We start from the raw sequence: 57,671 nt of genomic DNA on the forward strand, positions 1-57,671 counted from the left end.
TGACTCCCATGACTCCCATGACTCCCATGACTCCCATGACTTCCATGACTTCCATGACCTTCCATGACTTCCACGGCTCCCACGACTTCCACGGCTCCCATGGCTTCCACGACTTCCACGACTTCCATGGCTTCCACGACTTCCATGACTTCCATGACTTCCATGACCTTCCTTGACTTCCATGGCTTCCACGACTTCCACGACTTCCATGGCTTCCATGGCTTCCAATTGCCACTCCCGACGAGTTTCCGCCGCTCGATCCCCCTGACGCCCGCCGAACCTACCGCTCTCCGCTGTTGTTCCTGCGCAAATATTTATCCGCGGCAATACAAATAAGGGGACAATACCCGCAAACTGCTTGCGAATGTTGTCCCCCCTGGATCGTTTGCGTTCACTTCCACGCTTCACGAACGTCGTCCAATTTCAGGGCCGATTGCCGCTATAGCCGCAGCCGCCGCTTCGTTATTGGCGTTATCGCCGCCCGAAGCTTTTGTACATAAGGGCCAGCAAATAGGGCGTCCCGATCAAGGCGACGACCAGCCCGGCGGGAATTTCCTTCGGCGCGATCGCCACTCTCCCGATGACATCCGCGAGCAGTAGCATCAAGCCGCCGAGCAGAGCGGCCAGCGCGACGGATTTCCGCTGGTTTTGACCGACCAGCATCCGGGCGGCGTGAGGCGCCAGCAAGCCTATAAATCCGACCGTGCCGATACAGGATACGGCGATAGCCGCCAGAGCCACACCGACGCCGGCCGAGATCATACGGGTGCGCTGCAGCTTGAGGCCGAGCCCGAGCGATACCGGATCGCCGAAGGCGAGCAGATCGATTTTGCGTCCGAGCTGCCAGGCGAAGGGGACAAGCACGACGACTGCTGAGGCCAGCCACCAAAATTGCTCCCATCCCCGCCCGTACGTGCTGCCGGCCAGCCAAGCCAATGCGGGTGCGGCTCCCATCCCCGACTTGATGACGAGAAAATGGATCGTGGCCGAGCCGATTGCGGTAACCGCGATACCGACGAGCGTCAGCACGGTCGGATGGAGCGCTTTGCGCCAAGAGAGCGCGTAGACGATGATGGCGGCGGCAACCGCTCCTACGAAGGCCATTACGGGAAGCAGCGAGCCCGGAGCGGACGGCCAGACGACGAGCAGCAGAAGGGCGCCGACGCCTGCCCCTGACGTAACGCCGATGACGGACGGATCGGCTAGCGGATTGCGCACAGCCCCTTGGAGCATGACGCCCGACACGGCTAGCCCGGCCCCGGCCAGCATGGCGACCGCGAGTCGCGGCATCCGCATCTCCAGGATGATGTTCCTGTACATGTCCTGTCCGCCGCCGCTCAAGACGGCCAATACTTCGCCGACCGGAATTTTCAAACCGCCGGCGGCAAGTCCGATTACGACACCTGCTGCCAACAGCAAGCCAAGCAAGGCGAGCATGAGCCAATACGGTACCTTTTTCGGGGCGAAGCCGACGCTCATCGAGCTGGAGGCCTCCACGCTCCGCTGCTCCTTCGAACCCCGGACGGCAAGCCATATGAGCCAAGGCGCTCCGATAAAGGCGGTCACCGCTCCGGCGGGAAGCTCGCCGATCGTGCTGCGGAACAGCCGAGCGATCGTATCCGCACCCACAAGAACGATGGCGCCCCATAAGGCGCTAGCCGGAAGCAGCAGCCGGTGGCGGCGAAAGCCGATCAGCCTGACGAGGTGAGGGGCGATCAGGCCGACGAAGCCGATCGGCCCGACGACGCTTACCGTGACGCCGGCGAGCAGAATAGCGGCGGCCAGAGCGGTCATTCGCGCCGCGTCGACCTTTTGCCCGAGCGATTTCGCGGTATCGTCGCCCAGCTCCAGCATATCGAGCGTGCGGATGAACAGCAGCACGACGGCGGTTCCGGCCGCAATCCACGGCCAGGCATGAAGCACGCCTTTCCAGTCGTTTTGGACGAGCGAGCCGGAGCCCCACATGAACAAGCCGTTCGTTTCGTTCTCGAACAGCAGCTGCAGCGCGCTTGTGAAGGAGGAGAGCACCATCGTCACGATCATGCCGGACAACGCCATCCGAACCGGCGTCCCACGCGTTCCGCCAGCCATCAGGTACGCCATGGCGGCACCGCCGCATCCGCCGATCAGGGCGAGCAGAAGAGGGGCGGAGGAAATGAAGGACGGCATGAATACGGTTGCGGCGACGACAACGAAATACGCCCCGGAATTGATGCCGAACGTGCCCGCCGAAGCAAGCGGATTGCGGGTAATCGTTTGCAGCAATACGCCGGATACCGCAAGCGCCGCCCCGGCCAGCATGCCCATAACCGCACGCGGCAGGCGCATGCCGAGCACCAGATTATGCTGCAGACTGTCCTCGCGCGATAGGATCGCATCGATCACCGTTTTCACGGTAATGCTCGCTTCCCCTTGTGTAAGCGAAGCAAAAAGGAGGGCAGCCAGCGCTAGCAGGCCGCCCCCGAATACGAGAATGCTTTTCCAGCCGGTTCGATTGCGGCCTTGCAAAGCAGCGGGATCAGATTGTATTTTCATTTTGCGGTCAACAGGCTTACGGTTTTATCGACGATACTTTTGATCGAGAGCGGTCCGCCGAACAGCCACAAGTCGCCGCCCAAGGAATAAGTCCGATTTTCTTTGACGAAAGCGAGACCTTTCCATACGGCATTGTCCTTCAGCTGCTTCTCGAACACGTTGTCGTCGTTTTGAACGGAATACAGGAAATTCGCTTTTTGGACGGCGGGCAGCGACTCGACCGAAGCGGTAGCGAAGCCCTGCGATTCGAATTTTTCCGGTTTGTAGGCGTTTTTCAGACCGAGCTTGCCGTAAATTTGCGATACGGCCGAGTTTTCGGTGAACAGGCGGAGCACGGCGGCGTTCTGGTTGCTGAAAGCTTGCGTCAGGACGAATTCCGCGCCTTCCTTGCCTGCGGCCTTCAGCTTCGCTCTGGCGTCCTCGTACGTTTTGTCGAGATCCTTCAACACTTTGTCGGCTTCCGCGCTTTTGCCTACGATATCGGCCATCGTCTTCATGGCGTTGATCAAATGCGCGTACTGGTCCTTGGAATCTTCCTCCGAGTACGGATCGAAGACGATGGTCGGGGCGATCGCTTTCAGCTTGTCGTAGGACGTTTTCGCGCGGAGAGCGGTCGTTACGATCAGGTCCGGCTTCAGACTCGCGATAATTTCAAGATTCGGCTCCTGACGCGTACCTACGTCGACGACGCTGGCGGCCAGCTCCGGTTTCGCGCTGACCCATTTTTTGTACCCGGCCATATCGGCCATGCCGACCGGCTGAAGGCCCACGGCGAGCAAGTTTTCCGCATAGTTCCATTCGAGGATGACGATTTTGGAAGGCGTGCCCTTAATTTCGGTGGTCCCCATCGCGTGCTTGATCGTTTTCGTTGCGGGAGCGGTCGCGTTCGTACCGGAACCGCCCGCTGCTGGAGCGCCTTGTTTGCTGTCCGAAGCGGACGGAGACGGAGTAGCGGTAGAGCCGCATCCGGCCAATATCATAATGAATGCCAACATCAAAGTGATCGGTCTGAAAAGCTTATACATGGGCTGGGTTCCCCTTTTTTCCTATAGGTTCTCGATTGGCGAAGCGACGGATCAGAGCGCTCCTACTTTTTCTTTGACGGTTTCTCGTGCCGCATGCTGATTGTCCGCAGTCTTGTGATCGTAATGCACGACGTTGGAAGAAGCGGGGTCCTCATCGCCCGCCAAGCCGTAAGGCAAGCAAAGCGGCGTCCCTGTGCGCGGATCGGGTATGACATCGGCACGGATGCCGAATACTTCGCGCAGCATGTCGGGGTGGACGACTTCGTTCGGGCTGCCTTCATAGATGACCTCGCCATTTTTGATCGCCACGATATGATCCGCGTATTGGGTCGCGTGGTTCAAGTCGTGAACGACCATGACGATCGTCCGTCCTTCCTCCCGGTTGAGACGCTCGAGCAGCTTCAACACTTCGAGCTGGTGGGCCATATCGAGAAATGTCGTCGGCTCGTCGAGAAACAAAATATCCGTTCCTTGCGCGAGCGCCATCGCGATCCATGCCCGTTGACGCTGTCCGCCCGACATTTGCTCGATCGGACGATCCGAGAAGCCGGTCATGCCGGTTACCTGAAGCGCCCAGCCGACCATTTCCTTGTCTTCCTTGCTGAGCGATCCGAACCCCTTCTGGTGGGGAAAACGGCCGAATGAAACGAGTTCGCTTACCGTGAGTCCTTCGGGAGCCACCGGATTTTGCGGGAGGATGGCAAGCTGCTTCGCCACTTCCTTCGTCTGCATTTGATGAATCGACTTCCCGTCCAGAAAAACGCCGCCTTTCTGCGGCTTCATAATCCGGGCCATCGTTTTCAAAATAGTCGATTTCCCCGATCCGTTCGCTCCTACGAGCGCGGTAACTTTGCCGCCCGGAATCGATAGGTCGAGCTGATTGACTATTACTTTTTCCCCGTACGCGATATGCAGCTTCTCGGCGAATAAACGAGCCATTCCGCACACTCCCTTGTCTGTATTCAAGTCAGGCCGTCTTCGGCCGATTGTTGATAACGATTCTCAACATTTCACTACAAATGATAATGGTTATCACTTTCAAAGTCAATACAAAAATCGCGTAAACGGAACACAATTTGCGCGTGCGCATATAGCAAAACCGCTCCCGGGAATATCCCGGCGAGCGGTTTGCGGCGATAGCTTATTTTGTCTTTTGCTTCAGCGCCTCGATCTCTTTGTTTGCCGCTTCGTTCGCTTCTCTTAGCGCGGTGTTGATATCTTTCTTATTGACGATAACTTCCGTGAACGCCGCCGCGAATTTCCCGGATGCGATCGTATCGTATGGCGTGTAATCGCCGATAGGCGCCCGTTTCTCGGGGAACATGGCGGCGATGTTTTTCCCTTTGAACTTCTCCATCGATGCGCCGTATTGCTTAATGATATCTTTGTTGTTCAGAACGGTCGCTCTGCCCGCCTTCGTATTCTCCAGCTGGTATTCTTCCGATACGAGATAGGCGATGACATCGAAGGCCAGCTCTTTGTTTTTGCTGAGTGAAGCGATGGATAAATATGCCGGGTAGCTTTGAGGTCCCACTCCGGGAGCCTGCTCGTAGCTCGGCACCTTCACGACGTCCCATTTCATGTCGTCTGGAGGCGTACCGCCGCTGTAATTCGTATACATGGCCGCAACGCGCTCTTTCTCGAACATGGCCCTCATAGCCGCCACCGTCGAATTTTGGGCGGTCCAGTCCACGCCCGTAATTTGGAAAAATTGCGCGATGCTTTGCATGAACTTGGTCCAGTCATCGTTATCGATTTGCGCCTTGCCGGTTTTGGCATCGATATATTTCAGTCCGAGCTGATTAGTATTCGCTTGGGAGCCGGCCGCCGTTACATAGCCGACGTACTGGATTCCGCCTTCGTTGCGGGTCAGTCTTTTGGCCAGATCGTATACTTCCGTCCAGGTGATATTGTCTTTCGGATAAGGGACACCGAATTTGTCGAATAGCTCCTTGTTATAGAATAGCCCGGCCGAGGCGGTCCAGACCGGCAAAGAATTAATCGCTCCGTTGCCCATTTTGCGTTGAAAGTCGATCGCCGTCTGCTCGAATTTGCCCAAATCGAGCCCGCGCGACTTGATATAAGGCGTCATATCGACTTGAATGCCAAAGTCCCGGAACGTGTTGGCGTAGGCGATCGAGTCGAAAACGACATCGACCGTAGTGCCCGCCGTTATCAAATCGGCCATCGTCGAGCCTTTGCCGTTCGGGATGTATTTCACCGTCACATCGGGAAACTTTTTGCGGATCGCGTTCCCGTACATGGAGTCGAACGTTTTCTCGTCGATCGCTCCGCCTGCCGTGTACATCGTAATTTCTCTCGGGCCCGTATTGGCGGATTTCGCCGGAGCGGGTGTGGAAGTTCCTGTGGTGTCGGGGGAATTAGCGGCTTGCTGAGCGGTTCCTCCTCCGCATGCGGCGAATATTGTCGCCATTGACGTCAGGACAATTGCAAGACTTACCCTTTTCTTGATCACGGATGTGCAGCCTCCTCTGGGTATGAAACGCTTACATTAAATACAAGTATAGTATAGGTTTCTATGTATGAATTTTGTGTGAATTCAACCGGTTATATACCTGTTACTATTATAGTTCAAGTACTTTTCCGGGAGGTGCATGCATACTTTATTTATTGAATAGGCGAACCGGATAGTGCACTTTTGATGGACACAGCCTTCGGCAAGTTGATTTTGAGACGCATGTATGATCTGCATACGACACGGAGGTCTTTTGATGAGGCGTGTATACGTTGCGGTAAATAGAGGAGCCGTATTCCGTTATTGTCCGGAATTCCGTTTCACTCCTGAATATAACGGAACAGGCTTCCGTTGTTTCAATATTATCGGGGTGAAATTGATCGTGAACAGCGGGATAGAGGAACGAATTTCCGTTAATTATGCCGTCGACACGGATTCGGGTCCATAGCATACGCCAATTCCGCTATTTTATGAATTCGCGGTCTCGAAAGAGTCTGCAAAGGCGGACAGCCTTCACCGATTATGCGATACAGGCACTTCCTGGCATACAAAAAAGAACTCGATCCCGTTACGTTATTGGGCCGGCATTCTCGCAAATCGGGTTCGCGGTGCCTGTCAACGGGATAGAGTTCTTTTGTGTTCCTGATCCTAGCGCAATATCGAAGCTTGACGGGAAACCGATTCATTGCCGATTGTCAGCGTATATCCGCACTCCACTTCGCAAGAAAGCTCGAATTTGCCCGCATCCAGGTCATAGTCCAGGAAAGCTACTTTATCCGAACTGTCGAGTACGACGGAGAACGGCTTCGTGAACAAATAACCGCCGACCGTAAGACGGCCGCTTGAAGGGAGCGTAACCGGCGAGCGATGCCGTATCCGGTTCTCCTCGCTCTCCGACCTGACGACCGACATCATCTCGTCCGTCGCATTTCCCCAATGATCGCGCGTCCCGACGCCGGGCAGCTCGAGATAGCGGACGAGACCGCTTTTGCCGAGCTCCTCCGCTTTGGCGGCGAACAGGCGCGTGTGCTCCGCCGGAACGCGGATATCCGTCTCCCCGTGAGCCAAAAAGATCGGAGAAAGCAGGTTTCCGACAAGCGTCAAGCCGCTGCGCGAACGGTAGGCCATCGGATCGTCCGCGGGACTTGTGCCGATCCATACGTCCAACTCGTCGCGAAATTCGCCGATTTCATCGTTATTGTACCACAGCGCATAATCGGATATTCCGCACAAGGCCGTTGCCGCCGCGAAATAGTCCGGGAATTTGCCGACGATCGCCATCGAATTGCCGCCGCCGCCGCTTCCCGCTTCGAAATAAACGATGTCAGAATCGATAATATGCTCCGCGTAATGCTTCCGTACATACTCGATCGCATCGATGACGTCATAGAGCTCCCAACCGTTGCAGTCGGGGGAACCGTCGGAATGGGCGCGTCCGCGCATATCGACTTCGACCCGCAAATAATCGTTGCCTTGCTGGGGCTGATCCATGTGCACGAATTTGGGTATGCTCATATGCCAGCCGTGCGTGCCCGCGATAATGTAGGACGGCTTGGGAGGCTTAATAATGCGGGCGGCCAGCATGATCCCCGGCGTCCGCGTCGATTCGTAATAAATAAAATCGCAATATGGCGAAAATTGGTTCTCCTTCGCTTTCGTCCGCTTCTCCAGCCTGATGCTGTCCTCATATTGTTCGTAAGGCATAAACATAACCCTCCCGGCGTAGTAATCTCTTAGCTTTATTCTACACGGATGCCCGGGTCCACGCATTGGCAGACAGCAATCTTCACATGAAATTCATCGGCTCGAATGAGCATCCTCCGGGGGCCTGAATAGGGCTATTGCAGGTGATTATCCGGGAAAAAGCCGGAAATTCACAATAAATTAATCTTATTCGGCCCGGAAAGCGTTCTAACTCTCGAATTATGTCGTTTTCTTCACACCAATTTCACAGCTTGCTCTTTATAATAAAGTGTATGTTGCCATGTAACCGTTTTCTGTCAGCAAATCAATCGAGGGGGTAATCGGCTCATGTCCCGGATATTGTTCAATCACGTCTATAAGCAGTACGGCAAAGACAAGCTGAACGTCGTTAAAGACTTCAATCTGGAAATCGAAGACAAGGAGTTCGTCGTATTCGTCGGTCCTTCCGGCTGCGGCAAATCGACAACGCTCCGCATGATCGCGGGTTTGGAGGACATCAGCAAAGGCGAGATTTACATCAACAACGTTCTCGTCAACGATCTGCCTCCGAAAGACCGCGATATCGCGATGGTATTCCAAAACTATGCCTTGTATCCGAATATGTCCGTATATGAAAACATCGCGTTCGGCCTGCGGCTGCGCAAAATGCCCAAGCACGAAATCGATATCGCCGTCAAGCGGGCGTCGCGCGTCCTGGAAATCGAACCGTACCTCGAACGCAAGCCGAAGCAGCTCTCCGGCGGTCAACGTCAGCGCGTAGCGCTCGGCCGCGCAATCGTGCGCAACCCTGAAGTGTTTCTCATGGACGAGCCGCTGTCGAACCTTGACGCCAAGCTGCGGGTGCAGATGCGCTCCGAGCTGATCCGGCTGCACAAGCAGCTCGAAGTAACGACGATATACGTAACCCATGATCAGACCGAAGCGATGACGATGGCGAACCGGATCGTGGTCATGAAGGACGGCATCATCCAGCAGGTGGACACTCCAGAGGAAGTATACAACAATCCGACGAATACTTTCGTAGCAAGCTTTATCGGTTCGCCGCCGATGAATTTCATCGAAGGCAGGCTCGAAGAGCACGGAGGCAAGCTGGAATTCCACACGAACCGTTTCGCTCTCGAAATTCCCCAAGGCAAAGCGAAGGCGCTCATCGCCAAACGGTTGGTCAACAAGGTTGTAACGCTCGGTATCCGCCCGGAAAACATCAGCGTCGACCAAATCGTATTCGACGCTTTCCCGAACGCCGTCATGAACGGCATTCATAAATTCAACGAATTGATGGGAGCCGACCGGTTCCTGCATCTCGATGTCGGAGCGCCCAATTTGCTGGTCGTCCGTACAAGCCCGCGCAATTTCTACAATGACGAGATGAAAATTTCGGTGGCCGTCGACATGCACAAAGCGCTGTTCTTCGACCGGGATAGCGGAGAACGTCTTATCGACCTTTAAAGAAGAAAGGAGGATCCCCATTGCAACGTCGCCGAAACAACAATAAACGCGCCGCCGTAGCCGTCGTGCTGGCCGCTTCGGTCTTGCTCGGCTCGGGCATCGTCGCTCCGGATGCGGGGAAAGCGGTTCACGCGGCCAATGCGACAACGACGCAAGCCCCGGCCGCATCTTCGACTTCATCCTCGTCGTCGGGCGCGCCGCTCATGTCCGCCGGTTTGTCCACGAATTTCGAGCCGTTTTTCACCCAGACGCTCGCGGAATGGACGAAGAAAAACTATGCCAACGCCACCAGCACTTACCGGATAACCGGTGCCGATTTTTCCTCGCAATCCCACCAGCTGGCCCAAGCCGGATCCTACCAAGGAAAAGACCGCGTCCTGCTCTGGAAGAGCGACCGCGAAAACTGGGTCGAGTACAAGGTCCGCGTGGACAAGGAAGGTTTGTATCAATTCAATTTGCAATATTACCCTTATAGCGCTACGCAGGAGTCTCAATTGAACCGCAGGCCGGTCATGCTGGCGGTCACGATCGACGGCAACTATCCGTTCCGCGAGGCGAGAGCGGTTCCTTTCCGCAGGCTGTTCAAGGATGATTTGCCGGTCAAGCGGGACGAGAAGGGCGACGATATCCGCCCGAGGTCGCTCGGCGTAGAGCGCTGGATCGACGAGCCTTTCCGCGATTCCGCGAACGCCTACAACGATCCTCTGAAATGGTACTTGTCCGCAGGCGAGCATACGATCCGGCTGTCCGGCAGCGAAGCGATCGCGATCAGTCAGATCACTCTTTCCCCGCCCGAGACGTATGTCGATTACAAAACGTACGCCTCGAAGCTTCCGTCCGGTCAAGCGGCATCCGCCAAAACGATCTCGATCCAGGCCGAGGAGATGACGACCAAAAACGACGCCGCCATCCAGATGGCTGTCGACAAGGACGCTTTATCGATGCCGGAGGCGGGCAAGCACGAGACGTTCAATACGGTGGGCGGTACGCGCTGGCAGACCGGAGGACAAACGATCACGTGGTCGTTCAACGTCCCGGAGAGCGGCCGTTACCAAATATCGATGAGGTCGAAGCAAAATACGATTTCGAACATGTCCAGCTTCCGGACGATTGCGATCGACGGCAAAGTTCCGTTCCAGGAGCTGACCGCATACCAATTTCATTACGATCCGAATTGGAAAGGCGTCACATTATCGGATGCGGAAGCGAAGCCGTACGAGTTTTATTTCGAGAAGGGCGATCACACGTTGACGATGACGGCTACGACAGGTCCTTTCCAGCCGATCATCATCGAATCGGAAGTGGCGACCAGCCAATTGCGCGAGCTGACAGCCGAATTGAAGGCGCTCACCGGCAACGTGGTCGACAAAAACCGGACATGGAAAATTACCGAGGATTTCCCGGAGCTGCCGAAACGGCTCGAGACGATCCGCGATCAAATGAAAGTAATGGCCGACGATATGCTGAAGGCGAACGGAATTCGCGAGAATGTCGCGCAGATTCTTCTGAACGCGGTAAAGGATATCGAGAGCTACCTCCGATATCCGAACGAAATTCCATATTATATGGACGATATCTCGAGCTTGCAGACGAAAATCGGTGCGATTCGCGAAACGCTGATCAAAGCTCCGCTGCTGCTTGATCAGATTCATATCGTTCCGGTCGGTACGAACCCTCCGAAGATGGAGGCGAATTTTCTCCAAAAAACAAAAACCGGTATTTTAAACTTTTTCCGATCCTTTAGCAAAAAGGAAGACTTGACCGATTTGGAGGAAGGTTCCCTCAACGTTTGGGTCAATCGCGGTCGCGACTGGGTCAACCTGCTGCAGGAGCTATCGAACGAGATGTTTACGCCGCAGACAGGCATCAAGGTTAAAGTCAGCCTGCTGCCGGACGAAAACTTGCTCATCTATGCTAACGCAGCCGGCATATCCCCGGATATCGCGCTGGGGCAGCCTCAAGACAAATCGATCGACTTCGCTATGCGGAACGCGCTTTACGATTTAAGCAAATTCCCGGATTTCAAGCAAGTCTCCGACCAGTTCGCTCCGGGTGCTCTGTTGCCTTTCTACTACAATAAGGGCTATTACGCGCTTCCGGAACAGCAGTCGTTCAAAGTGCTATTTTACCGCAAAGACATTTTGGAGCGGCTTAACCTGAAAATTCCGGATACATGGGATGACGTATACAATATGCTGCCTACCTTGCAGCAGAACGGTTACAATTTCTATGTGCCGCCGACCGATTTTATTACGTTCGTATACCAGAATCGGGCTGAATTTTTCACCAAGGACGGAATGAGCACGGCTCTGAATTCGCCTGAATCGTTCCAAGGGTTCAAGCAATGGACCGATTTGTTCAACATTTACGATTTGGACAAAGGAAATCCGAACTTTTACGAGCATTTCCGCAGAGGCAACATGCCGATCGGGGTAGCCGATTACAACACGTACGTCACGATGTCTGCAGCGGCACCGGAGTTGACCGGCTGGTGGGGAATCGCGCCGCTGCCGGGCATTAAAAATTCGAGCGGCGTCGTCGAGCGCTGGTCGTCGGGCGGACAAACGACAGGATTTATTTACGAAAGCTCGGAGAAGAAAGATGCGGCATGGCAGTTCCTGAAATGGCTCGTATCCGCAGACGTGCAGGCGCGCTACGGCAACGATCTCGAATCGTTCAACGGCATCACGTTCCGCTGGAATACGGCCAATATCGAAGCGTTCACCAAACTGCCGTGGCCGAGGGACGATATGAAGGTTATTTTGGAACAGTGGAAATGGTACAAAGAAATGCCAAACCCGCCGGGCGCCTACTTCGTTGGACGTGAATTGAACAATGCATGGAATCGTACGGTCGTTGACGGTATGAATTACCGAGAATCGCTCGAGGAAGCGATCGTCAACATCGACCGGGAGATGGTGCGCAAGGAGCAGGAGTTCGGCTTCGTAGCACCGGACGGAACCGTGCTGCATACGCTTGATTTGCCTCAAGTGACGAAGCCGTGGGAAGGAGTTGACCGATTTGTCCCGAAGTAATGCCGGAATCGCTGTAACAGCCAATGAAAACCGTAAACCAGGAATCGGCGCTCGCATGAACACCTTTTGGAAACTGGTCTGGTCGTACCGACTGTCTTATCTGTTCATCGCACCTTTCGTCATCTGCTTTACGCTGTTCATTTTCATTCCCGTTCTGCTGGCCGCTCTGCTCAGCTTTACGTACTTCAATGCATTGGAGCCGTACCGCTTCGTAGGCTGGCAAAACTATTTATATCTGATGTCGCAAGATTTGATCTTCCTGAAAAACGCCTTGCCGAACACGATCAAATTCGCTCTGGCCGTCGGACCGGGTGGATATATCGCTTCGTTTATATTGGCTTGGCTCATTGCACAGCTGCCGAATTACTCACGGACGCTGTACGCGCTAGTTTTTTACAGCCCTTCGCTTGCGGCGGGCGCAGCCATGACAGTTATATGGCTGCCCCTTCTCTCGGGGGACCGGATCGGTCACTTGAACAACTTCCTGCTCAATCTCGGCGTGATCGAGAAGCCGGTACTGTGGGTTACCGATCCCAAGCTGCTTATGGGTTCGATGATCACGCTCACATTATGGTCGAGTATGGGCGTCGGCTTCTTGGCCCAGCTTGCCGGCGTACTCGGCGTCAATAGGGAATTGTACGAAGCGGGACGGATCGACGGCATCAAGAGCCGCCTGCAGGAAATTTGGTACATCACGATTCCGTCGATGAAACCGCAAATGTTGTTCAGCGCCGTCATGGCGATCGTGGGAGCGTTCAAGGCGGGGGAAATCGGGCAGTCCTTGTCCGGCCAATTCCCGACTCCCCAGTATTCGGGGCACGTCTTGATGAGCCATATTCAAGACTACGGGGATGTCCGGTTCGAGATGGGTTACGCTTCGGCCATATCGGTATTCCTGCTTGTCATGATGTTCATGGCCAACAAATTCAGTCATAAGCTTTTCGGATCGCGGGGTGACGAATAATGGCAAGTACCGCCGCCACGAGTCGGTTTTCGCGCATGTTATCGTCTGTCGGGCTGCGCAGAAACAGGCTGAACAAAATAGACGGCTTTCAGAAAGTGCTTTATGTGCTGCTTACGCTAATCGGCTTGTTCATGGTAGTACCGATCGTATTTCTATTCACGAATGCGCTCAAGCCGGTGCAGGAATTGTTTATTTTTCCTCCGCGCATTTACGTAGAGGATCCGACGTTGCAAAACTTCAAGGATTTGTTTTTGCTGACGGCCAACTCGGTCGTACCGGCAACCCGATATTTGTTCAACAGTATCGTCGTCACGACGCTTACGGTTGTCGGGGTCGTCATGGTAAGCGCCTTGTGCGCCTACCCGCTCGCCAAGCACAAGTTTCCCGGACGCGACCTGCTGTTCGCGACACTTTTGCTGTCGCTTATGTTCGCTGCCGAGACGGTCAATATTCCTCGCTATTTGGTCGTATCGAATCTTGGCATCATGAATACGTATTTGGGCCATATATTGCCGCATTTGGCGGCTCCGGTCAGCGTGTTCCTGATGAGGCAGTTCGTGGACCAGGGCGTTCCGAACGAGCTGCTGGAAGCGGCCAAGGTGGATGGCGCCCGCGAGCTTACCGTCTTCTTCCGGATCGTAATTCCGCTCATTATGCCGGCCGTTGCGACAGTCGCCATCTTGACGTTCCAGAGCGCATGGACCGATCTTACGACTTCCAGATTGTTTATGCAGGATGAGTCGATGAAGACGTTCCCGTTCTTCATGAATACATTCGTTACCGGCGGAGCTACGGGTATCGCGAGACAAGGCGTAATGGCTGCTTCAGGGCTAGTGCTGTTCCTGCCGAACTTGCTGTTCTTCCTGTTCTTCCAACGCAAAGTTATCGCCACGATGGCGCATTCGGGTATCAAATAAGGACTAGACAGATTGGGAGGTCTGACCATGAAATCGAGAAAAACCGGGCGGATCCTGCTGCTGCTCGTCCTGATGATGGCCGCAGTGGCATCCATGCCGCTGTCCGCATTCGCGGAAGTGCCTTACTGGACGAACTCGAAAGAGAAGCAGGGACGCCTCATATGGACGCAGCCGGCTTATACGCCCGAAGGGATATTCGGCAAAGAGCTGACGATTCCGAACAAAGACAAGCCGGGAGAAACAAGCCCGTCGCCGCTGCAAAATCCGAAAGATTTGTTTATCGACAAAAACGACCATATTTACGTAGCCGATACCGGCAACAACCGGATCGTCCAGTTCGACCAGAACGGAACGTTCGTCCGCTACATCACGACGGAAGGCGGAGGAAAGCCGTTCAATAAGCCGGAGGGCGTATTCGTCACCGACGATCTGGATATCTACGTAGCCGACACGGGCAACAAGCGGGTCGTTCGTCTGGACAAAGACGGCAAATATATCCGGCAGTTTGAAAAACCGAATTCGAGGTACATTCCGGAGGCGTTCAAATACGATCCGACGAGACTCGTCGTCGACAAGCGGGGCTTTCTGTACATCGCCGTACTCGGCGGCTATCAAGGGCTTCTCCAGCTTGATCCGGACGGCAACTTCCAGAGCTTCTACGGCGCGAACAAAACGATTTTCTCGCCGCTCGACGCGATGAAGCGGATGTTGTATACGAAGGAAATGTACGCCAATGAAATCAGCAAGCTTCCCGGGGCGATCAGCAGCGTCGCCGTCGACAACGACGGTTTCATGTACACGACGACGGCCGGTCAAGGGATCAAAAGCGAGCAGATCAAGAAGCTCAGCATCAAAGGCTTGAACATGCTGGAAAGCATGACATTCGGCGAAATACGGCGGTTCGATGTCCGGTTCGCCACAGGCGGACAAGTAACGCCGCAATTGATCGATTTGACGATCGACTCGAATGGCAACGTTACCGCTATCGACTCTTCTTACAAATATATTAACCAGTACGACGCCAACGGCAATCTGCTGTTCTTCTGGGCAGGCCCGTCATCGGCCAACACGACGCAGCTCGGCCTGATGAAAAATCCGGTCGCCGTCGATGCGAACTCCCGCAACGACTTGTACTTGCTGGACGGTCAAGAGGGCGTTATCCAGCTGTTCCGATTGTCCGAATTCGGAGCCAAGGTAAACGAGGCGAACAAGCTGACGCTGCAAGGACGTTACGAGGAAAGCGAGAAGCATTGGCGCGAAGTGCTGCGCTTGAACGAAAACTTCTCGCCGGCGATTCTCGGTTTGGCGAAAGCGGCCTACAAGCAAGGCAATTATCAAGAGGCGCTGGAGCTGTTCAAGCGTGGCGACGATCATAAAGGGTATTCGGATGCTTTCTGGCAAATTCGTCTGCAATGGTTCCAAAGCCATTTCTCGCTGCTTGCTTCCATCGTCGTCATCGCCGCTATTCTGTACGCAGTCGTCGAGAAAACGACTCGCAAGACGAAGTGGCGGAAAGCTTGGCGCAACCGAGTACGGTCCAAGAAAGAATTCATCACGCAATTCAAGCACATGTTCTATTTGCTGAAGCATCCGATCGACGGCTTCTCGGCGCTCCGCTACGAGCAAAAGGGCGGTTACCTGAGCGCCATCATCCTGCTGATCGGAGCCTACGCGGCGATCGTCATCATGAGATTGTTTACGAGCTTCTCGTTCAACATGGTAGAAATTCGCAGAGTCAATATTATCGCGATTTTGCTGCAATTCCTGCTGATCTGGCTCGGCTGGGTCATCTCCAACTACTTGGTCAGCTCGATCTATCGCGGGGAAGGCCGCTTCAAGGACGTATTCGTCGGCAGCGCCTATGCGCTGATCCCGGTTATTCTAATCGGAATTCCGCTGGCGATTATTTCCAACGTGATGACCACATCCGAATTGGCGATATACGATTTCCTCGAGAATGTATTGTATATTTGGACCGCGGCGATGATATTCTGGAAAATCCAGTCGCTCCAAAACTACTCGGTCGGCGAAACGATCGTCAATATTATTCTCACGCTCGTAGCCTTCATGACGCTTGCCATTCTGGCGCTCGTCGTACTGGGCTTGAGCAGTGATTTGAAAGACTTCATTTACGAGGTGTATCAGGAGGTGAGATTGCGATGAAGCTGCTCAAGCGAGTACCGATCAAATATTGGATATGGGCTGCTTTAATCATTGCTCTGCTCCTGTATGTCACGCTTCGACTCGATATAAGCACGCTCGACCGGGGGGCAGCCACCGCGGTCGCCCAGGCGAACGTGGGAGCCGTGAAGGTCGAGAAAGGGCTGGCCGAACTGCCGAACGAAGCCGACTTCAAGACGGTCGCCCAATCGGGAGAGCTCGAGCTGAAGCTGGATGCCAAGACGGGCCACTTCAATGTGCTGGATAAACGCAACGGCAACATTTGGCGGTCGTATCCCGATCCGGAAAGATGGTCGAAGGAAACCCAGGAAGGGATCTGGAGAACGCATCTTCGCTCCCCCGTCATGCTGCGCTATATCGACCTGACGGGGAAAGTAACGCAGCCGAAGGAAACGAATTTGCTCGAGGAGCAAGGCAAAATCATCGACGTCGCTTCGATCGACGGAGGCTTCAAGCTTACGTTCGATATGCCGTCGAAGCAGTTTACGATTCCGATCGAGGTCAAAGTCGAGAAAGATTCGATCGTAACGAGAATTATCGATTCCGGTATTAAGGAAGGCTCCTTGAGCCTGATCTGGATTCGTTTGTACCCGTTCCTCGGTGCGGACCATTCATACGGTCAAGAAGGCTACTTGTTCATTCCGGACGGTTCCGGCGCGTTGATTCCATACAGGGAACACAACACGAACGTCAACCGGATTTATCAGGAGCCGGTCTACGGAACGGACGTATCGTTCAAAGCAAACGACGATCCGCAGTCGCGCAATCCGATCATGATGCCGGTATTCGGCGCCAAATCTGGCGACAAAGGCTTCCTGACGATTATCGAGGACGGAGCCGAGATGACCGATGTCGTCGCTTCGCCGTCGGGCGTATTCAGCGGCTACAACTGGATAACGGCCCAGCAAAATTACCGTTCGACTTACAAGCAAGTAACGAATGAGCAGAAAAACCGCTTCTTCATCACTTACAACAAAAAAGAACGGTTCACGGGTGACCGCTCCGTTCGTTACGTTATGCTCGACAAGCCGAAAGCGAACTATGTGGGCATGGGCGAGCGTTACCGTCAATATTTGATGGATGCGCATAAGATGCAGCCGTTGAAGCCGAAGAACAGCACCAAGTTGCCGATGTCGGTCAGCCTCGTAGGAGCGGAGCGCGAGAACGGGTTGATTACGGACCGCTACTTGAAGGCGACGACGACCGCGGACGCAATGAAAATCGTACAGCGTCTATACGGTCTCGGCGTCGACAATATGACCGTCAACTATATGGGCTGGGCAAAAGGCGGCTATAGCGACTACGGGGCCCCATTGCCGGTAGACAGCCGACTCGGCGGCGACAAAGGGATGAAGCAATTCATCGACTTCGCCCATACGCTCGACATTCCGGTCTATCTGGACACGAACTACATGTTCAACAACACCAATGCCGGAAGCTACAACAAACGGCAAAACGGCCTGCGCGACTTGGGCGGTACGGTGCTCAAAAGTATTGTCAGTCTCGGTCATATCGAAAAAGTGCTGACCAAAGACATTTCTTATTACAACGAGTTGGGCGCTGACGGAATTACGCTCGGCACGGTCGGCTTCAGCCCGGTCGAAGGCCTGGGACGCTCCGTCAACAGCGACTACAACACGAATTATCCGCTTAGCCGCGAGGAAAGCCGGAAAAAGCAGCAAGAGCTGCTGCAAAAAGTGAAGGACGCCGATCTCGACATCCGGGGCAATCGTTCAAGCATTTTCGCCGTTCCGTATATGAGCACGGTAGAGTCGCTGATCGACGATTATTCGTATGACTCGTTCTCGGAAACCTCGATTCCGTTTATCCAGATCGCTCTTCACGGACTCGTGAATTACACGTCCTCGTTCATTAACGAGCGCGACGAATACCAGAAGCAATTTTTGCGCGACTTGGAATACGGCTCGGCCCCTTCGTTCGTCTTCATCTACGAGAATGCCGAAGATTTCAAGAATGCCAACGAGCTTCACCTGTACAGCCCGGACTTCCGCAGCTGGGAGACGCAGGCGGTACAAGAGTACCAGCGCTTGAACGAAGCGCTCGGCGACGTCCAGAACAAATTTATCGTAAACCACCGTCAGCTGGCGCCTGAAGTGAAGGAAACGACTTACCAAGGCGGCAAACGCATTATCGTCAACTATGGCCCAACAACGTATTCGAGCGGCGGCATAACCGTGAAGCCGTTGGATTACTTGATCGTGAAAGGAGGAACGGCACCATGACGACTAAAAAAAGCAAGCTTTCGGGTCAAACGATCCGAAAGCTGGAAGGCTCGCTGTTCATAGCCCCGTGGGCCATCGGATTTTTCGCGTTCATGGCGTTCCCGCTCGGTTATTCGCTCTACATGAGCTTCCATCAAGTGCGGATATTGGGTACCGGTATCGAGATTACGGCGGTCGGCTTGAAGCATTACAAGTACATTTTGCTCGAAAACGGCGCGATTTTGTACAACTCGCTGTTTCCTTTCCTGCGACAGTCGGTCATCATGATTCCGATTATATTAATATTCTCGCTGCTGGTCGCGATTATGCTCAATCAGAAGTTTCCCGGACGCGCATTGTTCCGCTCGATCTTCTTCCTGCCCGTTATTTTCACTACCGGGCAGGTTGTGCGGGAATTTATGACACAGGGCGAAGGCGATCTCGGCTTTATCGCGCGGTATAACATCACATCGCTAATATCCCAAAACCTGACCTCATCGTGGGCAGGCCCGATCGTTACCGTTATGGGCTCGTTCGTTCTGATTTTATGGTATTCCGGGGTGCAGATTTTGATTTTCTTGGCGGGACGCCAAACGATCGGCAGTTCGGTTTACGAGGCTGCGAGAATCGACGGCGCGACTCCGTGGGAAGTGTTTTGGAAAATTACGCTCCCGGGTATGACGCCATTTATTTTGCTTAACCTGATATACACGACGGTCGATTTGTTCACGTTCCCGACGAACCCGATATTGTCCCAGGTAAACAGCAGCAACTACGGACAGTCAAGCGCGCTTGCGTGGATCTATTTTGTCATCATCCTTGTATTCCTCGGGATCACGTTGTGGGTTTTCCAGAGAGTGCAGAAGGCATCTGGCTTGGGTGCCCGCTAAATTCATCGGTCGCTTCCCAGAGTCTAGTTGCGGAAGGCATAATGTTAAGGAGGATAACTTGTGACCCGACTAATAACGGCACTGAAGTCGAAACGGTCGGACGGTTTCGATTGGAGGGCGGGGCTGACCAAGACGCGACACGTGATCTTGGGCAAAGAGGCCGACAAAGGACTCATCTTCCGCGCCTTCATCTATCTCGTTCTGATCGACGTTGCTTATATTTATTTGAACCCGATTTTGTTCATGATCACGACGATGGTGAAAAACTCGCAAGACTTGCTCGACCCGGCCGTCAGCTGGGTGCCGAGAGCGATCTACACGGGCGTTCTGCAGGACGCATGGACCAAGCTGAAATATCCGAGCGCGTTTACGATCAGCGCCGTGCTGTCGTTAACGATAGCGGTCCTGCAGACGGTATCTTGCGCTGTTGCCGGATATGCGTTCGCACGGCTCGAGTTTCCGTTCAAGCGCACGTTGTTTTTCTGCTTGATCTTGACTTTCATCGTGCCGATCCAGGTCGTCATTCTGCCTAACCTGATCGCGGCGAGCCAACTCGGGCTAATGAAAACGTATATCCCGATCGTGCTGCCCGCCTTGTTCGGGCATGGACTGAAGGGTGCGCTGTTCGTCATCATTTACCGCCAGTTTTTCTCCACCCAGCCGAAAGAGCTGGAGGAAGCGGCCAAGATCGACGGCGCCAACGTATTCAAAATTTTCTACAAGGTAATGCTGCCGCTCGCAAAACCGGCCATTCTCGTCGTATTCCTGTTCTCGTTCGTATGGACCTGGAACGATTACTACTTGCCGAGCATGTACCTGAACGGCGTGAAGGAAGTACCGCTGTCGATGGGTATTTCGCAAATATCGGCGGTGCTCACGCAGCAGGCGGCCGAGTTCGGGCCATCGATTTTCGATGAGCCGCTGAAGATGGCTACCTCGTTCTTGATCATCCTTCCTCCGCTCGTGCTGTATATGTTTACGCAGCGCTGGTTCGTCGAAGGCGTAGAGCGTACGGGTCTCGTAGAATAGGTAAAAAAACCAAAAGCACGGCGGGAGGATTTTTGCCTCCCGCCGTTGAATTTTATAGGAAACAGCACTCACCAGGAGGATGACCGGTGCATATCCTGATTGTCGAAGACGAACCGAAAATCCGCGACGTACTCATTGCCTATTTCGAGAAGGAAGGCTGGAAAACCGATTACACGTCGAACGGGATGGAAGCCGTTCAAAAATTCGATTTCCATCAGCACGATCTTATTATTCTCGATCTGATGCTCGAAGGCTTGCCCGGAGAAGAAGTGTGCAAACGAATTCGCGAAAAATCGAATGTCCCCATCATTATGGTTACCTCCAAATCCCGTGAAATCGACACGATCAACGGGTTGAATCTCGGGGCCGACGACTATATCGTCAAGCCGTTCCGTGCCAAGGAATTGATCGCCCGCATTTATGCGCTGTTCCGCCGGATTGCCCCCGTCAAAAGAGAAAACGACGACGAGAAAGTAATCCGTTTCTTTGGCGGCAAACTCGTCATTAATATGGAGACCCGCGAGGTGCTGGCCGACGGGAGGCCCGCTCCGCTAACCGCTACCGAATTCAAGCTGCTGTCCGTCCTCATTCGCAAACCGGGCAAAGTATACAGCCGGGCCGATCTTTCGTATACGGTGCAAGGATACCGCTTTCAAGGCGACGGACGAGCTATCGATGCCCATGTCAAAAACTTGCGCAAAAAAATCGAACCGGATCCCGGCGCTCCTCTTTATATCGTTACGGTCGTCGGTACCGGATACAAATTCTCGATGCAGCCGGATGAACCCGAATGATGAAACATATATGGATTTATGTCCGCACAATGAGCTTTATTTTGTTCATGAGCTTCCTTCTCTATTCCGTCGTGTTCGTCTTGCTCATCTCGCTTATCAATAATACGAATTGGCAATCGCTGTTCTCGCGTTTTCATTCCGTGCAGATGGAGAAAAACGGCTATTTGGTCATGGATGATATGCGCAGAGAAGGAATTACGCATGGCCCGCTTACGGAAGATCAGCGGCAATGGCTGCAGCGCAGAGCCGCCCTGTACGGCATTTTGCTCCGTTTCGAAAGCAAGGACCGCAAAGAGGTATGGTTCGATACGTTCTCGAAGGCAAAGGTGGCGTCATCCCAAGATTCGGCGGAAGTTCCTTACACGACGAACGGGCAAATGCAGGGCTACTTGAAAATGGAATATATTTTGAGCAACAGCGAGCTGGAGCCCGCTTATGCGGAATTTATGAAGTCGATCGATTTCCGCTCCAAGCTGCTGTTGATCGGAGTCGTAATCGCTTCGATCCTGTTCAGCGTGTTCATTGCTCGCGTCCTTACGAAACGATTGAAGGAAGTGTACCGGATGGCGACGGAAATCGGCAAAGGGAAGCGGGATGTCGCCGTTCCGTTGAAAGGTCCGGAGGAAGTAAGAAGGCTGGCCGCCACTTTGCACGAAATGACCAAGGAGCTGAAAAAACAGGAGGACTGGCGCCACCACCTGATGGAGGATTTGACGCATGAGCTGCGAACGCCGCTGACGACGCTGCTCACGCAAATCGAAGCGATCATCGATGGCGTCTACGAGCCAGAGCCCGAACGTCTGCAGGACATTTACGAGGAGCTGATCCGGCTCTCGCGGCTCGTGAACGACCTCGAGCGGTTGTCCGAAGCCGAGAGCGCCCGCTTCTCCTTGAACGTACGCAGAACGAATATGGTCGAGCTGGCGAGAATGGTATACTCCAACTTTTTGCCGCTCTCGCGAAACAAAGGAATCAAGCTTACGTTCGAACCGGCTTTCGTGCCTTGTTATGCCGAGGTGGACAGGGACAAAATCGTTCAGGTATTGTCCAATATCGTCTCGAATGCGATCAAATATACGCCTGAGGGCGGGAACGTAAACATCCGCGTCTCCTACAATGTCGAGTGGACGGTTATCCGTTGCGAGGACAACGGGATCGGCGTCAGCGAGAAAGATTTGCCGTACATCTTCAACCGGCTATACCGTGCCGATAAATCGCGCTCGCGGTTCAGCGGTGGGGTCGGTCTCGGCTTGAGCATCGCCAAGGCGCTGGCGGAAGCCCATAACGGTACGATCGAAGCCGAATCGGAGCTGGGGGTCGGCTCGGTCTTTACGATTACGCTGCCGATTCATTTTACTCCTTATATGGGAGAGGAATCTTAGTCCGGGTTCGGTAAACGAGCACATGCTGGAAGGTCATGATCATCGCGATAGAGCTGCGATGGAATGGCCTTTTTTGTCGTTATAGACTTTATAAGTCTCGGGGTCCCCGCAAAGTACCTGGATAGGCGTCGGAGCAAGGGCCGCGCTTTGTGGGGTGATTTTGTCGTATTGGCGCATCTTATCGCGATATTTGTAATATAATATAACATGAATATGCCATTTCACTATAAAACTAATAATTTTATTGTTTAGATTATTCAGATATGTTACAATACATAACATAAAATCAGTTGATGGTATTTTTACACCAAGGGAGGCGGCGCGGATGAGTTGGAAGATGATTGCACTGGATTTGGACGGAACGCTTCTGGACCGGAACGGGAATATTTCCGATGAAAATGCGGAGTGGGTTCGGAAGGCGCAAACTTCCGGCATGAATGTCGTGCTCGTGAGCGGACGCCATCGGATTCGGATGGCACCGGTCATCGAGAAGCTGGATTTGAGACTTCCGGTCATTACGACGAACGGCTGCGAGATATGGTCCGCCGAAGGTCATTTGCTCGACCGCAACGTACTCCCGTGGAAAGATGTGGAGATCGTCAATTTGTTCGCATTCCAGCATAATGTCAACTACCGTGCTTATTGCGCGGAAGGCGTGTTCGACTCCGACCGGAGTCAGCATTTGGCGCAGATGGACTACAGCTGGCTGAAGGTGCTGTTGAAATCGGATAACCGCCGCAGCTTGTCCGAAGCTTACGAGCGGTTGCATGCAACGAATCGACTGGAATTGACGACGTACGGCTCCCCCGGGGAACCGCAGCAAATCGACGTTCAGCCGAAAGGTACGGGCAAAGCGGCGGCTCTCGGCAAGCTGTGCGGCATGCTCGGCATTCGCAAAGAGGAGGTCGTAGCGTTCGGCGACGATCGCAACGACATCGAGATGCTCCGCTGGGCCGGACTAGGCATCGCGATGGGCAACGCGCCTGATGACGTGAAGGCGGCTGCCGATACGGTCGCTCCTAGTTATCTCGAATCCGGAGTTGGGCGGACGATCGCACGTATCATGAGGCATGCCACGGCTTAAGGACCACGTTTGAGTTATACCGTATATTCGGCGCGCATGTGCCGCATATACGGTTTTTTGGCATTTTATCGCTGCACTGGACATCCGCAGCCGATTTCGCTGTGTACGAGAAATGAGCGGCGTGATATTATACGGGTACATACATGATGGACAACGGAACGGAACGGCATAGCGGTACAGCCGTTGACGGCGATAAGGGGGATCCCGCGTGGGGGAAACGATATGGATCAACGCGAAGCTTTATTCGGGACATCGCGTTATTGAAAATGGCCGGATGATCGTAACGGAGGGCGGCACGATTCGCGCTTTGGGGGACGAGCTTCTGCCGGTTCCCGCTCATGCGCGCGTGATGGATTGCAAAGGGGCTTTGCTGCTTCCCGGGTTTATCGACGTTCACATTCATGGCGGGAACGGATACGGCATGATGGAAGCGACATATGAAGCGCTGGACGGCATTAGCCGATTTCATGCGCGTCACGGGACGACGGCTTTTCTGGCGACGACCTCGACCTCCGCGAAGGAGACGATCGTTCGGGCGCTGCGCAATGCGGCCGAGCATATTGGCAGAACGTCCGGCTCCGAGCTTGCGGGCATTCATCTTGAGGGGCCGTACTTGGACGAGCTGCGCAGAGGGGCTCAAAGCAAAGAGCATTTAAGATTGCCGGTGCCGGCGGAAATCGACGAGTTTTACGAGGCGGCGGGCGGGCATATCCGTCTCGTTACGCTGGCGCCTGAAATCGAGGGCGGAATGGAGACGATCCGTCATTTTGTCGGCAAAGGCATCACGGTATCGGCGGGTCATTCCGATGCTACATTTGCACAAATACAAAAGGCGGCATCTCTCGGACTGAACCATACGACCCATCATTTCAACGGGATGAGTCCGCTTCATCACCGGGAACCGGGCCTGGCCGGAGCGGGTCTCATTTTGGAGGAGCTGACGACGGAGCTGATCTGCGACGGAATCCATGTCCATCCCGCCGTCGTCAAGCTGTTGTTCGAGATGAAAAAGCCGGAGAAAGTATGCATGATCACCGATGCCGTAACGCCGGCCGGCTTGCCGGATGGAGAATATGGCGACGTTGTCGTCCGATCCGGCGAAATTACGTTGAAGAACGGCTCATCGCTCGCAGGAAGCTCGCTGACGATGCTGCAGGCGCTCAAAAACGCGATCCGCTTTACCGGATACCCGATCGAGAAGCTGCTGCCCTCGATGACGATCGTCCCGGCTCGTCAAGCCCGGCTCGACCGCGTGAAGGGAACGCTGACGCCGGGAAAGCACGCCGATTTCGTGCTGCTTACGCCGGAGCTCGAGCTCGTCTCCACGCATGTCAGAGGCGTCGAAGTGTACCGGTCGGAGGCTTAGAAGGCTGCGGTCACACCACAGCCGCTCCTGTGCCCGGGCATATTGGGAACGAGTACAACATGAGGAAGCGTTACGGACGAAAATAAGGTTGAAACGAGCACTAAATCCGTCTCAAAGCGGGGAAATGGCGCGGATAGTGCCGAAATCAACCTTATTGTTAGGCGCTGAAGCGCAGTACCGCGCGCCGGGAGACGCGCGGTGCTGCGCTGCGGTTGTTTTGATAAATTTTGGAATTAGCCCCGCGTCAACTCCTCCATCTGGCCGATCAGCTGCTCGAACACGCTCATCGCTTGACGGATCGGCTCGGGCGACGACATGTCGACGCCGGCACGCTTCAAAATTTCGATCGAATAGTCGCTGCCGCCGCTCTTCAGGAAGCCGAGGTACCTCTCGACAGCCGGTTCTCCCTCGTCGAGAATTTGCTTGGCGAAGCTGGTTGCCGCAGAGAAGCCCGTTGCATATTTGAATACGTAGAAGCTTCTGTAGAAGTGGGGGATACGGGCCCATTCCATCTCGATATCTTTGTCTACGGTCATCGAGTCCCCGTGATAACGAACGTTCAGGTCGTAATAAATGCCGCTGAAGTCCTGATGCGTGAGCGACTCGCCTTGCTCGGCCTTCGTGTAGATGATTTTCTCGAACTCGGCGAACATCGTTTGCCGGAATACGGTCGTGCGGAATTTATCGGCATAATGGCACAGCAAATACAATTTTTGCTTCGGATCGGACGCATGGTTCAGCAGATGGTCCATAAGCAGCGCTTCGTTCAGCGTCGATGCGACCTCGGCCAAAAATATCGTATACTGCGCGTCGCGGTAGTCCTGGTGCGAATCGGACAAATACGAGTGTAGCGCATGGCCCATTTCATGCGTCAACGTGAACATGCTGCTCAGGTTGTCCTTATGGTTGAGCAGGACGAACGGATGAGTGCCGTACGCGCCCGAGCAGTAGGCGCCGCTTCGTTTGCCTTCATTCTCGTAGACGTCGATCCAGCCGCCGTTCAAGCCTTCCTCCAATATGGTTCCATAGTTGTCGCCGAGCGGCCTTACGCTTTCCAGGACAATCTTTTTCGCTTCCTCGTAGGCAATGTCCATCTTGTACTCGTCGACCAGCGGAGCGAACAGATCGTACATATGCAGTTCGTCCACCTTCAGCAGCTTTTTCCGCAGCTCCATGTACCGGTGCAGCAGCGGCAAGCTTTCATGGATCGCTGAGATCAGGTTATCGTATACGTCCACCGGGATTTTATCGCCATATAGCGACGCTTCGAGGGCGGAAGGGTATTTTCTCGCTTTGGCATAAAATTGGTTTTTCGTCAGGTTGGCGCTTAGCGTCGCGGCCAACGTGTTGCGCAGCTTGCCGTAAGTTCCGTACATCGCCTCGAAGGCGTTTTTGCGGACTTCGCGGTCGCGGCTTTCGAGAAACTGGATATAGCGGCCATGGGTCAGCTCGATTTCTTCGCCGTTCTCGTCCCGGATCTTCGGAAATTTCATGTCTGCGTTGTTGAGCATGCCGAAAATCGTTCCGGGAGCTTGGGAGACGTTGCCTACTTGAGCGAGCAGCGCTTCCTCCGCCTTGGATAAAATATGCGGCTTCTGACGAAGCATGTCCTCGAGCGTTTTCTTGTATTTCGCAAGCGCCGGATCGGCTACGAGCGACTGCAGCTTCTCGTCCGGCAAGTCCAATATTTCCGGAGTAATAAAGGACATGGCCTCGTTCACGCGGACCGCGAGCTTCTTCACTTTGTCCGACAAAGCCTGATGGACCGGCTCGGCCATATCCTCATGGTGACGGTTGCTTGCATAGGAATATAACCGTTCGGTCAGCAGGGAAAGCTTATCCTCGAGCTCGAAGCATTGACGAATCGTATCCGCATCGTTCAGTTTGCCTTCGAAATTGCCGATATCGCCGGCCAGCTTCTGAACGGCCTCATATTCATCGTCCCACGCTTGCCGGTCGGCAAATAAATCCTCCAGCCGCCAACGGTGCTCGGCCGGTACTTCGGTACGCTTCCATACGGTTTTCATAAAGAACCCTCCCGTCGATATTCGCTGAATCGTTTGCCAAAAAAACAGCCCCCGACAGCCTGATGCCGGGGACTCGGTTGTAATTACTTCGTCAGTTGCTCCATCTGCTCGATCAAGCTCCCGAAGACGCTCATCGCTTGACGCACCGGCTCCGGAGACGACATGTCGACGCCTGCCCGCTTCAATATTTCGATCGAATAGTCGCTGCTGCCGCTTTGCAGGAAGCCGAGGTAACGATCGACCGCCGGTTCCCCTTCTTCGAGAATTTGCTTCGCGAAGCTGGTCGCCGCAGAGAAGCCGGTCGCATACTTGAATACGTAGAAGCTGGTATAGAAATGGGGAATGCGCGCCCACTCCATCTCGATTTCTTTATCGACGACCATCCCCGTTCCGTGGTATTGAAGGTTCAGGTCGTAATAAATTTTACTCAAATCCTGATGCGTCAAAGACTCGCCCTTCTCCGCTTTCTCGTAAATGATTTTCTCGAACTCGGCGAACATCGTTTGGCGGAATACGGTCGTGCGGAATTGATCGGCATAATAAGTGAGCAAATACATTTTCTGCTTCGGATCGGTCGAATGCTTCAGCAAATATTCCATCAGCAGCGCTTCGTTCAGCGTCGAGGCGACCTCGGCCAGAAAAATGGTATATTGCGCCGTGCGATATTCCTGATGCGTATCCGACATGTAGGAATGAAGCGCATGGCCCATTTCATGCGTCAAGGTGAACATGCTGTTCAGGTTGTCTTTATGGTTGAGCAGCACGAATGGATGTGTGCCGAAAGCGCCCCATTGGTAAGCGCCGCTCCGTTTGCCCTCGTTCTCGTATACGTCGATCCAGCTGTTATCGAAGCCTTGCTGCAGGATGTTGACATACGTTTCCCCTAGCGGCTTGACGCTCTCCAGAACGGTTTTCTTCGCTTCCTCGTATGTAATGTCCATCTTGAATTCGTCGACAAGCGGGGCGAACAAGTCGTACATGTGCAGCTCATCCACTTTTAGCAGCTTTTTCCGCAGTTCCATATAGCGATGCAGCAAGGGCAAGCTTTCATGGATGGCGGATATGAGGTTGTTATATACATCGACCGGAATTTTGTCGCCATACAGCGACGACTCCAGCGCCGAAGGGTATTTTCTCGCTTTCGAGTAAAAAATGTTTTTCGTCAGATTGGCGCTGAGCGTAGCGGCTAACGTATTGCGCAGCTTGCCGTACGTTCCGTACATCGCTTCGAAGGCGTTTTTGCGCACGTCCCGGTCGCGGCTCTCGAGGAATTGGATGTAGCGGCCTTGCGTCAGCTCGATTTCCTCGCCGTTTTCGTTTTTCACCTTGGGGAACTTCAGGTCGGCATTATTGAGCATGCCGAAAATCGTCTCGGGCGCCTGGGACAAATTGCCGACCTGAGCGAGCAGCGCTTCCTCCTGCTTGGACAAAATGTGAGGCTTTTGCCGAAGCATGTCGACGAGCGTTTTTTTGTATTTCGCCAGCTCCGCGTTCGCTACTAGCGCTTGCAGTTTTTCGTCGGAAAGACTCAATATTTCCGGGGTAATAAATGACAAAGCTTCGCCAACCTCGACGTTCAGCTTTTTCGCTTTATCGGACAAAGACTGGTAGGTCGGTTCGGCCATATCCTCATGATGGCGCATATTGGCATACACGTAGAGCCGCTCGAGATGAAGGGAAATTTCGTCCTCGAGCGCGAAGCATTCTTTGATCGGCTTGGCTTCGTTCAGCTTGCCTTCGAATTTGCCGATATCCTTGACCAGCTTTTTCACCTGGTCGTATTCGCTGTCCCACGCCTTTTGATCGGCAAAAATGTCTTCCAGCTTCCAGCGGTTTTCTGCCGGTACTTCGGAACGCTTCAACACTTGATTCATAGGTATCCTCCTATCGGTTTTCGAAGGTTTTGCAGCTTGGATGGCGGAAACGGGTGCGGCGGTCATGGCGGCCAAACTAAGGCAAGCGATAAGCGGAATGAGTTTCATGCTGGACCTCCTGAGAGTGCATTAACTCCCTTATTATGGCCGTTCCGCTATGTGATTATAAGAAAAGTTTGGCAGCGCGTTCGCCCCGCGTCCGTTTAAGCCCTGAAGCAAGAGGAAAACGATATATGTTTAACGGCCGCCGGGAAGCGGTCGATCCTCTATGGCTTGATAGTCATAACCCCGTGCCGAGCAGACTGAATACGATCATGAAAAAGCTGCAGCTTACGAGCACGATGGTGATCAAAGCGAGCACTCGCCGCAATTGGGGCGGAATCGTATCTTTTTTCATGATCATAATAAGCGCCAGCGAAAATGTGAGGATCGTAAACAGGACGATCGATCCGGTATCGTTCATATGCGGTTTCACCTCGGGTGCGTTTGCTGTTTCTAGTATTCTCCAAGCATCCGGCGAAATCCTTTTTACTCGGTCATTTTGATCGGCAGGATAGATCGATTATAAGGATTTATTCCGGATCGAAACGTTTCCCTCGGCGAAAAAGGAGAATAGGCTCGCCCGATTTTGCGGAAACAATGTCAAACGCATGTACGACGCAGCCGAAGACCGTATATGATTTAAATACGACGAAGGTCGGTTATAAACGTTTTATCTAAAGCTCGGATGTACTTCATCGAAAAGGCTTCGATCGGACGCTTTTATTATATTGGACGAACCGACCGGGCAGAACCGCAAGAAGCGGACCCGAGTCTGCGGAACATTGAGCATAACATCCAAGCCGCCGGGAATAAAATGTACAAAATAGATTCAAATGTATCGAACGAAAGTCAATCGCTATGCCAAGGAGGTGTACCTGTCTTCCTTAAGAGGGGGACAGGGGAACATTTTGGAAGGTGGCCCGCTGCCGTTAGGGTTAAGTATTGCGCTGGTGCTGGTACTCGTAGGGTTGAACGGATTTTTTGTCGCTGCCGAATTTGCCGTCGTCAAAATCCGCGGAAGCCGGATTGAAAGCTTGGTGCGGGACGGGGTGCGACGGGCGAAATTTGCCCGGACGATCCTTGCGGACTTGAATGCGTATTTGTCCGCTTGCCAGCTCGGAATTACGCTGACGTCGCTCGGCTTGGGGTGGATCGGGGAGCCGGCGGTGTCGCGTCTTCTGGAGCCCGCCATGAGCAAGCTGGGCGTACCGGACCCGGTCATTCATACAATCGCTTTCATTATCGCCTTCGCATTCATTACGACCCTGCATATTACAATCGGGGAGCAATATCCGAAAACATATGCCATAAGCAAGCCCGAGCGCATCACGTTGTGGATAGCCGCTCCGCTACTGCTCTTTTACAAGCTGATGCGGCCGTTTATATGGATTTTGAACGGGGTATCCAATTGGATGCTGAAGAAATCCGGAGTCGAGCCCGACGATGGCCATGAATCGGTTCACACGGAGGAAGAAATCCGGATATTGGTGAAGGAAAGCCATAGAAACGGGCTGATCGACAAAACGGAGCTTACGCTGGTCGACAATATTTTCGAGTTTTCCGAAACGAATTCCCGGGAAATCATGATTCCGCGCACGGAAATGGTGTGCCTGTACGCCAATATGAGCTATGAAGACAACAAGCGGATCGCCATCGAGGAGATGCATACCCGTTACCCCATATGCGACCCGGACAAGGACAATGTGGTCGGATTCGTGCATATTAAGGAAATGCTCAAGCACCATGATGCGATAGACAGCATTTTGACGATAACCCGTCCGTTGATGAAAGTACCGGACTCGATGCCGATCAGCACGCTCCTCCGGCTGATGCAGAGAAAGCGAACGGAAATGGCGCTGCTGATCGACGAATACGGCGGTACCTCCGGTCTCGTCACGATCGAGGACATAATGGAGGAGATCGTCGGCGAAATTCACGACGAATTCGATGAAGGTCGGCCCAGAATCGAGAAGAAAAGTCCGTTTCTGTATTCGATCGACGGCTTGCTGCTCATCCACGAGGTGAATCATTATTTCGGCACCGAGGTCGAGACGGACAATTACGATACGATCGGAGGCTGGTTGTACTCCCAAGTGGAAATCCCTCCGCGGCACAACCAATGCATCCATCACAACGGCTTCGAATATACGATCGAAGAAGTCGATCATATGCGAATTTCGAGACTGACGGTCCGCCTGCCGGATCAATATGAAATGCCTGTCGGACAGGAAGTATCCTGAGCCGGACATGAACGAAACAATCCCCGGAGCGCCTGGATGAAGCATTCCGGGGATTTTCATTGGCGGGGCTTTACACTTGCTTGAACGCTTCAATAATTTGTTCTCTCTCTTCCTCCGACCCTTCGAATCGTTCCTTCGAGAACGTTCCCTCCGCCCAATGCATCAAAGCCGGCCGGCTCAAAAATTCGAAGTTGTCCTCGCCCCATTGATCGGAAATGACCCGTACGATGAACCGGGTCCCATGCACCTCCACATTGAGCATGTTCCATTTATCTTTTTTGTAAATCTGATGCTTTTTAAACGTTTTCTGTGACAATGCGGTTCCCTCGCTTTTTTGGGATGATATAAGTAATGTTCGAATGCCCCGAACGCTCTGCTATTACCTTAGCATGAATGCCTATATATATCAAAAGGTGGCGTCCTCGACGCATTTCGCCTTGAACAGATAGTAGAGAAACAGCGTAAACGATTGGATAGCCAAATAAAACACGAAGGAATAGCCCAACGTCCACCCTTTATAATGAAACACCCGCATGTAAGCCGCCAGCCTTTCAAACGCCGTCCCTGCCGCCGACCAGCCCAGCACGTATAAACTGATCCGGATCCCCCCGATTTTCCACAGATCGAATAAATATATGAAGATGGCACTTTCATCCATTGAGCGAAATATTGGATGCCCGTCAACTATGAAAGGTGCGGGAATCCAACCTTTACAAATTTTAGAGTATGCATAAAGAGGAAATTCAATACGATCAATCCAAAACGAACAATCGCGAAGCCGATAGGAGCTTATCCGGCAGGAACGGTAGCGTATCATTGGAACGGACGTGAAACGCGCAGAAGCGTTTGGGAACGATCCGCAAGCGAAACGCGAGCTGATGGTGCAAATCTGGTATCCAGCGGTCGAAAGAATCGGGAAGAAACCCGACCGTTATTTGGGACTTGCACCGGAAGTGACGGGGGGCGTTGGCGTAACAAATGCGGGATGATGTGGGGGGACGGGTTTTCGGTGCGGAACAGCTCCCGCACAAACAAAGTGAACAGCTTGCAGGGGCGGTTGCACATCGCGGAACGGCCTTATAGACGCCTGCATCGACAACCCCTTGGAAGAGAAACGCTTTTGCACCCGAACATCGACCAAGGCATACCGTTGCGCCAAGCCATCCGTATCTACTCCCCGCTCCAAGAGGGTATTTCCCGCATAAAGCCCATCACGTCAACGTGTCTTTGCAAGTGAAACGAATAGTGTTGGACTGGAAATGAGCAATATGTTTCAGGATCTCTACCTGCTCACAAATAATATACCAACATACAATGACAAGTAGATAGTCAGTATTTACAAGAAGGCAGGTAAGGTAGATGAGAGATAAAAAGAAAGCTCATAAAAAGAACGTCTTTGATTACATCGTCATTGGAGCCGGAACATCGGGCGGGGTAATTGCCAAAAAATTGACGGATGACCGGAAAACGTCCGTTCTAGTGCTTGAACCGGGAATAAATAGTACGGCTCAGTTAAGCAGTCCAAACGTTTTAAATGCCATTTCGTTGTCAACCGATAATCAATACGCCTTTAACCTTCTGTCAAAATCAGAGCCTTCCATTCAGCGGCAGCTCGTAACGATCAATGGGCGGGTCATCGGGGGGAGCTCTGAGGTAAATTATATGTTTGCGGTCCGCGGGAGCCGCGAGCTTTATGAGGAGTGGGCGGCTCTTGTAGGGAGCAAACAATGGAGCTACAATCAAGTCCGCACACTGTTTATTGATAATGAAACCTATACCGGACAAACGCAAAGCCCCGACGAAAGAGGAAGCAAGGGACCGATATTCATTAGACAGCAGCATATACCGCAGAACGGGCTTGTCCAAACGCTGACAAATGCAACCGCAAAAGCACTGAACATTGCCATCGTGGAGGACTACAACACGGGCGTGCGCGACTGTACCTTTTATAAAAATCAGTTTTTACAGAAAGAAACAGGCGGTACATTAACCCGATCGTCGACTGCAACGGGGTATCTGAATGAAAGTGTTGTAACACCCGGGGATAACTTCCATTCGGATGAATTGGGCGTCGGAAAGAGAAAGCTTGTCATTTTCGCGAGAACGACGGTGAACAAGATCGTATTTAAGAAAAAGGAAGGACGGTTCATTGCCACGGGAGTCGATTATGTCAAAGACGGCGTTTCTCATCGATCCTTTGCCCGAAAAGGCGTTATCGTTTCGGCAGGCTTTTTCTCCTCCGTCATTTTACAACGATCGGGGATTGGGAAGCCGAGCGATTTGATTCGTGCGGGAATTGCACCATTGATTGAAAATCCGAACGTAGGTTACAATTTGCAAACTCAAGCGTATGTCGGTCTTGGAGTCGAAGTGGATACATCTCAAATATTACCGTTATTAGGAGCGGATCCTAATCAGCCTATAGCTTTAGGAGCTTTTAAATCGGAGCACGGGAATCGTTTGGAGGGCCGACGCTTGCAAATACAAGGAGTTCCTGCACCCATCTTCCTTCCCGCTCAGGATGTCTCGAGCAATGGGTGGGAACTGGATGTCACAAAGACAACCAATATCATGAGTTTTGGCCTGGTCGATCTGAATCCCGGAAGCAAGGGCACGATCATGACTGCCCATAGCGATCCCGAAGCCCTTCCATCGTTTACCTATAATCCGTTACAGCCGAATACAAACGATCTGAATTTCATGGTGGATCAGTATATCAACATGTACAATATTATTAAAGAAGCCAGAGTCCATAACAGTGGCATTCACAAGGTGGTATATCCTCCCGAGAATATTTTTACTCTTCCTAATGAGGAAAGAAAGAGAAGAATGCTCAAGAAATATGCAAGAGCCTCTTATTCGAACTTTTACCATTATGGAGGGCAATGCAAGATGGCCAAACGCGTACAAGACGGTGTTGTCAACGAATTCCTTGACGTTTTCGGGACAATAAACCTTAAAGTGGCAGATCTTTCGATTTCCCCTATTTTGCCAGATGGCAACACATCGCTACCCGCTCAAATGATTGGATTAAACGCAGTACGTATGATTAAAAACAACCTCAAACCTTACACTGTACATGAAGATGATTTTGACGACGGATCAGATTAGCTCTGCCGAACCTTTTTTTTTAGTAAAGCAGTTATGACTCACCTTGCAGGCGGAAGCGATGGGCACAAACTTGCATTCGTTATTTGTGCTGTCGTAGAAAAAAGAAAACCCTCGCGGAATCGAGGGTTTTCCAAAGCGGTCAAGCATTCGCGCTCTGCTTCGTCTTGCGCGCGATCTCGCTGCGGTCGTATTTGCGCAGCAAATCGTCCAGCGCTTCCCGCAGCAGGGCGGATTCCTTCTTGTTCAGCTGCTCGGCGAGCGATTTCAGCCGGCGTACGTTCGTGGACGGATAGTAGCACGATTTCATCACCATTTCCTCGTTCGGGGGCAGCGCCACCTGGTTGCGGCCGATTTCCTTGGCGGAGACGAGGGCGGCGCTCGCCGCTCGCCGCAAAGCGGATTCGGTTTTCCCGTCGCGGGGGAATTGGGCGACCCCTACCGTTATCGTAAGCCGGTGATCGTTCGGCAAGGCAAAGGCCTCCCGGGCCGCCTCCACCTTCATACGCAGCCGTTCCATGCCGAGAAAGGCTTGCTCCAGCGTAACGCTGTCCATCGCCAAGGCGAATTCGTCGCCGGATACGCGGAATGCGGTTGTCCCGTTCTCCTCTTGCAGCAGGGAAGCCAACTGCTTCAACGCTTCGTCTCCCGCCTCGCTTCCCAATCGTTCGTTCAATTCGAGAAAATGGTCGACGTCGATCATCGCCAGCGCAATGGGCTCGTCGCGGTCGATCCGCTCCTGCAGATGCTTTTCCAACGCTTTGTTGTTCGGGAGGCCGGTCAGTGAATCGATATGCTTGGACATTGTATCACTACATTTTATTGTATTCATGCATGTCGTGTATGTAATACAAATTATTATATATTTTTTTATGATGCGCAATCCTTTTTTGCTTGTTCTTCCAAAAAAATACCTTGATTTTCCATGGGCCTTTTTCATATAATCGTATACAATACCCGGCGAGGCCTGGTAGGCAAGCGAGTGTAGCCGAGAATGAATGAGCGGAGAAGAGGAGAGTCGGAAATGATGAAGCAAACGGAGCATTACGATCAAATCGGAGTGGCGATGACGTGCCGGGGCTATGCCGAATACGAGCGCATGTTCGATCTGGACGAGGAGGCGCTGAGGCGCGGAATCGTGCTGGACGTGGCGGCAGGAGCGTCGTCTTTTGCGGCGGAAGCCGGGCGCAGAGGTATCGACGTCGTGTGCGTGGATCCAAGATACGCCCAATCGCCCGAGCAAATCGGGGCGGAAGGGTTGGCCGAGATCGGGACATCGTCGGAGAAGCTGGCGCGGCTCGCGCATCGTTTCGACTGGAGCTATTACGGGGATATAGAACGGCACAAAGCCGGTCGCATACAATCGCTAGGTTTGTTTTTGCAGGATTATGCCGAGCCTTCGTCACGAAGCCGTTACAGGGCCGAGCATTTGCCGGAGCTTTCGTTCCCGGACGATACGTTTTCCATGGTGCTGTGCAGCCATTTTCTGTTTCTGTACCGGGAGCAGTTCGACGACGCTTTTCACCGGGCGGCGCTGGGGGAGCTTCTTCGGGTGTGCCGGCCGGGAGGCGAAGTGAGGGTATACCCGCTTCAATCGCTTCGCTGGGAGCCATATCCCGAGCTTCCGGAGCTTCTGGCGTACTTGGAGTCGCTCGGCAGCACGTGCACGCGCAAGCTGTCCGGGCTGCCGTTCATACCGGGTTCGACGGAAATGCTGAGCATCCGCAAAAAATAGTCGGGGCGTCGCCGAATATTTGCCCAGCTTTTGGCATATAATAGGCGACGTGCCGCTTCAGCGGACGTTAAACAAATATTGGAGGTAGTTGGATTGAAAGGTACAGTAAAATGGTTTAATGCGGAAAAAGGGTACGGCTTCATTCGTTCGGATGAAGGAGAGGATTTGTTCGTCCACTTCTCGGCCATTCAAGGAGAAGGCTTCAAATCTTTGGACGAAGGCCAAGAGGTCGAGTTCGATAAAGTAAACGGAGAGCGCGGTCCGCAAGCCGCCAACGTGTATAAAGTATAAACCGATACACAGCCGAATAGCGACGGAGCCGGATCGAAGGCTGCGTACGTCAGCCGGGGTCCCGGGAACGCTTGGAGCTAGAGCGTATCCGGACCCCGGTTTTATTTTGCGTGCTGCGGATTTGCCAGCCGCAAAGGGGGAACGGGGGCGGTACCCTTCCCGTTAAGCGGAAATTTTGACCGCTCCGAGGAGAAAGTGGTAAACTATTAGGTGCCATCTTACGAACGAGGAGCGTTAAACGATATGCCAAAGTTCAAAAATTTCGCAGCGAAAAAGGGCAAGCTCGACCAAGCCAAAAATAATATGTTCGTCAAGCTTGCGCGGGAAATTTATATGGAAGCCAAGAAGGGCGGCCCGAATCCGGAAGGCAATTTCAAGCTGAAGACGGCGATTACGAACGCACGCCAGATCAATATGCCGAACGATAATATCGAACGGGCGATCAAGAAGGCGACCGGCGGCGGAGAAAACATCGACTACGAAGAAATCATCTATGAAGGGTACGGGCCGGGCGGCGTGGCGATCATGGTCAAATGCTTGACCGAGAACCGCAACCGGACGGCGGCGGACATCCGCTCCATCTTCAACAAACGTGGCGGCAATATGGGAGAGTCGGGCTGCGTTTCGTACATGTTCGACCAGAAGGGCGTACTGACGATCGACCGCGAGGACTCGGAGCTGGAGGAAGACGCGGTCATGATGGAGGCGCTCGAGGCGGGAGCCGAGGATCTGATCGTAAATGCGGACAGCTTCGAAATATTGACCCATCCCCATGAGTTCGAGAACGTGAAGACGGCGCTTGAAGGGAACGGCTATACGTTCGACAGCGCTTCGATCCGCTGGGTGCCGCAAAATTACGTGAAGGTCGAAGGCGACAATGCGGACAAGCTGACGAAAATGATGGAGCTGTTCGACGACAACGACGACGTACAGGACGTTTACGCCAATTTCGAAACGGACGAAGAATAATCGAGAGTGGACGAGCTGTCGGCCCGCGCCGGCGATTGTAAAGAGGCGTTCATGGTTGAAAGTCCCGAGAACGGGACTTTTGCTTTTTATGGGGCCGCACGATCATTAACGATAGAAAAGGGGTTGCGGTTATGAAATATCTCGTTCTGGCCGAGAAGCCGAGCGTGGCCAAAGAACTCGCCCGCGTGCTCGGGGCCAACACGAAACAAAAAAGCTGGTTTGAAGGCCCGAAGTATGTCGTGACCTGGGCGCTCGGTCATTTGGTCGAGCTCGCGGAGCCGGAGGATTACGACCCGAAATACAAGACGTGGAATCTGGAGGATTTGCCGATCGTTCCGGCAAAAATGAACCTAAAGGTCATCCGCGAGACGTCGCATCAATATAAAGCGATCGCGCAATTATGCAAACGGCCGGACATCGGCGAGCTCATTATCGCGACGGACGCCGGAAGGGAAGGGGAGCTCGTCGCCCGCTGGATTATGGAGCTGGTCCGTTGGAACAAGCCGTTCAAGCGGCTGTGGATATCCTCGCAGACGGACAAGGCGATTCGCGAAGGGTTCGACAAGCTGAAGCCGGGGCGCGAATACGACCGGCTGTACGCGTCCGCGGTGTGCCGGGCCGAAGCGGACTGGCTGATCGGGCTGAACGTGACTCGGGCTCTGACGAGCAAATACAACGCTCAGCTGGCCGCGGGCCGGGTGCAGACCCCGACGCTGGCCATGCTGATGGACCGCGAGCGGGAAATCGCCGGCTTCCGTCCCGTCCCTTATTGGACGGTAACGGCCGATTTCGGCGGCTTTCAGGCATTGTGGCGCAAGGACGACCGGCATGACGGCCGTTTGTACGACAAGGCCGAGGCGGAGTCGTTGGCCGCGCGAGTCAAAGGCAAGCCTGCCGCTGTCGACCAAGTGCGCACGGTCGAACGGTCGGAGCCGCAGCCTTTGGCCTATGATTTGACCGAGCTTCAGCGGGACGCGAACAAGCGGCTCGGTTTCTCCGCCAAGCAGACATCCAATGTGCTCCAAAGGCTGTACGAGCAGCATAAGCTCGTAACTTATCCGAGGACGGATTCGCGGTATTTGACCTCCGACATGGCTCCGACGTTCAAGAGCAGGCTGGAAAGCATTGCCACGGGGCCTTACGTGACATTGGCGCGCTCCTTGCTGCGCAAGCCTCTGGCCGTGACGAAGCGGATCGTCGACGATTCCAAAGTAAGCGATCATCACGCCATCATTCCGACCGAGCAGTTCGTTCAGCTCGGCGCCTTGAGCCCGGAGGAGCGGCGGCTATACGATTTGATCGTGAGGCGGTTCATTGCGCTTTTCTACGCGCCTAGCCGTTATGACGAGACTAGTCTGGTGATCCGTGCGGGAGAAGACCGCTTCTACGCCAAAGGGTATGTCCAGAAGGAAGCGGGCTGGAAAGAGGTATACGGGGGAGCGCAGGCAATCGCGGGAGAGGCCGGGGACGACGAGGACGATTGGGATGAAGGAAAGGAATCCGCAGATGACGGTGCCGCAGGCGGACGCGGCTCCTCCCACATGAAAGCCCAGCCGCTGCCGGAGCTCAAGGCCGGACAACCGCTCAACATAAAAGGATGCCGGACTGGAGACCATCAGACGAAGCCGCCCGCGAGACTTACGGAAGCGTCGCTGCTCGCCGGGATGGAGAAGCATAACCTCGGAACGCCCGCGACCCGGGCCGACATTATCGAGAAGCTGTTGCATACGGACACCATCGAGCGGCAGCAAAACCGTCTCTTCCCGACAGGCAAAGGGAAGCAGTTGATCGAGCTTGTAGCGGACGATTTGCGCTCCCCCGGCCTGACGGCCGAATGGGAGCTGGAGTTGGAGCGAATCGCCAAGGGAAAGGGCGACCCGAAGGCGTTCATCGCCGAAATCCGCAGCCGGACGGCGAGCCTGGTGGCCGAGGTGAAGTCGAACGAGAAAGAGTACAAGCCGCATAATTTGACCCATACGAAATGTCCCGATTGCGGACAGAAGATGATGGAGACGAAAGGAAAACGCGGAAAGATGCTCGTATGCCCGAACCGGGAGTGCGGCTTCCGCCGCGCCGCGGAGCCGGCCTTGTCGGGCAAGCGTTGCCCGCAATGCCATAAGCGGATGGAAATTCACGACGGCAAGGCCGGCAAATACGCGCAGTGCCGCTCGTGCAACGTCATCGAGAAGCTGGAGGGCCAAGGTCCGGGCGGAGGCAAGGCGAACCGCCGACAGCAGGCGCAGCTTGCCAAGCAGTTCAGCGACAACGTGTCGCTCGGATCCAGCTTGGGCGATGCGCTGAAAGCCGCGCTCGAGCGCGGCGACAACGACTGATGGGTGCAATAGGATGCGGCATATCGGATTGCGGAGGCTGCGTCTTTAGAGGATGAGAGCTTAAATGATTACAGCCCCCGCTCGTTGAGCGGGGGCTGTTTCGGCTTATCGGAGCATTCGGTTCTCCTGGGGGGCGACGCGTCCGGCAAAGTGACCGACATTTCGTCCGTCCGCGGATGCAGCTTGTACAGCCCGCTGCCGGCAATAGGGAACCAAAGTTTGTTAATAGCGCACGGAAGTTCAGTATCGCTTCATTACTGATTAGGTTCAGTTCATTAATAGTTATAGTTGGTTCACTCGACACGAATCGTTCCATTGGCCTACCAGGCCCCACCGCCACCGGGCGGAGCCTAATAAATCAGCTTCCACAGCAACAGGCAGAGCAGGCAGCACATCCACGAGACGAGACCGAAGACGAGGACGATGCGGTTTTCCGACCAGCCGTATTTCAAGCTGTAATGGTAGTGAATCGGAGCCATCCGGAATATGCGCAGCTTCGTCCTTTTGTAATACCACACTTGTAAAATAACGGACAGCTGCTCGGCGAAATAGACGAGAAACAGGAGCGGAATCAATATCTCGACCTTCTCGATCATAGCCAAGAAGGCTAGCGAGCCCCCGATGGCGAGCGAACCGGTATCGCCCATGAACGCCTTGGCCGGGTAAATGTTGTAGATCAGCAGGCCGAGCAGGCAGGCGATCAACGTAAGGCAGAACAGCTTCACCTCCGGATAATCGGAGATGACGAAGAAGAAAAAGTAAGTCGGAATCGCCACCACGATCAGCAGTCCGTCCAAGCCGTCGGTAAAGTTGATGGCGTTGGCCGAGCCGACGATGAACAGCGACATGACCGCCAGGTAGACGACGGGCAGCAAGTCCAGCTTCATATCCCCGAAGATGACGATATCCGTATCGACGGGCATAATCCGGAACAAGACGGCAATGAGCGCGAACGTGAACAAAAACTGCAGGGCGAGCTTCATTTTGCCCGAGGCGCCGCGCGGGTCCTGGAACGCCGCCTTTTTGTAATCGTCGAGAAAGCCGACGAGGCCGAACAAAAGAAACGTCGCGCACAAGTACAGGCCAAGCGGACTCGGCGAGAACAAGCCGACCATCAGCACGCCGATGAGGAATATTAGGCCGGCCATAAGCGGCGTCCCTTTTTTGGCCTGGTGGTCCGCAGGCATTTCGGCCCGGATCGGCTGCGTCAGCCTTAACGTCCGCAGTCCCCGTATGAGGAGAGGGGTAAGCAAGGCGACCGAAGCGAACGAAAGGGCGGATATGCCCAGCAAGTTCATTTCCATTTCCGGTTTGCTCCTTTGCGATTTGTACTTCGTTTGTACCAGTATAGTTTCAGCGGTGGGACAAATATGACTGCTTCGCGATAATAGGCAAAATCCCCCGCTAAGCGGTGCTTCGGGTTCGAAGCTTATTCAGGTGCTTTGCGGGGACTGCGAAAACATATAACTTGTAAATAGGCAAAAAAGGCTGTCCTGCAAGTAGAATACAACCCTTGCGGACAGCCTCCCCGATGTTTACTGCACGATCGTCAAAATGTCGTCCACTTCTTTGCGGGCAAGCCTTCCGGGCTGCTCCGACGGGTGTCCGAGCGCGATCACCATATTGATCTGGCGGCTCTCGTCGAGGCCGAGGTAATCGCGGAGACGATGCTGCGCGAGCAGCACCGGCCCGGTCATCGGACATGTCGCGAGCCCGCGCGCGTGCGCGGCCAGCATCAGGTTTTGCGCGGCCAGACAGCTGCTCTTGATGCCCTCCTCGGCCCATACCGCATCGTCGACGAGCGCGATCGGGTCGAAGATTCTCTCGCGGAATTTGGAGTTGTACGGCGTAGCGAGCAGCACGATCAGCACCGGGGCGTCGGAGAAGGCGGTGGCGTACGGGCCGAACGATTTGGTCAGCAGCCGCGCCTCCCGGCCTAGTCCCCTCTCTTCGGCATCGGCCGCCCGTTTATGCAGCTCCTCCCAGGTCATTTGCTCGATTTCCTTGATTTTATCCCGGTTCATGACCGCGACAAATTCCCATGTTTGCGAGTTCGTATCGCTTGGCGCATACCGGGCGCAGTCGATCAGCTCTTTGACGTCCTCGACGGAGACGTCCTGATCCGTAAATTTGCGGACGCTGCGCCGGTCGAGCACGATTTGTTTGAAAGATTCATAGTTCATAAGCCATTCCGCCTTTATATCGTAGTCGGTCGCACGGAAGTTCATTAGTCCGGATATTAAGACCAGGTACTAATTCCTTTTCCATTATAGCCGATCGATCTGCCACTGTCACCCCGCAACGTCCCTTTTCCGAAAAATTGTCCAGGCGAGCGCGATGAATACCGCGTAATAAAGCAGCAGCATCGTGACGGAAAAGCCCAAGGTCATGCCCTCGAACGGAGGCTCGCGGCCGCCGAAATACATGCCCAGATCGGTATTGGCGAACAGGATGTATTTCGCCCACTCCTTCTTCAGCGCAATCAACGCGGTCATGACCGAGCTCGAAGCGAACATGATGACGAACGCGAGCGAGATCGCCAAGGCGCTGGAGCGGAACACGGTGGAGATCATAAAGGCGAACGTGACGTTGATCGTCAATTCGACGATCCGGAAGCCGTATTCCTTCAACACCCCGCTCATCGTCATCGGAATGTCTCCCGGCGCGGCGCTGTCGAACAAGAGCAGCCCGATCGCGAGCGAGGATACGAACAGCAAGGCGAGTAGCGCGAGCATGAACAGCAGCACGGCGATATATTTGGACAGCAGCACCTTCGAGCGCCCGACCGGCCGGATCAGCAGCAGCTTGATCGTCCCCCAGGTAAATTCCCCCGCCACGATGTCCGCCGCGATCACGACGGAGAAGATGAAGACGAGGAACGTCAGCGAAGCCGCATTGCTCATATAAACGAGCGTAGAGACGAAGACGTCCGTTCCGAACGATTTCATCAGGAAGGCGAACGTTATCGTGGCCGCCAACAGCAGCGCGGCCATAATCCACGTGCGCGGGCGGCGGTAAATTTTCATGTTTTCGTTTTGAATCAGGCTCATCAGGTTAGACAATTTGACCACCTCTTGTCATTTCCAGGAATTGATCCTCCAGCGTCTTGGAAGCCGCTTTGACCCCGTACACGCGAACATCCGCCAATGCAAGCGCACGAACCAGACCGGGGATGTCTTCATAGGCGACGGATACGGTAAAGCCGCCCGGCTGAGCGGCAAGCAACGCGTCGGGCATCGCTTCGGCAACGACCTTCGCGGCGAGCTCCGCCGGCTCGGCGACGAACGTCACTTCCACGGCGCCTTCGGAGGGGGCGACCATATCGCGGACTTGGCGCACGTCCACGAGCTTGCCGTTCTGGATGACGGCGACGCGATCGCACATCAGCTCCATCTCCGACAGCAGGTGGCTCGAGACGATGACGGCGGTCCCTTCCTCCTTGGACAACCGGCGCAAATAATCGCGCAGCTCGCGGATTCCCTCCGGATCGAGACCGTTCGTGGGCTCGTCCAAAATGAGCACGTCCGGCTTGTGCAAAATCGCCTGGGCGACGCCGAGACGCTGGCGCATGCCGAGCGAATACGTCTTGACCTTATCGTCGATCCGATTTTCCAGCTTGACGAGCGAGACGACCTCGTCGATCCGCTCGCGGGTAACGCCGGGGATCATCCGGGCGAAGTGGACCAGATTCTGATATCCGCTCAAAAATTTATACAGCTCGGGGTTTTCCACGATCGCCCCGACGTGCTTCATCGCCTGCTCGAACTGCTTGTTTACGCTTATGCCGTTTACGAGCACCTCGCCTTCGCTCATCGACATGAGGCCGACCATCATCCGGATCGTCGTCGTTTTGCCTGCGCCGTTCGGACCGAGGAAGCCGAACACTTCTCCCTTCGGAACGTCGAACGTAAGCCGGTCGACGAGCGTTTTGCCGCCAATTCGTTTCGTTACGTTGCGCAGCTGCACAACTGGTTGCTGTAGCATGATTCATCCTCCCGATAGTGTGGGTAGGCAAATTATACCATACGTCCGACTCCGCACCAAAACAGGTCGACAATGTCGGAGGGAGCGATGGGCGAGAATGGCGGGAGAGGGGAGGCGACGCTTGCGTCTCCGGACACCGCGTTACGGCCTCCGAGCATCATGATCGCGGAGAAGGCGTACGCGTACAGAAGCGGGTCGCCCGAGCGGAGCGTGCCGATGTCCATTTCCTGCCGAAATGCCGCGGCCAAAACGTCATGCACGGAACGTTCGGCTTCGCGAATGGCCGCAATCTGCTCGGCGGTCAAAGATTGGGACGCTTCGCGCATCAAGCTTTCGAAATCGACGTGCGGATTTCTCATATGCGCCTCCGCTACGGCCGTCAGCCGTTCCCTCATAGAGCCGGGGCCGCCGAGCAGTCCGCTCGTCAGCCGGGCGATATTCGCCATCATTTGAATGACGGCAGCGGTGAAAAGCTCCGCTTTATTTGGGAAATAATAGTAAAGGGACGCTTTAGTCACGCCTGAGGAAACGGATATTTGTTCCATCGAGACGCTGTCGAAGCCGTATTGCATGAACAGCGCGGAGGCGGTCCGCAGCAAGGTGGCCTTGACCGTGGAAGGCTCCCCCGCCTTGGGGCGTCCGGGCTTTTTCTTCGGGGTCGGGCGGGACGGTTTCATCGGGCATCCGCTCCTTCGTATAAAAGTTTTGTGAACATATTGTATAACTATTGTAAAATAGACCGTTCGGTATATATAATGAGCTTATACAATGAATGTAGCCGAACAACGGCCAAATGTCGAGTCCGCATAACCGAGGAGGTCCAGGATGAGCAACATGTTGGAGAAATACGGGAGGAGCGTGACCGGCCCGCGAGGCAAGTGGGTGACGCTGGTGCTGTGGATCGTCATTACGGGGGCGCTTAGCGCGCTGCTGCCTTCCGTCAATTCGCAGGAAAACAATAATGCCGCGAATTTGCCGGAGTCGTTTCCGTCGGTTCAGGCGGAGGAGGTGGCGAAGCGGGAATTTCCGAACGCCGAAGGAATACCGGCTCTTATCGTCTGGCACCGCGAGGGAGGCTTGACGGACGACGACTTGAAAATCGTGCAGAATATGGCGCAGACGTTCACCGCCAAACCGCTGCCGGAGCAAGCCGCGCTGCCGCCGTATCATCAAATGCCGCTTCCGGCTTTGAAAAGCCAGCTTTCCGGAAATAAGCAAACGCTTGTCACGCCGATCGTATTCTCGAAGGAAGCCGAGAGCGACGTACTGAAGCGCGGCTTTGCGTCGATTCAAGAGCAGGCGGCGGGGCAAGCGGGCTACGATCCGTTCGCCGAGACGATTTCGTCGCAGAAGCTGATCGCCAGAGTGTCCGGTCCGGCAGGCATATCCGTCGACGCTACGGCACTTTTCAAAAACGCGGACGTATCGCTTCTGATCGCCACCGTCCTGATCGTACTGGTGCTGCTGCTGGCCATTTACCGATCGCCCATTCTTGCCTTGATTCCGTTAATCGCGGTAGGCTTCGCATATGGCGTTACCGGTCCGATTCTCGGTTTTATGGCCAAGGAGGGTTGGATCGAGGTCGACTCGCAGGCGATCTCGATCATGACCGTCCTGTTGTTCGGCGCCGGAACCGATTATTGCTTGTTTCTGATCGCACGGTTCCGTCAGATGCTTACCGTGGAAACGAATAAATGGGCCGCCTTGAAGCAGGCGATTTCCGGCTCGTCGGGAGCGATCGCGATGAGTGGGTTTACGGTCGTGCTGTCGCTTGCGGCGCTCCTGCTCGCCGATTATGGCGCGGTGAAGCGTTTTGCCGTTCCGTTCAGCTTCGCCATTCTGATTATGGCGATCGCGAGTCTGACGCTCGTTCCGGCGCTGCTGGCTATACTGGGGCGAGGCTCCTTTTACCCGTTCGTCCCCCGGACGCCCGACATGATCCGGGAGCGGGCGGAGAAGAAGGGACGTCCGGCACCGCAGCCGCATAGCCGGAAAACGATAGGCGCCCGTTTCGCCGACCTTGTCGTCCGCAAGCCTTGGACGGTTATTATCGTGACGGTAATCTTGCTGGGAGGCGCGGCCTCGTTCGCTCCGAGCGTCAAGTACACGTACGATTTATTGTCTTCCTTTCCGAAGGATATGCCGTCCCGCGAAGGGTTCGACCTGATCGGCGAAGCGTTCTCTCCGGGCAGCTTGGCACCCGTCCAGGTGATAGCCGACACGGAAGCGAAATCGGTCGATCTGCAGGCGGCGCTGCAGAAGCTGCCGTTCGTCGACGAGGTGTCCGCTCCGCAGAAAGGAAAAGCGAATCCGGACATCGTATCCGTGGACGTTCAATTGAACGTCAACCCTTACGATAATGAGGCGATGGGGCATATTCCCGAGCTGAGAACCGCGACGGAGGCCGTTCTGAAGGTGGCTGGCGTATCAGGCGTGGAGGAACGCGTATGGATCGGCGGACAAACGGCTGCCCAATACGATACGAAGCGGGCCGGAGACCGCGACGAGCTGGTTATCATCCCGGTCGTAATCGGCTTGATCGCTCTGCTGCTGCTGGCTTACCTGCGCTCCGTAGTCGCGATGCTTTATTTGATCGCCACGGTCGTGCTCTCTTACGGCTCGGCCCTCGGACTCGGCTGGATCATCCTGCATTATTTCATGGGAGCCGATGCCGTGGCGGGAGCGATCCCGTTGTATGCGTTCGTATTCCTGGTCGCCCTCGGGGAGGACTACAACATTTTCATGATTTCGAGCATTTGGAAGAAGCGCAAGGATATGCCGCTGAAAGAAGCGATCCGTCAAGGCGTCAGCGAGACGGGGGGCGTCATTACGTCGGCCGGGCTCATCCTTGCGGGGACGTTCGCGGTGCTCGCGACGCTGCCGATTCAGGTGCTGCTCCAATTCGGCATTATAACGGCGATCGGCGTCCTGTTGGACACCTTTATCGTCCGGCCGTTTCTCGTACCGGCATTGACGACCGTGCTGGGACGCGCCGCGTTCTGGCCGGGAGCGGGATCGGCGAATGCCGGGCGCGTTGAGCGCGAAACGGCTTAAGAAAACGTTTGTCGGCGTTTTCAAAGGAGGTTCGAACGCATTCTCGCACAAAAAGTAACAGTGAACCTTCGAAGCCTGCTCCTCGTACTTTCCGGGGACTTCGAATGCCGGAAGTTATTCTTGTGTCGGAAACGCTACACGCTGCGCCAACGCTTCAGCAAGGTTAAACATTAACAATAATAAAGCCTCGAATGCCGATGTAGACGGCATCCGGGGCTTTATCCATCTAGAAAATGGTTTCAACAACAATTCTCCGCATTTAAAGGAATGTCCTTCCGCTATTGTCCCGATTTCCGCGACATTTCAGAAAATAGCGGAATATCGTTCCGTTATATCTCGTTGTCGAAAGGTAAAGCGTATAAAACCGGCGGAATAGCGGAACGCTGTTCCGTTATCGTGCCGTCGACAGCGGCATCCGGAGAAATAGCGTACGTACGTTCCGCAATTTCGCTTGTGGTGGACCGACCGCCGTCATGAAGCGAAACACCGCGCGCGGTGCGCCATAAGAGTACAGCCTCATCGAACGATTCGTTCCAACTAAATTCAATCCCTAAGCATAACCCAGCTGTCATATTCGTGGATGGCATATCCCGCATAGGAAGGATGGCCGGATAGCGCTTGGACTACCGTATTCAGCTCGCCCGTCAACTGGGATCTTCCCAAGGCGTAGAAGCTCGTGTTCGCCTCGTCGTTGTCCATCGTTTCCATGCCGATGATGACCGGCTTGCCGGCCGCCTCGTTCAGCTCCTTCGTAACGGCTTTGACGATGTCCGGGGCGTTGTCGATGTAAGCCATCAGGGTGATTTGATCGAGCCTGCCGAAAAACCAATCCGTAAGCGTCGTCGTATCTCCTTTGCCGTCGGGGACGAGGAACCGGTCAAGCCACACCGGAAAGTCCGCGCCGGTCGTCAAGTACGAATCCGACTTGACTTCCTCGACGAAGCCGCTGACCGTGTCCATCCAATGCCCGATCACCGTATCCTGGTCGTAACGCCACTGCGGGAGCACGTAAGGCTCCACGTCCAGATGGATGCCGTTGAACCGTTCAGCCGAACGGGAGCTGTTGTTGTACGCCTTCACCCAATATATGAATTCGTACATCTCCCCTTGTCTTTCCGGAAGCGCCCAATAAGGCTTGCCGCCCAAGGCGTGGATTTCGATGCCGCGCGCTCCGGCTTCTCTGATGAAGGTACGATACACGTCGACCGGTATTTCCTTGTCGACTTGCAAATAGACGAGATTGATGCCGTTCTGCGTCAAATATTGCAGCGTCTGGTCTTTATCTCTCCAGATCGCGTAAGTATTCCACATCCAGGTCGCTGCGACGGATCGCTGCTCGGCCGAGGCCTTGCGGGAAACATCGGCTTGCGGCGGGAGATACATGACGGCTTGAAGCAGTGCCAAGCAGAGGATGAACGTTTTGGCGGCAAAGCGGTAATCTTTCGTTTTCACGGAAGCTCTCCTTTAACGCGATAGTTGTGTTCGCCGGCAAGAACGGTCATGCCAGCTTTGGCTACTGGGTGCACACTAGGGTGCCGGAATCTTTCAGCTCCAGCTTGGAGCCGCATTTCGGCTCTTCGAGCAATTCCTTGACCTCGATGCCGTATTCCTGCATCCTGTTCTTGTTGGAGAACGCATACGAGAAGTAGGCGCTCACCGGCTGAGGCGAATCCTTAAGTGTCTGCAGCTGGGTTTTCAAAGTCCGATTCGCTTCGGATTGCAGCTGGAAATAGGAGTAGGACACCATGCTCACATTGATAAATAATACCGCGACCATCAGCCAACTGATGCCCCGGATCACTTTGCGTTCATCGAAGCTGAAGCCGAGCAGCGCGATAATGAACGGCAGCAGCCACAGATGCGGGACGTAGCGCGCCCACCAGGCCGCATAGTTGATGAACACCGATGCGAACAGGATGACGAGCAAACCGAGCACGACCATCGTTCGCGGGATGTTGAATAGAAACGCCATGAGCAGAATAATTAGCGAAAGCACTAGAACGCCGCTGAACAGCGGACCGAATCCCCCGATCGCCGTATCGGGGATGCCGTAATATTGCAGCTCCTCCATGCTGAACGTAAAGGGCGGCTTCAGCGTCGTGGCGTCCCGCTTCGTGCTGTTGCCTTCCGAAGCCGAGAAGTAGGAGACGGCCGCTTCCTCGAATCGGTTCATCGTCATGAAGCTGGTCGGCGTGAAAGCCGCGACGACGTCTTTCGCATCCTCGCCCGCGAGCGGATAAAACGGATTTTGGTATTTGATCGTATTGGTGACATACGGATTGAAGCCGAGAATGACGACGCCGATAATCGTGCTTGCCGTCATCGCGACAAGCATTTTTTTCAGCAGGCCGTATTTTTGCGTAATGTACAAAGCCGCTACGAGTCCGATGCACATAATGCCGACATAAGCGATCGCGGTAAATTTGTTGTTGATCGTAAGCATCATGCACAACGAGAACGCGATGATCAAGTACAGGTTGTGCCGTAAATAAATAAGTACGCTGAGCGCCACGAGACTGATGAGCAGGGAGCCCAGCTGCCCGTCGACGTAGAAGCTGAGGCTTTGATAGATGCTCACCGGATTGCAGGCGAGCAGCAGCGCGAAAATGGCGGCCAACCCCCGCTTTTTGGGCAGGCAAGCGGCCAGGGCGGCGAAGCTGAGAAAAAACGAGGCGAGAATGAGCAGGAAGTTGAACACCTTGCTCAGCTCGATTTGGCCGGTTACCGCGTACAGGGCGGCCGCGATCGTCTCGCCCGCCTTGGCGTAATGATCGATCCAGATCGAGTAAGGAGCCCCCGTTCCTCCCAATGTCTCGTAGAACGGATTCCAGCCGTCCACCATGCGGAGTATCCCTTCCTGATGGTACGTCTGGCCGTCGTAGCTCAGATCGTAGAAATGTCCGCTAACCCCGAGAAATATAAAAAACAGCGCGGCAGCTATCGCCAGACTGATGCCGAAATAGAGGACGCGGTTGTCCGGAAACCAAGCTTTCGCGGCAAACCAGACGAACGCTACCGTCAAGGCCAGCGCGATAAACAGATTGGCGGCGGTGATCTGGACATTCACCAGAAATAATAGCGTGGACACTGCAAACGTCGCGGCGGTAAAGACCAATAGGGATAAACCCGCGAGCAGGCTTGTGTTCTGAATTCGGTCATTCATCTCTATCTCTCCTTACTCCTCGAATAAATAATTTCACGGTTCCGGCTCCATCAAACAAGTAAGGAAGCGATCCAGGCCGTCAGTGTTCCGACGCACAGTCCACCGACGATTTCGGCTTTCGTATGCCCCTGCTTCTCCCTCAGCTGCGCTTCTCCGTCGCCGGGATTTCTTCTCGTCAGCAGGTTGATCCAACGGGAGTTTTCGCCTACTGCCCTGCGCACGCCCGTTGCATCGATCATGACGATCATCGTGACGGCGACGCCCAAGCCGAACAGGGGGCTGTCCCATCCCTCGGTAAACCCGATCAGCATGGCGATGGAAGTAATGACGGAGGTGTGCGTGCTCGGAAACCCGCCGTTTCCGATATGGCTCCGGGCTCCCTTGCCGTGCTTGATAGAGTTGATCGCGAACTTCAAGCATCCGGAGGCCACCCAGGCGATCATCGGAATGATTGCGAATACATAGCTGTGAACTTCGTTCATTGCGTGTAGTCCCCCATATGCGTATCATGGTTCAAGCTCTCGAGATGAAGGCGACTCCGACCAATACGAAGCCGATACCCATCCACTTCGTTACCGAGATCGATTCGCTGAACAGGTAGTAGCCGGCCAGGGCGACGACCACGTAACCGAGGCTGACCATCGGATAGGCTACGCTGACGTTCATTTGCTTCAGCGTGAGCAGCCAAAACAACGAGCTGAGCGCGTAAGAGAACAGCCCCGCCAGCACGGGCCAGGAGCTGAACATGCTCACGAAGGACGGTCCTTGGCTCCAGAGCGGCTTCGGGTTGACAAGCCCCCATTTCATCAACAGCTGTCCGACGACGCCGAGCAGAACGGACGACAGCAGCCATACAAACTTCATCGGGAATCCTCCGTTCTCCATAAGATCAAGCTATTCCAGGTAAATGAGAATGAGCGCGACCGAGAAGGCGTACAGCATGACCGTAACCAGAATATGGCGGTCTTCGAACAGCACCTTCTCCGGCTTGCCGCCTTTGTTTTCCATATGAATCAGGTACAGGTAGCGGAATACGCCGTACAGCACGAACACGAGCGTCCACATCAGGTGAATCGTATGGCCGGAAGTGAAGGTGAACAAGGCGTAGCTCATGATCGTCGCCGTCGTCACGATGCTGTTCAATTGGTTCAGCAGCTCGATCGAATAGAAATCGAGCACTTTCCGGTGTGCGCCTTTTCCGGTCTTCAGGGCATTCACCTCATGACGCCGCTTGCTGATCGCAAGGAAGATGGACAGCAGCATCGTACATATTAAAAACCAAGGCGTAAGCGCGACGCCGATGACGAGACCGCCTCCGATGGCACGCAGCACGAACCCGGAAGCCACGATCAGAACGTCGACGATGACGACGTGCTTCAGCTTCAGCGAGTAGCCGATGTTGAGCAAAAAATAAACGAGCAGCAGCAGGCTGAACAGCGGGCTGAACGTAAGCGCCATCGTCAAGGAGAAGACGAGCAGCACACCTCCGAGCAGCAGCGCGCCATATGGATTGATCGCGCCGGATGCCATCGGCCGATGGCGTTTCTCCGGATGCTGCCGGTCCGCTTCGCGATCCACGAAGTCGTTCAAAATGTAGACGCAGCTCGAGACGAAGCAGAACAGGAAGAAGCCCGCGATGGAATGGAACAGCATGTCCATATTCGACTTCTTAATGGAAAAGATCAGTGCGGCGAACACGAGCAAATTTTTGGTCCACTGTCTGGGACGAAGCTGGATGAAGTACATGTACAGGGAATAGGGAAACGGGCTCGCTTTTTTCCCTTTGGCTCCCACGTTCGAATTGGGCATGTTCATCAATCAACCATCCTTTTTCTCTCAGATAAAAGCAAGGGGGAAACTCCTCTCCGAAACATTCTCTACTTCTTACGATTCGGTCTTTATAAAGAACACCATGTTTGATTATATAGAACGATTCGTTCTTTATAAAGCACTAAATAGGGGAGGAAAACCGTACTTTCGGCAGAAAAACGGGGTAAAACGTTCTTTTTATAGAATTTTGTCGAGATTTTACTATTTTTATTTTTAGTAGATTTGGGTTATACTCGTAATTGGTTCTTTAATGAGAACGTTATTCCGTCAAGCAGCCAGACGACGTGCACCCTTCGAAGGGAAAATCTCTTAAAGGAAGTAATGAGGTCATGATAGGGAAGCGAGTGAAACAGCTGCGCCTCGAGCGAGGCATCTCATTATCGGAATTAGCTGAGTGTGCCGGAGTGGCGAAGTCTTACTTGAGCAAAATCGAAAGAGACATTCAAACGAACCCGTCGATTCATTTTCTGGAGAAAATAGCCAGGGTGCTGCGGGTGAATGTCGAATATTTTCTGTTTTCCGAAAGGAGGGATAACCCGCTTCGCTTGTCGGAGGAGAAGGAGCCGCTGCCTTCCGATTGGATTCAGCTGATTCGCGGCGCCATCCGTTCGGGGGTAAGCAAATCTTCGGTGGAGGCATTCATCGAATTTCAGAAGCAGGAAATGAGGAAGCAAAAAACATAGACGCCGGCCAGGGCGGAACTCGGCTTTACGGAAACGTCGGAAAGAAACAGATATAGAGGAATTCGGATAGGGAGGGAAAACCGTATGACCGAACATGCTTCGGACATTATCGTTCTGGCCTATATTTTGATTGTATTGATCGTAATCGTATTTCTCGCATTATTCGGACTTAGAACGAAGGCGATTTGGCTGGAGCGCCAAACCGACCGTTATTTGCGAAAGCATCAGGATTATTTCGACTACGTGAAATCGCATTTGCACGAGGACGCGCCGCTGCAGAAGCCGGCCGGGACGCTTACGAAAACCGAGCTCAAAGTAATTCAGCAAAAGCTGTTCGAATGGATGGAGAAAATCGTCGGCGCTGAACGCGACAAGCTGACCGATCTGTGCGTCGCCCTCGGCCTGGTGGAGCTGAATATGCGCAGGCTGCGCAGCGAGATCCATTGGACCCGGCTGGACGCGGCCTATAACCTTGGCGTGATGCAGGCGAAGGAGGCCGTGCCGTCGCTCGCGTATTTGCTCGGCGAGGAGAAATACGGCTCGCCCGCCTTCGTAATCGCCAGAGCGATCTCCAAGTGCGCACAGAACGAAGAGGAGATCGACCGGATGGTCCGCAATTTGGCCAAATTCCGCAAGCAGTCGCACCGGCTCGTGGCCGAGGTGTTGGCTTTATCCAGAATCGACTGCACAGCCTTGCTCACCGGATATTTGCGGGAAACGGACGAGGAGCTGGTGAAAATCGCCCTGACCGGCCTGCAAAACCGTTCCATTCCCGGCGCTTACGGGGATATGCCGCGGTTCTTGCATGCGGACGATCCGGAGCTGAGATTGTTGGCCGTACAGGCGATCATAAGCCATGGGACGCACATGACGGCCGAGCTGATGAGAGAGCTGATGCACCATGAGGATGCGGACGTTCGCGCCGCGGTCGCCGAGGCGTTCGGCCGGCTGGGGATGGCGCAAACGGTCGACCTGCTGAAGGCGGGGATGAAGGATGCCGACCGGCAGGTGCGCCTCACGAGCGCGAGGAGCCTGCTCCAGCTGGAGGACACGGGGTTCAAAGCGTTGTGCGAGCTGGCGCAGCGCCGAGATGAACCGATTCAGTCGCGCTTGGCGGACGAGGTCATTCAAGAGGAATTGGCAAAAGGCGCGTTGTATTACGACGATTTCGAGCAGGCGGTTTGGCATAACCGCAAGCTTCGCATTTACCGGCAGTTTTTCGGCGGCCCTCCTCCCGCGGAAGGCGCAAGGCTCGGCTTTTCGAAAGGAGATACGGCATGAAATCATTGCTTCTAGGGTACGCGCTTTTTTCCTTATATTCCGTTATTGCCGTATACGTATTTTATTTGATCATTATGCTGCTCTCGCATAAACGGATCATCGGCATTATCAAAGGGGTGAAATACGCCAGATACCGCGAGCTGTCCGGATCGGAGCAGGTGCCGCCGGTTTCGATTCTGGTGCCTTCCTACAACGAGGAGCTGACGATCATAGAGAGCGTCCGCTCGCTGTTGAATTTGGGCTATCCGTCGTACGAGGTAATCGTCGTCAACGACGGCTCGAAGGATCGAACGCTGCAGGTGCTGATCGAAGAATTCAATCTGATCCGCAAGACGAACTATTCCGCCCAGCAGGCACTCGAAGCGATGCCGATCAAGGGCGTTTACTATAATCCCCGCTACCCCAAGCTGTACGTCGTGGACAAAGAAAACGGCGGCAAGGCGGATGCCTTGAACGTAGGCGTCAACGTGTCGCATTACCCGCTGGTCGCGACGATCGATGCGGACTCGCTGCTGGAGAAGGACGCCTTGATCCGTCTAGCTTCCGTCTATATGGAAAACCCCGAGGAAACGATCGCGATCGGCGGCAACGTACGCGTGGCGAACGGGTGCAAGATCGAGAACGGTTCGGTTACCGAGGTGAACCTGCCGGGCAAGCTGCTTCCGATGTTCCAGAACATCGAATATTTGAAATCGTTCCTTGCCGGCCGAATCGGCTGGAGCGCCATCAACGGACTCATCATCGTCTCCGGCGCCTTCGGCTTGTTCCGCAAAGATTACCTGGTCCAAGTCGACGGGTACCGGGACGGCTTTCCGGGCGAGGACATGAATATTATCATCAAGCTGCACAAACATATGCTCGACAACAATCTCCCGTACCGGATCGCCTATTGTCCGGATGCGGTCTGCTGGACGCAGGCGCCGGAGTCGATGCGCATTTTGAAGAGCCAGCGCAAGCGGTGGTCGCGGGGCAATATCAAAAACATTTTCAAATACAGCAGCATGATGTTCGTTCCGAAATATAGGGCGGTCGGGCTTCTGTCGATGCCGTACACGTTGATTTTCGAGACGCTCGGTCCCTATTTGAGAATTACCGGGTATATGGCGCTGTTCGCGTACATCTCGCTGAATATGGCCGACTACAAGATGATGCTGCTCATTATAGGGGTAAGCTTGCTCGTCGAGGTTTTGTTCAGCTGCGGCGCATTGCTTATCGAGGAGATCGCCTTCCGGCGGTATCCGAAGTTCAAGGATCTTGTCAAAATGATGTTTTATTCCGTGCTGATGACGCTAGGTTATAACCAGATCAACGTATATTGGAAAATACTCGGACACATCGACTATATCCGCAATGACGATTCATGGGGAGTTATGGTCCGGACCAGTTGGAAAAACGAATTGGCCGCACCGAAGCAGGAGCTGCCGCAAACGAATCCGTAAACAACGAATCCGTGAAACAACGAATCCGTGAAACAACGAATCCGCTTATGAGGTGATAGATATGTCCATGCAAATGCTGCAAGAAAAGACGGAAGCCCATCCGATATTCATTCGCTTAAACCGGGTGCTGGTAGAATCGAGCGAGACCGTATGCGGCCTCATTCTCGCGAAGTGCACGCTCGGAAACGGCGGGCTCGAAAGATTGAAGGAAAAGCTTTCGAGTCCCGAGCTCGATCCGGGGGCGCAATTCTGGTACGAGTCGAATTACGGGACGTTGGCCATCCTGCTGCCCGATAAGAAGCTGAGCTATACGCACTACGTTTCGCTTGCGGTCAAGCAGTTCATGCAGGACGAGAACATCCCGGGGAGCTTGCTCATCACGAGCTTTCCGGAATGCGGGATACCGAAGGAAACGGACGTGGAAGCGATGCATGTCATGATCGCGGACGAAGCGGACGACGAAAGCGCCATTCTGATCTACAATCAGCCGGATGCCGATACGAAGTCTTCGACCATTCTCATTATCGACGAGGACGCCACGGTCGGCGAATTGCTCAATTCGCGGCTGCGAATGAAAGGCTACGACGTATACATAGCCGATAACGGTCTCGACGGGCTGCGCCTGTTCAACAGCTTGTCGCCGGACCTGGTCATAACGGAGCTGTCCTTGCCCGTATACGACGGCTATGAGCTGATCCGCAGCATTCGCCAGAAAAAAGAAGGATCGGTCGATTGCAGCATCATGGTGCTTTCGGACAACAGGATGGAACGCGATATAAGCACATGCTTCGATCTGGGCGTCTCCGATTACATCACGAAGCCGTACTCCCCGGTGGAGCTGGAAGCGAGAATTCGCCGGCTTCTGCAGTAGCAGCTGCGGGCGGTGTTTCCGTACAAGCGCCGTATTTGCGACAACGATGCCGGCTTTGCCGCGCAAGACCTTGTGGAGGAGGAATGAGATTTTGAAAGCAACGGAAACAACCGGAGATTTGACCGGCCTTAGCCTAGAGCTGCTGCATTTTATTTCGGAAGCCCAGAGCGATCATCACCATCCGTCCAGGCCGCTTGCCGTCTATGTTGGACAGTTGCGGAACATTTTACTGAAGCATATTGATGCCGGAGCGTACGAGCCGTGAAAAAATTCGATGATTATCCGAAGGCGTTCAAGAAAATGGTCCGTTATATCCGGCAGGAAGCTACGATCGAACAAATCCGCGGCATGGAAATCATTTTCAGCGATACGGTTGCAAGCCGCAAGCATACGCTGGCGCCGGACGGCGCTGCCCGGGTCCGGAAATGGAGCGGGAAGTCGCATTAAGTAAGGAGAAAAGTGGCCATTATGAAAAGGAACATCAAGCTGCGCCTAAGCTTAGCCATCATCGCCGTTCTGATCGCCGGGTATTTCGGCTGGCAGCTTTTTCAACCGCTTCATGCGGAGAGCGAGTTCGTGGAGAACGCGAAGCTGGACAACGGGATGAACGTGAAATTCCGCACGCAAGGCGATCAGCTCGAAATCTACAGCGATCAGCAGTGGCAGCCTTTCTTCGCGAAAGGAGTCAATGTGGGAGCGACGTTGCCCGGTCACGATCCCGGCGAGCTGCCGATCGATAAAAAAACGTTTTTGCGCTGGTTTGCCGAGATCAAGGAGCTGGGCGCCAACGTCATCCGGGTATATACGATCCATGATCCGGTTTTTTACGAAGCTCTCGTGGAATTCAACGAGGAGAACCGGGATTCGCCGCTTTATTTTATCCAGGGCGTATGGTCGCCCGAAGCGCAAATGTTTAAAACCCATGACGCCCTGAGCCCCTTGGCGACGAAAGAATTCAAGAAAGAAATCATTTACGCGGTCGGGGCCGTGTACGGGGACGTCAAAATTACGAAGGAGCGGGGAAAGGCCGACGGCAAATACAAGGCCAATGCCGGCCCTTACCTGCTCGGCTGGAGCGTCGGGACGGAATGGGATCCGCCCTTGGTGGAGGCGACGGATAAGGCGTACGAGGGGATGGAGCCGTACCAAGGCGACTTCTTCAAGGCGAAAAGCGGGGCGACGCCGTTCGAGAATATGCTGGCGGAAATGCTCGATACGCTTGCGGCGTTCGAGAGCAAGCAGGGATGGCAGCATCCGTACGCGTTTACGAACTGGGTGTCGACAGACCCGCTCGAGCATCCCGGGGAAATCGACCGGGCCGAGGATCTGGTCAGCGTCGATCCGATGCATATCGAGCCCGTGAATTGGCAAGCCGGCTATTACGCCTCTTATCACGCTTATCCGTATTATCCGGAATTTTTCCGAAGCGACGAGACGATCAAAAACGTCAAAAACGACAAAGGCGAAATCGATACGTACAAAGCTTATCTCCGTTTGTTGAAGGAGCACCATAAAGGAATCCCGATCGTCATTACGGAATTCGGCGTTCCCGCTTCACTCGGCATCGGGCATATAACCGGCCTGGGCCGCAATCAGGGCGGCCATACGGAGGAAGAGCAGGGAAAAATCAACGTGGACCTGCTTCATGAAATCGTCCAGGAAAACTACGCCGGAGCCATCGTATTCATGTGGCA

Annotated in this window: 48 protein-coding genes (1 of these 48 running past the window's edge); 26 read left to right on the forward strand and 22 right to left on the reverse strand. The window is 54.2% G+C overall.

Annotation, left to right across the window (positions count from 1 at the left end):
* The 6 genes from FE784_RS42835 to FE784_RS13460 all read right to left on the reverse strand — a co-directional run.
* Positions 1-219: hypothetical protein (locus tag FE784_RS42835; protein ID WP_425465546.1), on the reverse strand; the 219-nt coding region annotated here is incomplete at its 3' end.
* Positions 220-471: 252 nt separating this feature from the next.
* Positions 472-2,535, reverse strand: coding sequence for a Fe(3+)-hydroxamate ABC transporter permease FhuB (fhuB, locus tag FE784_RS13440; RefSeq protein ID WP_139602719.1), 2,064 nt, complete (start codon positions 2,533-2,535; stop codon positions 472-474).
* Positions 2,532-3,560: an ABC transporter substrate-binding protein gene (locus FE784_RS13445; protein ID WP_176706192.1), complete on the reverse strand. Its 1,029-nt coding sequence runs from the start codon at positions 3,558-3,560 to the stop codon at positions 2,532-2,534. Before FE784_RS13445 ends, fhuB begins: the two co-directional genes overlap by 4 nt.
* Before the next feature lie 51 nt (positions 3,561-3,611).
* A complete protein-coding gene (locus FE784_RS13450) occupies positions 3,612-4,499 on the reverse strand; it encodes an ABC transporter ATP-binding protein (protein WP_139602720.1) in 888 nt (295 codons plus the stop codon).
* Positions 4,500-4,701: 202 nt separating this feature from the next.
* A complete protein-coding gene (locus FE784_RS13455; RefSeq protein ID WP_139602721.1) occupies positions 4,702-6,036 on the reverse strand; it encodes an ABC transporter substrate-binding protein in 1,335 nt (444 codons plus the stop codon).
* 648 nt (positions 6,037-6,684) lie between these two features.
* Positions 6,685-7,740 carry an alpha/beta hydrolase family protein gene (locus FE784_RS13460; protein WP_176706193.1) on the reverse strand — a complete coding sequence of 352 codons (1,056 nt, stop codon included), beginning with the start codon at positions 7,738-7,740 and terminating at the stop codon, positions 6,685-6,687.
* A gap of 327 nt (positions 7,741-8,067) precedes the next feature.
* On the opposite strand from FE784_RS13460, the gene FE784_RS13465 reads away from it, so the two are divergent.
* The 12 genes from FE784_RS13465 to nagA all read left to right on the forward strand — a co-directional run bounded on the left by FE784_RS13465 (position 8,068) and on the right by nagA (position 25,053).
* The gene (locus FE784_RS13465; RefSeq protein WP_139602723.1) at positions 8,068-9,189 is read left to right on the forward strand and encodes an ABC transporter ATP-binding protein; all 1,122 of its coding nucleotides are present in this window, start codon (positions 8,068-8,070) and stop codon (positions 9,187-9,189) included.
* A gap of 20 nt (positions 9,190-9,209) precedes the next feature.
* Positions 9,210-12,224 (forward strand): extracellular solute-binding protein, encoded by a 3,015-nt coding sequence (locus FE784_RS13470; RefSeq protein WP_139602724.1) that lies wholly within the window; start codon positions 9,210-9,212, stop codon positions 12,222-12,224.
* Between the two features lie 55 nt (positions 12,225-12,279).
* Positions 12,280-13,188: a carbohydrate ABC transporter permease gene (locus tag FE784_RS13475; RefSeq protein WP_246132015.1), complete on the forward strand. Its 909-nt coding sequence runs from the start codon at positions 12,280-12,282 to the stop codon at positions 13,186-13,188.
* A complete protein-coding gene (locus tag FE784_RS13480) occupies positions 13,188-14,105 on the forward strand; it encodes a carbohydrate ABC transporter permease (protein ID WP_139602726.1) in 918 nt (305 codons plus the stop codon). The genes FE784_RS13475 and FE784_RS13480 overlap by 1 nt, the downstream gene beginning before the upstream one ends.
* A 27-nt stretch (positions 14,106-14,132) precedes the next feature.
* Positions 14,133-16,268 carry a YIP1 family protein gene (locus FE784_RS13485; RefSeq protein WP_139602727.1) on the forward strand — a complete coding sequence of 712 codons (2,136 nt, stop codon included), beginning with the start codon at positions 14,133-14,135 and terminating at the stop codon, positions 16,266-16,268.
* A complete protein-coding gene (locus FE784_RS13490; RefSeq protein WP_139602728.1) occupies positions 16,265-18,529 on the forward strand; it encodes a DUF5696 domain-containing protein in 2,265 nt (754 codons plus the stop codon). The genes FE784_RS13485 and FE784_RS13490 overlap by 4 nt, the downstream gene beginning before the upstream one ends.
* Complete coding sequence (locus tag FE784_RS13495; protein WP_139602729.1) at positions 18,526-19,398, forward strand: carbohydrate ABC transporter permease; 873 nt, start codon at positions 18,526-18,528, stop codon at positions 19,396-19,398. The genes FE784_RS13490 and FE784_RS13495 overlap by 4 nt, the downstream gene beginning before the upstream one ends.
* 60 nt (positions 19,399-19,458) lie before the next feature.
* A complete protein-coding gene (locus FE784_RS13500) occupies positions 19,459-20,427 on the forward strand; it encodes a carbohydrate ABC transporter permease (RefSeq protein ID WP_425465543.1) in 969 nt (322 codons plus the stop codon).
* An 86-nt stretch (positions 20,428-20,513) separates the two neighbouring features.
* Positions 20,514-21,221, forward strand: coding sequence for a response regulator transcription factor (locus FE784_RS13505; RefSeq protein WP_139602730.1), 708 nt, complete (start codon positions 20,514-20,516; stop codon positions 21,219-21,221).
* Entirely contained in the window at positions 21,218-22,603 is a 1,386-nt protein-coding gene (locus FE784_RS13510; protein WP_139602731.1) for a sensor histidine kinase, read from the forward strand. Before FE784_RS13505 ends, FE784_RS13510 begins: the two co-directional genes overlap by 4 nt.
* A 325-nt stretch (positions 22,604-22,928) precedes the next feature.
* Positions 22,929-23,687 (forward strand): Cof-type HAD-IIB family hydrolase, encoded by a 759-nt coding sequence (locus tag FE784_RS13515; RefSeq protein WP_139602732.1) that lies wholly within the window; start codon positions 22,929-22,931, stop codon positions 23,685-23,687.
* Between the two features lie 208 nt (positions 23,688-23,895).
* Positions 23,896-25,053, forward strand: a complete 1,158-nt coding sequence (nagA, locus tag FE784_RS13520; protein WP_139602733.1) for an N-acetylglucosamine-6-phosphate deacetylase — start codon at positions 23,896-23,898, stop codon at positions 25,051-25,053.
* A 233-nt stretch (positions 25,054-25,286) separates the two neighbouring features.
* Here nagA and pepF (FE784_RS13525) read toward each other — a convergent pair whose 3' ends face one another.
* The 3 genes from pepF (FE784_RS13525) to FE784_RS13535 form a co-directional block, all read right to left on the reverse strand.
* Positions 25,287-27,080 carry an oligoendopeptidase F gene (gene pepF / locus FE784_RS13525; protein ID WP_139602734.1) on the reverse strand — a complete coding sequence of 598 codons (1,794 nt, stop codon included), beginning with the start codon at positions 27,078-27,080 and terminating at the stop codon, positions 25,287-25,289.
* Between the two features lie 83 nt (positions 27,081-27,163).
* Positions 27,164-28,954, reverse strand: coding sequence for an oligoendopeptidase F (pepF, locus tag FE784_RS13530; protein WP_176706194.1), 1,791 nt, complete (start codon positions 28,952-28,954; stop codon positions 27,164-27,166).
* 280 nt (positions 28,955-29,234) lie between these two features.
* A complete protein-coding gene (locus FE784_RS13535) occupies positions 29,235-29,417 on the reverse strand; it encodes a hypothetical protein (protein ID WP_139602736.1) in 183 nt (60 codons plus the stop codon).
* A gap of 487 nt (positions 29,418-29,904) precedes the next feature.
* Here FE784_RS13535 and FE784_RS13540 point away from each other — a divergent pair, with 487 nt between their 5' ends.
* Positions 29,905-31,236 (forward strand): hemolysin family protein, encoded by a 1,332-nt coding sequence (locus tag FE784_RS13540; protein ID WP_246132021.1) that lies wholly within the window; start codon positions 29,905-29,907, stop codon positions 31,234-31,236.
* 70 nt (positions 31,237-31,306) lie between these two features.
* On the opposite strand, the gene FE784_RS13545 is transcribed toward FE784_RS13540, so the two are convergent.
* Both FE784_RS13545 and FE784_RS13550 read right to left on the reverse strand, forming a co-directional pair.
* Complete coding sequence (locus FE784_RS13545) at positions 31,307-31,498, reverse strand: hypothetical protein (RefSeq protein WP_139602835.1); 192 nt, start codon at positions 31,496-31,498, stop codon at positions 31,307-31,309.
* Between the two features lie 144 nt (positions 31,499-31,642).
* Positions 31,643-31,894 (reverse strand): hypothetical protein, encoded by a 252-nt coding sequence (locus FE784_RS13550; protein WP_139602738.1) that lies wholly within the window; start codon positions 31,892-31,894, stop codon positions 31,643-31,645.
* A 701-nt stretch (positions 31,895-32,595) separates the two neighbouring features.
* Between FE784_RS13550 and FE784_RS13555 the strand changes: the two genes are divergently transcribed.
* A complete protein-coding gene (locus tag FE784_RS13555) occupies positions 32,596-34,347 on the forward strand; it encodes a GMC family oxidoreductase (RefSeq protein ID WP_139602739.1) in 1,752 nt (583 codons plus the stop codon).
* Between the two features lie 139 nt (positions 34,348-34,486).
* Here FE784_RS13555 and FE784_RS13560 read toward each other — a convergent pair whose 3' ends face one another.
* Complete coding sequence (locus tag FE784_RS13560) at positions 34,487-35,149, reverse strand: GGDEF domain-containing protein (RefSeq protein ID WP_176706195.1); 663 nt, start codon at positions 35,147-35,149, stop codon at positions 34,487-34,489.
* Positions 35,150-35,368: 219 nt separating this feature from the next.
* Between FE784_RS13560 and FE784_RS13565 the strand changes: the two genes are divergently transcribed.
* The 4 genes from FE784_RS13565 to FE784_RS13580 all read left to right on the forward strand — a co-directional run bounded on the left by FE784_RS13565 (position 35,369) and on the right by FE784_RS13580 (position 39,672).
* The gene (locus FE784_RS13565) at positions 35,369-36,079 is read left to right on the forward strand and encodes a class I SAM-dependent methyltransferase (protein ID WP_246132016.1); all 711 of its coding nucleotides are present in this window, start codon (positions 35,369-35,371) and stop codon (positions 36,077-36,079) included.
* A gap of 93 nt (positions 36,080-36,172) precedes the next feature.
* On the forward strand, positions 36,173-36,370 hold the full coding sequence (locus FE784_RS13570; protein ID WP_139602741.1) for a cold shock domain-containing protein: 198 nt from the start codon (positions 36,173-36,175) through the stop codon (positions 36,368-36,370).
* A gap of 243 nt (positions 36,371-36,613) precedes the next feature.
* Positions 36,614-37,339: a YebC/PmpR family DNA-binding transcriptional regulator gene (locus FE784_RS13575; RefSeq protein ID WP_139602742.1), complete on the forward strand. Its 726-nt coding sequence runs from the start codon at positions 36,614-36,616 to the stop codon at positions 37,337-37,339.
* A 131-nt stretch (positions 37,340-37,470) separates the two neighbouring features.
* Entirely contained in the window at positions 37,471-39,672 is a 2,202-nt protein-coding gene (locus FE784_RS13580) for a DNA topoisomerase III (RefSeq protein WP_139602743.1), read from the forward strand.
* A 350-nt stretch (positions 39,673-40,022) separates the two neighbouring features.
* On the opposite strand, the gene mraY is transcribed toward FE784_RS13580, so the two are convergent.
* The 5 genes from mraY to FE784_RS13605 all read right to left on the reverse strand — a co-directional run bounded on the left by mraY (position 40,023) and on the right by FE784_RS13605 (position 44,333).
* Entirely contained in the window at positions 40,023-40,976 is a 954-nt protein-coding gene (mraY, locus tag FE784_RS13585) for a phospho-N-acetylmuramoyl-pentapeptide-transferase (protein ID WP_139602744.1), read from the reverse strand.
* 231 nt (positions 40,977-41,207) lie between these two features.
* On the reverse strand, positions 41,208-41,855 hold the full coding sequence (locus FE784_RS13590) for a nitroreductase family protein (RefSeq protein WP_139602745.1): 648 nt from the start codon (positions 41,853-41,855) through the stop codon (positions 41,208-41,210).
* 108 nt (positions 41,856-41,963) lie between these two features.
* The gene (locus FE784_RS13595; protein ID WP_246132017.1) at positions 41,964-42,743 is read right to left on the reverse strand and encodes an ABC transporter permease; all 780 of its coding nucleotides are present in this window, start codon (positions 42,741-42,743) and stop codon (positions 41,964-41,966) included.
* Complete coding sequence (locus FE784_RS13600) at positions 42,727-43,656, reverse strand: ABC transporter ATP-binding protein (protein WP_139602747.1); 930 nt, start codon at positions 43,654-43,656, stop codon at positions 42,727-42,729. Before FE784_RS13600 ends, FE784_RS13595 begins: the two co-directional genes overlap by 17 nt.
* A gap of 32 nt (positions 43,657-43,688) precedes the next feature.
* Positions 43,689-44,333: a TetR/AcrR family transcriptional regulator gene (locus tag FE784_RS13605; RefSeq protein ID WP_139602748.1), complete on the reverse strand. Its 645-nt coding sequence runs from the start codon at positions 44,331-44,333 to the stop codon at positions 43,689-43,691.
* A 148-nt stretch (positions 44,334-44,481) separates the two neighbouring features.
* Here FE784_RS13605 and FE784_RS13610 point away from each other — a divergent pair, with 148 nt between their 5' ends.
* Positions 44,482-46,710: an MMPL family transporter gene (locus tag FE784_RS13610; RefSeq protein WP_246132018.1), complete on the forward strand. Its 2,229-nt coding sequence runs from the start codon at positions 44,482-44,484 to the stop codon at positions 46,708-46,710.
* 543 nt (positions 46,711-47,253) lie between these two features.
* Here FE784_RS13610 and FE784_RS13615 read toward each other — a convergent pair.
* The 5 genes from FE784_RS13615 to FE784_RS13635 form a co-directional block, all read right to left on the reverse strand.
* A complete protein-coding gene (locus tag FE784_RS13615) occupies positions 47,254-48,162 on the reverse strand; it encodes a hypothetical protein (protein WP_139602749.1) in 909 nt (302 codons plus the stop codon).
* Between the two features lie 61 nt (positions 48,163-48,223).
* A complete protein-coding gene (locus tag FE784_RS13620) occupies positions 48,224-49,873 on the reverse strand; it encodes a hypothetical protein (protein WP_139602750.1) in 1,650 nt (549 codons plus the stop codon).
* Positions 49,874-49,923: 50 nt separating this feature from the next.
* Positions 49,924-50,355, reverse strand: a complete 432-nt coding sequence (locus FE784_RS13625) for a divergent PAP2 family protein (protein WP_139602751.1) — start codon at positions 50,353-50,355, stop codon at positions 49,924-49,926.
* A gap of 31 nt (positions 50,356-50,386) precedes the next feature.
* Positions 50,387-50,737, reverse strand: coding sequence for an SMR family transporter (locus tag FE784_RS13630; RefSeq protein ID WP_176706196.1), 351 nt, complete (start codon positions 50,735-50,737; stop codon positions 50,387-50,389).
* A 30-nt stretch (positions 50,738-50,767) separates the two neighbouring features.
* Positions 50,768-51,619: a decaprenyl-phosphate phosphoribosyltransferase gene (locus tag FE784_RS13635; protein WP_425465547.1), complete on the reverse strand. Its 852-nt coding sequence runs from the start codon at positions 51,617-51,619 to the stop codon at positions 50,768-50,770.
* A 413-nt stretch (positions 51,620-52,032) separates the two neighbouring features.
* On the opposite strand from FE784_RS13635, the gene FE784_RS13640 reads away from it, so the two are divergent.
* The 7 genes from FE784_RS13640 to FE784_RS13665 form a co-directional block, all read left to right on the forward strand.
* Positions 52,033-52,386 carry a helix-turn-helix domain-containing protein gene (locus tag FE784_RS13640; RefSeq protein ID WP_139602754.1) on the forward strand — a complete coding sequence of 118 codons (354 nt, stop codon included), beginning with the start codon at positions 52,033-52,035 and terminating at the stop codon, positions 52,384-52,386.
* 84 nt (positions 52,387-52,470) lie between these two features.
* Positions 52,471-53,667, forward strand: coding sequence for a HEAT repeat domain-containing protein (locus tag FE784_RS13645; protein ID WP_139602755.1), 1,197 nt, complete (start codon positions 52,471-52,473; stop codon positions 53,665-53,667).
* Positions 53,664-55,106 (forward strand): glycosyltransferase family 2 protein, encoded by a 1,443-nt coding sequence (locus tag FE784_RS13650; protein WP_139602756.1) that lies wholly within the window; start codon positions 53,664-53,666, stop codon positions 55,104-55,106. The genes FE784_RS13645 and FE784_RS13650 overlap by 4 nt, the downstream gene beginning before the upstream one ends.
* A 61-nt stretch (positions 55,107-55,167) precedes the next feature.
* Entirely contained in the window at positions 55,168-55,977 is an 810-nt protein-coding gene (locus FE784_RS13655; protein ID WP_139602757.1) for a response regulator transcription factor, read from the forward strand.
* A gap of 91 nt (positions 55,978-56,068) precedes the next feature.
* Positions 56,069-56,242 carry a hypothetical protein gene (locus FE784_RS40850; protein ID WP_176706197.1) on the forward strand — a complete coding sequence of 58 codons (174 nt, stop codon included), beginning with the start codon at positions 56,069-56,071 and terminating at the stop codon, positions 56,240-56,242.
* A complete protein-coding gene (locus FE784_RS13660; protein ID WP_139602758.1) occupies positions 56,239-56,424 on the forward strand; it encodes a hypothetical protein in 186 nt (61 codons plus the stop codon). The genes FE784_RS40850 and FE784_RS13660 overlap by 4 nt, the downstream gene beginning before the upstream one ends.
* Positions 56,425-56,445: 21 nt before the next feature.
* Positions 56,446-57,671: the 5' portion of a hypothetical protein gene (locus FE784_RS13665; protein WP_139602759.1), read on the forward strand. The gene runs 994 nt beyond the window's last position; 1,226 of the gene's 2,220 nt are visible here — the first part of the coding sequence; its start codon is at positions 56,446-56,448; its stop codon lies beyond the right edge, outside the window.

It is taken from the genome of Paenibacillus hemerocallicola, assembly GCF_006265175.1.
Lineage (GTDB): Bacteria > Bacillota > Bacilli > Paenibacillales > NBRC-103111 > Paenibacillus_AB > Paenibacillus_AB hemerocallicola.

What these genes read in the sequence shown, in the direction of transcription:
- FE784_RS13515 (WP_139602732.1), top strand. Translation starts at nt 22,929, where the DNA reads ATGAGTTGGAAGATGATTGCACTGGATTTGGACGGAACGCTTCTGGAC.
- pepF (WP_139602734.1), bottom strand. Translation starts at nt 27,080, where the DNA reads ATGAAAACCGTATGGAAGCGTACCGAAGTACCGGCCGAGCACCGTTGG.
- FE784_RS13645 (WP_139602755.1), top strand. Translation starts at nt 52,471, where the DNA reads ATGACCGAACATGCTTCGGACATTATCGTTCTGGCCTATATTTTGATT.
- FE784_RS13560 (WP_176706195.1), bottom strand. Translation starts at nt 35,149, where the DNA reads ATGTCCAAGCATATCGATTCACTGACCGGCCTCCCGAACAACAAAGCG.
- FE784_RS13555 (WP_139602739.1), top strand. Translation starts at nt 32,596, where the DNA reads ATGAGAGATAAAAAGAAAGCTCATAAAAAGAACGTCTTTGATTACATC.
- FE784_RS13655 (WP_139602757.1), top strand. Translation starts at nt 55,168, where the DNA reads ATGTCCATGCAAATGCTGCAAGAAAAGACGGAAGCCCATCCGATATTC.
- FE784_RS13640 (WP_139602754.1), top strand. Translation starts at nt 52,033, where the DNA reads ATGATAGGGAAGCGAGTGAAACAGCTGCGCCTCGAGCGAGGCATCTCA.
- FE784_RS13535 (WP_139602736.1), bottom strand. Translation starts at nt 29,417, where the DNA reads ATGAACGATACCGGATCGATCGTCCTGTTTACGATCCTCACATTTTCG.
- FE784_RS13495 (WP_139602729.1), top strand. Translation starts at nt 18,526, where the DNA reads ATGACGACTAAAAAAAGCAAGCTTTCGGGTCAAACGATCCGAAAGCTG.
- FE784_RS13465 (WP_139602723.1), top strand. Translation starts at nt 8,068, where the DNA reads ATGTCCCGGATATTGTTCAATCACGTCTATAAGCAGTACGGCAAAGAC.
- pepF (WP_176706194.1), bottom strand. Translation starts at nt 28,954, where the DNA reads ATGAATCAAGTGTTGAAGCGTTCCGAAGTACCGGCAGAAAACCGCTGG.
- FE784_RS13460 (WP_176706193.1), bottom strand. Translation starts at nt 7,740, where the DNA reads ATGCCTTACGAACAATATGAGGACAGCATCAGGCTGGAGAAGCGGACG.
- FE784_RS13565 (WP_246132016.1), top strand. Translation starts at nt 35,369, where the DNA reads ATGATGAAGCAAACGGAGCATTACGATCAAATCGGAGTGGCGATGACG.
- FE784_RS13575 (WP_139602742.1), top strand. Translation starts at nt 36,614, where the DNA reads ATGCCAAAGTTCAAAAATTTCGCAGCGAAAAAGGGCAAGCTCGACCAA.
- FE784_RS13580 (WP_139602743.1), top strand. Translation starts at nt 37,471, where the DNA reads ATGAAATATCTCGTTCTGGCCGAGAAGCCGAGCGTGGCCAAAGAACTC.
- FE784_RS13590 (WP_139602745.1), bottom strand. Translation starts at nt 41,855, where the DNA reads ATGAACTATGAATCTTTCAAACAAATCGTGCTCGACCGGCGCAGCGTC.
- FE784_RS13650 (WP_139602756.1), top strand. Translation starts at nt 53,664, where the DNA reads ATGAAATCATTGCTTCTAGGGTACGCGCTTTTTTCCTTATATTCCGTT.
- FE784_RS13475 (WP_246132015.1), top strand. Translation starts at nt 12,280, where the DNA reads ATGAACACCTTTTGGAAACTGGTCTGGTCGTACCGACTGTCTTATCTG.
- FE784_RS13480 (WP_139602726.1), top strand. Translation starts at nt 13,188, where the DNA reads ATGGCAAGTACCGCCGCCACGAGTCGGTTTTCGCGCATGTTATCGTCT.
- FE784_RS13600 (WP_139602747.1), bottom strand. Translation starts at nt 43,656, where the DNA reads ATGCTACAGCAACCAGTTGTGCAGCTGCGCAACGTAACGAAACGAATT.
- FE784_RS13545 (WP_139602835.1), bottom strand. Translation starts at nt 31,498, where the DNA reads ATGCTCAATGTGGAGGTGCATGGGACCCGGTTCATCGTACGGGTCATT.
- FE784_RS13610 (WP_246132018.1), top strand. Translation starts at nt 44,482, where the DNA reads ATGAGCAACATGTTGGAGAAATACGGGAGGAGCGTGACCGGCCCGCGA.
- FE784_RS13605 (WP_139602748.1), bottom strand. Translation starts at nt 44,333, where the DNA reads ATGAAACCGTCCCGCCCGACCCCGAAGAAAAAGCCCGGACGCCCCAAG.
- FE784_RS13445 (WP_176706192.1), bottom strand. Translation starts at nt 3,560, where the DNA reads ATGTATAAGCTTTTCAGACCGATCACTTTGATGTTGGCATTCATTATG.
- mraY (WP_139602744.1), bottom strand. Translation starts at nt 40,976, where the DNA reads ATGGAAATGAACTTGCTGGGCATATCCGCCCTTTCGTTCGCTTCGGTC.
- FE784_RS13635 (WP_425465547.1), bottom strand. Translation starts at nt 51,619, where the DNA reads ATGTACTTCATCCAGCTTCGTCCCAGACAGTGGACCAAAAATTTGCTC.
- FE784_RS13510 (WP_139602731.1), top strand. Translation starts at nt 21,218, where the DNA reads ATGATGAAACATATATGGATTTATGTCCGCACAATGAGCTTTATTTTG.
- FE784_RS13485 (WP_139602727.1), top strand. Translation starts at nt 14,133, where the DNA reads ATGAAATCGAGAAAAACCGGGCGGATCCTGCTGCTGCTCGTCCTGATG.
- FE784_RS13550 (WP_139602738.1), bottom strand. Translation starts at nt 31,894, where the DNA reads ATGGATGAAAGTGCCATCTTCATATATTTATTCGATCTGTGGAAAATC.
- fhuB (WP_139602719.1), bottom strand. Translation starts at nt 2,535, where the DNA reads ATGAAAATACAATCTGATCCCGCTGCTTTGCAAGGCCGCAATCGAACC.
- FE784_RS13630 (WP_176706196.1), bottom strand. Translation starts at nt 50,737, where the DNA reads ATGAAGTTTGTATGGCTGCTGTCGTCCGTTCTGCTCGGCGTCGTCGGA.
- FE784_RS13620 (WP_139602750.1), bottom strand. Translation starts at nt 49,873, where the DNA reads ATGAATGACCGAATTCAGAACACAAGCCTGCTCGCGGGTTTATCCCTA.
- FE784_RS13450 (WP_139602720.1), bottom strand. Translation starts at nt 4,499, where the DNA reads ATGGCTCGTTTATTCGCCGAGAAGCTGCATATCGCGTACGGGGAAAAA.
- FE784_RS13490 (WP_139602728.1), top strand. Translation starts at nt 16,265, where the DNA reads ATGAAGCTGCTCAAGCGAGTACCGATCAAATATTGGATATGGGCTGCT.
- FE784_RS13625 (WP_139602751.1), bottom strand. Translation starts at nt 50,355, where the DNA reads ATGAACGAAGTTCACAGCTATGTATTCGCAATCATTCCGATGATCGCC.